The sequence below is a fragment of the Nocardia exalbida NBRC 100660 genome, assembly GCF_000308575.1.
GTDB lineage: Bacteria > Actinomycetota > Actinomycetes > Mycobacteriales > Mycobacteriaceae > Nocardia > Nocardia exalbida.
The window spans coordinates 1-54,435 of the sequence record NZ_BAFZ01000032.1; the positions used below are offsets into that span (position 1 = coordinate 1).

Sequence of the window (54,435 nt, forward strand, 5' to 3'; positions counted from 1 at the left end):
GAAGTCGGCGATCGCCGTGAATACGCGAGGGCGACCGAGAGCCACCGGTACGTGCTCTTTGTCGTGCGTTCGCGTTCCGACGTGCCGGGCTCACCTCAACCCCGGGTTTCGAGCGAAGCGAGACCGAGCATGTTCCGTTCGCGGCCCGGCTCGCCTTCGGGTGGCCGCGTAGGCGATGAAGGAGCAAGCAGCCGGGGCCGCCACATGAAGTCGGCGATCACCCGTGAATACGCGAGGGTGCCACCGAGAGCTACCGGTTCGCGGGCTCTCTGTCGTGTGTTCGCATGTCGACGTGCCCGGCTCACCTCAACCCCGGGTTTCGAGCGAAGCGAGACCGAGCATGTTCCGTTCGCGGCCCGGCTCGCGTCCGAGTGGCCGCCGCGTCCGCGACGCAGTCGCCAGCGGCGGTCGCTCGGACGCGAGCCACAAGGGGGCCGCGAACACCCAGCGCCGCAGGCGCTGGAAATTAGATACAGCTCACTACGACAGTGTGTAGTGCATCCGGCACAATGGGCGCATGGGCAATGTCTTCGACCTGAGCACGGTGGCCAAGCGGTTTCGATTCGTCGCGGTGCTGGAGGCGATCTCCTGGTTTCTGCTGATCATCGGGATGGTGTTCAAGCGGATTCCCGAGCCGGTGCTGTGGCCGGTCAAGGTGTTCGGCATGACGCACGGCATCGTGTTCGTGCTGTTCGTGATCACCGCGATCGTCGCCGCGCGCGAGCTGGGCTGGAGTGCCAAGACGACCGTTCTCGCGCTGCTGTCGAGCATCCCGCCGTTCTGCACGGTGCTGTTCGAGGTGTGGGCGGTGCGTTCGGGGCAGTTGGGTGAGCTGAGCAACGCCGATTCGGCCGAGTCCGGGGCACCCGCATCCGCCACGTCGTGACAAACTGGAAGTCGTGAATCGACCAGCCGCACGCCGTCCTTCGCCCGCTGTCGCCGCCGCCATGTCCGGCGCGGTCGATCTGTCCAGCCTGAAGCAGCCCGTGGCAAGCGCGGGCGGTGCGGCAGGCGGCGACCACGCGGTGTCGGAGGCCGATTTCGAGACCAAGGTCCTGCGCCGTTCCATGCAGGTGCCCGTGGTGGTCGTGCTGTATTCGCAGCGCAGTCCGGGCAGCGTCGAACTGGTGCGGACGCTGGAGCGTCTGGTGGCCGCCGACGGCGGTACCTGGGACCTGGCCACGGTCGAAGCCGAGGCCAATATGCGGATCGCGCAGGCGCTGCGGGTGCAGGGCATCCCGACGGTCATCGCGATCGCGGCCGGGCAGCCGCTGGCCGACTTCGAGGGCGCGCAACCGGAGCCGCAGGTACGGCAGTGGCTGAACGCGGTGGTCGACGCGGTCGCGGGCAAGCTGGAAGGTGGCGAGCAGCCACAGGAGCCTGCCGAGGACCCGCGTTTCGCGGCGGCCGAGGCGGCGCTGGAGCAGGGTGACCTGGCCGGCGCGGAGGCCGCCTACCAAGCGATCATCGACGCCGAACCCGCGAACGAGGAGGCCAAGGGCGCGCTGCGCCAGCTCCGCTTCCTCGCCCGGGCACAGGAACTGCCGGAGTCGGCCATCGCGGATGCCGACGCCGACCCGTCGAACGTCGACGCCGCGATCCAGGCCGCCGATCTCGAGTTGTTCCAGCAGCGGCCCGAGGCGGCTTTCGATCGGTTGATCGCCGTCGTCAAGCGCACCTCCGGTGACGATCGCACCAAGGCGCGGACCCGCCTGCTCGAGCTGTTCGAGCTGTTCGACCAGGCCGAGCCGTTCGTCGTGGCCGCGCGCCGCAAGCTGGCCGCAGCGCTGTACTAGCTCGCCGCGCGACGTGGTCGCGAACCGGATCGCCGCGCAGCCTGCGGTCCGGCCTGGCTGTCGGACGATTCGCCGCTCGTCAACCGCGCGACTGCCGCGTGCCTGGCTTGTGCATCGCACAGGAGATCGGCCGTATCGCCTGGACGTGATGCTGGGCAGTCCGGGCACCGCGTGCGGGAGACGGGAGCGTTCTTCGAGTTCCTAGACGGGACGCAGCCAGACCGCGCTGTGCGGCGCGAGCGTCACGGTGGCCGAGGCGGGACGGTCGTGCCACGGCTCGTCGGTCGCCAGCACCTCGCCGAGGTTGCCGAGGCCGGAGCCGCCGTAGCTGGCCGCGTCGGTGTTGAGGATCTCCAGCCAGCGGCCCCGGTGCGGCAGGCCGACCCGGTACGCGTCGTGCGTCGCCCCGGAGAAGTTGTAGACGCAGGCCAGCACGGAGCCGTCGGAGCCGTAGCGCAGGAACGCCAGCACGTTGTTCGCCGCGTCGTTCGCCTCGATCCAGGCGTAGCCGCCCGGGGCGGCGTCCTGACTCCACAGGGCGGGGTGGGCACGGTAGACCGCGTTCATGTCGCACACCAGCGCGGTGATGCCCTGGTGCAGCGGGTTGTCCCGTTCGTGCCAGTCCAGGCCGCGATCGTGCGACCATTCCTGGACCTGGCCGAAGTCCTGGCCCATGAACAGCAGTTGTTTACCCGGGTGGGCCCACATGTAGGCCAGCAGCGATCGCACGCCCGCGGCCTTGGCGAAATCGTCGCCGGGCATCCTGGTCCAGAGTGTGCCTTTGCCGTGCACCACCTCGTCGTGGCTGATCGGCAGCACGTAGTTCTCGCTCCAGGCGTAGACCAGCGAGAAGGTGATCTCGTTGTGGTGCCAGGAGCGGTGCACCGGGTCGCGGCCGAGGAACCCGAGGGTGTCGTGCATCCAGCCCATGTTCCACTTCATGGTGAAACCGAGACCGCCGACGTCGGTCCCCCTGGTGACGCCGGGCCAGGTGGTGGACTCCTCGGCGATCGTCACGACGCCGGGGTGGTGCCGATGCAGGGTTTCGTTGAGGTCCTGCAGGAAGTCGACGGCCTCCAAGTTCTCGCGGCCGCCGTGCACGTTGGGCTCCCACTGACCTTCGGCGCGGGAGTAGTCGAGGTAGAGCATGGAGGCGACCGCGTCGACGCGCAGGCCGTCGATGTGGAATTCCTCGATCCAGTAGCGCGCGTTGGCTATGAGGAAGTTGCGCACCTCGTTCCTGCCGAAATCGAACACATAGGTGCCCCAGTCGAGTTGCTCACCCCGGCGCGGGTCGGCGTGCTCGTAGAGCGGTGTGCCGTCGAAGCGGGCCAGCGCCCATTCGTCGCGCGGGAAGTGCGCCGGGACCCAGTCCAGCAGGACGCCGATATCCGCCGCGTGCATGCGGTCGACGAACGCGCGGAAGTCGTCCGGGGAGCCGAAACGCGCCGTCGGCGCGTAGTAGGAGGTGACCTGATATCCCCAGGAGCCGCCGAACGGATGCTCGGCGATGGGGAGCAACTCGATATGGGTGTATCCGGTCGCTCGCACGTACTCGGCGAGCTGCTCGGCCAGTTCGCGGTAACCGAGGCCAGGGTGCCACGAACCGAGATGCACCTCGTAGACGCTCATCGGGGCGCGGGTGGGGTCGGTGGCGGCGCGCCGCTCGACCCACGCGCGGTCGTGCCACGCGTGGTGGCTTTCGGTGACCACCGACGCGGTCGCCGGAGGGTGTTCGGTGGCGAAGGCGAGCGGGTCGGCGTGATCGATGGTCCGCCCGTCGGCGCCGTGCACGCGGTACTTGTACTTGGTGCCCGGCTCGACACCCGGGACGAAGACTTCCCAGATCCCGGACGAGCCCAGCGCGCGCATCGGCGCGGTGTTTCCGCTCCAGCCGTCGAAGTCGCCGAACACGGTGACGCCGCGCGCGTTCGGCGCCCACACCGCGAACGACGTGCCCGTGACCTCACCGTCGAGGGTGGTGTAGCGGCGCGGGTGCGCGCCGAGCACCTCCCAGAGGCGCTCGTGACGTCCTTCGCCGATCAGGTGCAGGTCGAGTTCGCCGAGCGTGGGCAGGAAGCGGTAGCCGTCGGCGCTGATGATCGTCTGGCCGCCGGGGTAGGTCGTCACGACGCGATAGTCCATGATCTCCGGGTACGGCAGCACCGCGGCGAATACGCCGTGATCCAGGGACTTCAGCTCGTGATCGACGCCGCCGACCCGTACCGACACGGTCTGCGCGTGCGGGCGCAGCACCCGCACCGCCGTGCCGTCGGGATGGGTGTGCGCGCCGAGCACGGTGTGCGGGTCGGGATGGGTGCCCGCCGCGAGCAGCATGAGATCGCGGCGTTTCATCGCAGGGTCCTGCGGTAGGCCAGCTCGGTGCGAGCCTGCTGGGACACCGGGGGCAGCGCGATGATGTGCGCGACGGTATGCGCGGGGTCCAACCGCACGTAATTGGTTTGGGCCCAGTGGTATTCCTCGCCGCTGACCTCGTCGTACACCACCGGATGGTCGTGCCACTCGCGGCCGATCGCGGGCAGATCGAGCGAGAGCATGCCCCACTCGGCGCCGTAGGGGTTGAGATTCACCACGACCAGCACCGCGTCGCCGCCGACGGGGTCGATTTTGGAGTAGGCGAGCAGCGCGTCGTTGTCCACGTGATGGAAACGCAGGCACCGGAGCTGTTGCAAGGCGGGGTGCGCCCGGCGGATCTCGTTGAGCCGGGTGAGCCACGGCTCCAGCGATTCTCCGCGCGCGAGCGCCTCGGCGAAGGGGCGCGGGCGCAGTTCGTACTTCTCCGAATCGAGGTACTCCTCGCTGTCGGGGCGCACCGCCTGATGCTCGAACAGTTCGAAGCCGGAGTAGACGCCCCAGGTGGGGGCGAGGGTGGCGGCCAGGACGGCACGGATGGCGAACATCCCCGGTCCGCCGTGCTGGAGGCTCTCGTGCAGGATGTCCGGGGTGTTGACGAAGAGGTTCGGACGGGCCTCGTCGGCCTTCGCGGCCAATTCGTTGCCGAACTCGGTGAGTTCCCACTTGGCCACCCGCCAGGTGAAATACGTGTAGGACTGGCTGAACCCGCGCCGGGCGAGTCCGTAGAGCCGGGCAGGGCGGGTGAACGCCTCGGACAGGAAGATGACGTCCGGGTCGGTGCGCCACACGTTGCCGATCAGCCACTCCCAGAAATCGGCGGGCTTGGTGTGCGGGTTGTCGACACGGAAGATCCTGACGCCCAGGTCGATCCAGTGCCGGACCACCCGCAGCACTTCGGCGTAGAGGCCGTCGGGATCGTTGTCGAAATTGACCGGGTAGATGTCCTGGTACTTCTTCGGCGGGTTCTCCGCGTAGGCGATGGTCCCGTCGGGCAGCGTGGTGAACCACTCCGGGTGCGCCTGCACCCAGGGATGATCGGGCGCGCACTGCAAGGCGAGGTCGAGCGCCACCTCGAGGCCGAGTTCGCGGGCCGCCGCGACGAATTCGGCGAAATCGTCTTCGGTGCCCAGATCCGGATGCACGGCATCGTGACCGCCGTGCTTCGAGCCGATGGCCCACGGCGAGCCGACGTCGCCCGGCTCGGCGGTGAGCGCGTTGTTGCGGCCCTTGCGGTTGATTTCGCCGATGGGGTGGATGGGTGGCAGGTACACCACGTCGAAACCCATGGCCGCGATGCGCGGAAGCTCCTTCGCCGCCGTGGCGAAGGTGCCGTGCACGGGTTTGCCGGTGGCGTCGCGGCCGCCGGTCGAGCGTGGGAAGAACTCGTACCAGGAGCCGTAGAGCGCGCGGTGCCGCTCGACCTGGACGATGTGCTGCGGCCCCCGGGTGACCAGATCGCGCAGCGGCGTTGCGCGCAGGATCTCGGCGACCTCCTCGGTGAAGGCCGGTGCCACCCGCGCGGGCAGTTGGTCGTCGCCGCGCAGCGCCGCCGCGACCGCCCGTAAGCGCTGGAATTGCTTCTTGGGTACGGCCTGGGCAGCGCGATCGAACAGGCGGGCGCCCAATTCGAGGTCGTTGGCCAGATCGGCGGCGCTCTGCCCGACCGCCAGCTTCGCCTCGATCGCCGAGCGCCAGGTCGCGATCGGATCGCTCCAGCCTTCGATCCGGTAGGCCCACACTCCAGGAGTGTTGGGGGTGAAGGTCGCGTTGAAGACGTCGGGCTCGTAGTCCGGCGTCATGCGGATGCGGGAGGGCCGCGAGGCGCCGGGGCCGCGGACGACGAGGGTGGCGGCGACGGCGTCGTGCCCTTCTCGCCACACCACGGTGCGCACCGGGAATACTTCGCCGACCACCGCCTTGGCGGGCCGGCCGCCTGGGATGGACGGTGCAGTGTCATCGATAGCGATGCGGCCGGTCACGGGACCCAACCTACCGGTAGCCGGCCCTCCGGACGGGATCGGCGATCTTTTCGTGCCCCGTCCCGGCCGCCGCGGCGGCGGCTGATCCGGGCTGTCGCCCTCAGCGCGCGTCGGCGGCGAGGCCGAGGCCGAGCGCGACCAGGACCGCGCCGAGCGCGCGTTCGACCCGCTGCCGGATCCCGGTGCGGCGCAACCACGCGCCCGCGCGGTCGGCGGCCAGGACCACGCCGACGCACCACGCGGTGTCGAGCACCAACTGGATCAGCGCCAAGATCACCACGGTCGGCAGCACCGGACCGTCGGAGGGAAGGAATTGCGGAAGGATCGTCAATCCGAAGACGGCCGCCTTGGGATTGGCCGCGATCGACACCAGCGAAGCGCGGAAGGCGGCGGCGGGCGTGCGACCCGCGGGCAGCATCTTCGTCATCGCACTGCCGAACTCGTCGCCACGGCGCGCACCCCGCCACGCCTGCACGCCGAGCCAGATCAGCACGAGCGCGCCGACCACGTGCACCGCCGTGTTCACGGCGCGGTTGGCGACGAGCAGGACCGACAGCCCCGCCCCACCCGCCAGCGTCCAGCCGAGCACGCCGATCTCGTTTCCGGCCACCGCCGCCAGGCCCGCGGCGCGACCGTCACGCACCGCGCGCTGGAGGAACAACGCGGTCGCCGGGCCCGGCAGCACGGCGAGAAGCAGGCAGGCCGTCAAGAATTGCGGAAGAACGTCGACCCAGTGCGGCATCAGCCGATGCTGTCACCTCGGCGTCGCCCGGGCCACGAATTTTCCGCGCGTGCGCGCACTGCGCGGCGATTGCGAGGTGCCCGGATGGCCGCGGCCGGTGAGCGCCGCGCTGGTGGCCACCCGGGCGCTCACCTGACGGCCGGGAGTCGCGCTTACGGCATGACCATGCAGGCGAAGCCGAGATTCATCCCGTTGCCCACCGTCATCACCGGTGAGGTCCAAGCGGGACCGGTGCCCTGCACCGCGGAGATCGTGTGTTGCCCGGTCGCGTCGGGCATCCAGACGGTGGTCGCCTGATTGCCGACCACCGGCGCGGGATTCGGGGAGAACGTGCCCGCGGCGCTGTCGGTGAACTGGACGGACTCGGACGACGGAATGTTGTCCACCGTGGCCGTCACCCGGTACTGGCAGTTGGTCCCGTAGTTCCCGAAACCGAGAGTCATTCCCTGGGCCGGGCTCGCCGTCGCCGTCGTGACCGCCGCCCCGGCGGTGGGCGCGACGAGAACGAATGCCGCCGCGAGAGCTCCGAACCCCGTGAGCGCTGCTCCAGTGCGCGACCAGCGCCGATCGCGGGCGCGATTTGGGTGTGCTGTCATCCACATCTCGATCACTCCCGTACTGATTTCGGTTGGTGCGGCCGGTTGGTCCGCACAGCTTGTGGGTTTGCCCGGCGTTCTCGGGTTCACAAGCGAGTGCGGGTCTCGATCGGGTAGCGGGGGCGGGCGCGCCGGTGCGCGTCGTGTGGCCGTTCTGTGACGGTAGAGCGCGTTACGCACGATGGGGTGGGCTGATCTCGTCGCGACCCGACCGGAAACATGCTGGTCGAAAGGTTTTCCGGGGCGTGGTCACGCGGCGCGGGCGCTCCGGGCGCCGTGTAGTTTCTACCGAATGAAGGCATTGCGTCGTTTCACCGTCCGTGCCCATCTGCCCGAGCGCCTGGCGGCCCTTGGTGAGCTCGCCACGAATCTGCGCTGGTCGTGGCATCCGCCGACGCAGGACCTGTTCGCCGCGCTCGACCCGCGGCGGTGGCAGGAGATGGGGCACGATCCGGTCCGGATGCTGGGCGAGGTACCCGCGGCGCGGCTGGACGAGCTGGCCGCCGATGCCGGCTATGTCGCGCGTGTCGACGCCGCGGCGGCGGAGCTGCGCGACTATCTGGCGGCGCCGGGCTGGTTCCAGCGCCGGGCGGGGAGGAGGGTGTACGGGGCATCGCCTACTTCTCGATGGAGTTCGGCGTCACCGAGGTGCTGCCGAACTACTCGGGCGGCCTCGGCATCCTGGCGGGCGACCATTTGAAGGGCGCCTCCGACCTCGGCCTGCCGCTGATCGGGGTGGGATTGCTGTACCGCTCGGGTTACTTCCGGCAGTCGCTGACGGCCGACGGCTGGCAGGCCGAGCACTATCCGGCGCTGGACCCGCAGGGCTTGCCGTTGCGGGCGCTCACCTCCGACGGCTCGCCGGTGCTCATCCATGTGGCGATGCCCGACCGCAGGGTGCTGCGTGCGCGGGTGTGGATCGCCCAGGTGGGCCGGGTTCCGCTGTTGCTGCTGGACTCCGACATCGCCGAGAACGACCCGGAGTTGCGCGCGGTCACCGACCGGCTCTACGGCGGCGATCAGGAGCATCGCATCCGCCAGGAGATCCTCGCGGGCATCGGCGGTGTTCGGGCGGTGCGCGCGTACACCGCGTCGGCGGGGCTGCCCGATCCCGACGTGTTCCACATGAACGAAGGCCACGCGGGTTTCCTCGGTGTGGAGCGCATCCGCGAATTCGTCGCGGCGGGGCAGGATTTCGATTCCGCACTCGTCGCCGTGCGGGCGGGCACGGTGTTCACCACGCATACACCGGTCCCGGCGGGCATCGATCGTTTCCCTATGCCGATGGTGCGGCGCTACTTCGGCGGTGCGCACGGAGAATCCGAATCCGCCCTGCTGCCCGGTCTTTCGGTGGACCGCATCGTGGCGCTCGGCCGGGAAGCCGACCCCTCCGTCTTCAATATGGCGCACATGGGTCTGCGACTGGCGCAGCGCGCCAACGGTGTCTCGAAGCTGCACGGCGCGGTGAGCCGGTCGATGTTCGCCTCGCTGTGGCCGGGTTTCGACCCGGCGGAGGTGCCGATCGGTTCGGTCACCAACGGCGTGCACGCCACCACGTGGGCCGCGCGCGAATGGGTGGACAAGGCGCGCGAGCACATCGGCGCGGAACTGCTCGAGGAGGGGCGCGGCTGGGAACGGCTGCGCGACGTCGATCTCACCGAGCTGTGGTCCACCCGTAACACCCTGCGCGGCATCCTCGTCGACGAGGTGCGCCGCAGGGTGCGCGCGTCGTGGTTGGAACGCGGCGCCGCGGAGGCCGAACTCGGCTGGGTGAACGGGGTCTTCGACCCGAATGTGCTGACCGTCGGATTCGCCCGCCGGGTGCCGACCTACAAGCGCCTCACTCTCATGCTGCGCGACCCGCAGCGGCTGCGTTCCTTGCTGCTGGACCCGCGGCGGCCGATGCAGTTGGTCGTCGCGGGCAAGAGCCACCCGGCCGACGACGGCGGCAAGGCGCTCATCCAGCAGGTGGTCCGCTTCGCCGACGATCCCGAGGTGCGGCACCGGATCGTCTTCCTGCCGGACTACGACATGTCGATGGCTCGCTACCTGTACTGGGGTTGCGACGTCTGGCTGAACAATCCGCTGCGCCCGCTGGAGGCGTGCGGCACCTCCGGCATGAAATCCGCGCTGAACGGCGGGCTCAATCTGTCCATCCGGGACGGCTGGTGGGACGAGATGTACGACGGTGAGAACGGATGGTCCATTCCGACCGCGGAGGGCGTCCGGGACGAGCACCGCCGCGACGATCTGGAGGCCGCCGCGCTCTACGACCTGTTCGAGCGGGCGGTGGCGCCGCGCTTCTACGAGCGCGACGCGTCCGGGATGCCGGTGCGCTGGGTCGAGATGGTTCGCCACACTTTGCAGACCCTGGGACCGAAGGTCCTGGCTTCCCGGATGGTGCGCGACTACGCGGTGGAGTACTACGCTCCCGCCGCCGCGGCTCATCAGCGGGCGACGGCCGACGATTTCGCGGTCGCGCGGGCCGTCGCCGAGTACCGTCAGCGGGTCGAGTCGGCCTGGCCATCGGTCAAGGTGATCCAGGTCGACAGCGCGGGGCTGCCGGACACGCCGGTCATCGGGGCGCGGCTGTCGCTGACCGCGCGGGTCGAGCTCGGCGGATTGAGCGTGCACGACGTGGTGGTGCAGGCGGTGCTCGGCCGGGTCTCGGCGACCGACGACCTCTCCGACACCACGACGGTCCCGATGACGCACACGGGGTCCGACGCAGGCGCCGAGCTGTTCACCGTCGACACTCCTGTGCCGCTGTCCGGCGCGGTCGGCTACACCGTGCGCGTGCTGCCGCACAACGAGCTGCTGGCCTCCGACGCCGAACTCGGGTTGGTCTCCGCGCCGAGCGCCTAGTCCCGGTGGCGCCGGTCACGATGGCGCCACCGCGGGTTGCCCCAGGTAGTGAACCGTCGGTTACCGTGCCCCTGGCATGCCCCGATTCGTTCCTCGACTGGAGTCACCCATGGTCACCGACGTTCTGCACCGGACCCGAGGACGCCTCGACGGGTACTTCGGCGTCCGCTCGAACGGCTCGACCGTCAAGCGCGAACTCATGGCGGGCACGGTCACGTTCCTGGCCATGTCCTATGTCCTCGCGGTGAATCCAGCGGTGCTCGGCGACCAGGGCGCTCTGGGCGACAAGGGCATCCCGATGCAGGCGGTGTTCACCGCCACCGCCGTCGCGGCGGTGTTCGGCACGCTGGTCATGGGGCTGTGGGCCCGGTATCCGATCGCGCTCGCACCGGGTATGGGACTCAACGCGTTCTTCGCGTACACGGTGGTGCTCGAGATGGGGATTCCGTGGCAGGTGGCGCTGTCGGGCACGTTCCTGTCCGGCGTCATCTTCTTCGTCCTCGCCGTGACCAAGGTGCGCGAACGCATCCTCAACGCGATCCCGATGCAGCTGAAGCTCGCCGTCGGCGCCGGTATCGGGTTGTTCGTGGCCTTCCTCGGCTTGAAGAACGCCGGGATCGTGGTGAACAGCGAGGCGACGCTGGTCACGCTGGGCGACTTCACCGAAGGCACCACGCTGCTCGCGCTGTTCGGACTGCTGGTGACCGTGGTGTTCCTGGTGCGCGGCTGGCACGGCGCGGTGCTCTACGGCATCGTGCTGACCACGATCGTCGGCATCGTGAGCGGCTTGGTCGCGCTACCCAAGGGCGTGTTCGCCGCGCCACAGGGGCTCGAGCACACCTTCGGTCAGGCGATCGTCCATCTGCCCGACGCGTTCACCGGCCAGATGGCCGTGGTGGTGCTGACCATGCTGTTCGTCGACTTCTTCGACGCCTCGGGCACTCTGATCGGCGTCGCGAACCAGGCGGGCCTGCTGGACGAGAAGGGCAAGCTGCCGCGTGCCGCGAGCGCGCTGGCGGCGGACTCGGTGGGCACCATGGCAGGCGCGGTCATCGGCACCTCGACCACGACCGCCTATGTGGAATCGACCGCGGGCGTCTCGGCGGGCGGCCGGACCGGGTTGACCGCCGTCACCACCGCGGGCTGGTTCCTCGTCGCGATGTTCTGCTATCCGATCTTCGCGGTGGTCGCGGGCTCGGGTGAGGTGACCGCGCCCGCGCTCATAGTGGTCGGCATCCTGATGGCCCGGGCGCTTGGCCAGATCGACTGGAACCGTCTCGAATACTCGGTGCCCGCGTTCGTCACGGTCGTGATGATGCCGCTGACGTACTCCATCGCCAACGGCCTTGCCATGGGCATGCTGCTGTATCCGGTGGTCATGGCGGCCAAGGGCCGGATCAAGGACGTGCACCCGGCGATGTGGGCGTTGATGCTGGTGTTCCTCGGCTACTTCTTCTTCCTCGCGGAGTAACCGTCCGCTCGCTCGCGCGCTGAACCGTCCTTCCCACCCGAACGTGGAATACACCGAAAGGTTGGGCAGTTGGCTCCTTCGTGCGAGAATCGGACCGTAGTCCGTTTATTCGCCGAGCTAACGATCGTGCCCCGGACGGCAGCACAGGGATGAGGACCAGCATGACCATGAGATCCGTACTCGACAGAACCGGCACCGCCACCGAGCTGGACGGCGTCGCCACCGACATCGGCCTGCTGATCGTGCGGGTCGTCTTCGGCGGCTTGCTCGCGGCACACGGCGCGCAGAAACTCTTCGGCTGGTGGGGCGGCCCCGGCCTGCAGGCCAACGCGGACGGCTTCGAGCAGATGGGATACAACCCGGGCAAGGTGTTCGGTACCTTGGCGGGCCTGACCGAACTCGGTGGTGGCCTGCTCCTGCTGCTCGGTCTGCTGACGCCGCTGGCCGGCGCGATGGTGGTGGGCACGATGATCAACGCGATCAACGCCACCTGGGCCGGTGGTCTGCTGGGCGGTTACGAAATGGGCCTGCTGTTCGCGGTGGTCGGTGCCGCGCTGCCCTTCACCGGGCCCGGCAAGTTCTCGTTGGACGCCGGGCGTCCGTGGGGACGTCACGGATTCGTGTGGGGAGTCGGCGCGCTGATTCTCGCGGTCGTGACGGGCGCGCTCACGCTGATCCTGAAGTGGGCGCTCTGACTTTCCGGCACAGCCGGATCAGCGGCGCGGTGACCTCGGTCGCCGCGCCGCGGTCGTCTGTCGCGTCACACCGTCGCCGCGGCGGCCAGTCGGCGCAAGGCCTTGATCACGACCTCCGGGTCGGCCGTCTCCCAGTACGGCGGCAGTGACGCGCGCAGGTAGCCGCCATAGCGGGCGGTGGCGAGGCGGGAATCGAGGATGGCGACCACGCCGCGATCGTCGACGCTGCGCAGCAGGCGTCCGGTGCCCTGCGCGAGCAGCAGAGCCGCGTGGCTGGCGGCCACCGTCATGAACCCGTTTCCGCCCCGCATCTCCACGGCCCGCTGCCGGGCCGCCAGCAGCGGATCGTCGGGCCGGGGGAAGGGGATGCGGTCGAGGATCACCAGGCTCAGCGACGGTCCGGGCACGTCGACGCCCTGCCACAGCGACAGCGTGCCGAACAGGGAAGTCTCCGGGTCGTCGGCGAATTTGCGGACCAACGCGCCCGTCGAGTCGTCGCCCTGGCACAACACCGGGGTCTGCAACCGTGGGCGCAGCGCGTCGGTGGCCGCGCGGGCGGCGCGCATCGAGGAGAACAAGCCGAGGGTGCGACCGCCCGCCGCGGTGATGAGCCGCTCGATCTCGTCCAGGTAGGCCGGTGCGAGCCCGTCGCGGCCCGGCGCGGGCAGGTGCTTGGCGACGTAGAGGATGCCGGACTTGGCGTGGTCGAACGGTGAGCCGACATCGAGCGAGCTCCAGCGCACGGTCTCGGCGTCCGATGGCGGCTGGGCCCCGTTCGCGGTGGCCGGATCGGTGCGAGTGCCCGACTGCGCGGGCAGGCCCCAGGTCACCGCCAGTCCGTCGAAGGAACCGCCGATCTGCAACGTGGCGGAGGTCAGCACGACGGTCGCGGTGCCGAAGAGCCTGCTGCGCAGCAGCCCGCCCACCGACAGCGGCGCCATCCGCAGCGAGCGGCGCACCACGCCGCGGATCTCGTCGGCGGCCAGCCAGATGACGTCCCGGCGCGCGGCGGGATCGGGCTCGTCGAACGCCGTCAGCGCGCGGACCGCGCTGTCGTGCACCTCGTCCAGCGCGGCCACTGCCATGGTGCGGGCGGCGGAGGTCTCCGGATCGCCCTGCGCGGTGGTGCTACCCGGTGGCGCGAGCGCGGTGCGCGCGTTCCAGGCGGCATCGCGGATCAGGGCCAGCACCGGGGCGACGCCGTCGGGCAGGGTGTCCCAGCGGGCGGCGGGCAGCTCGTCGAGCATGGTGTGCCAGGCCTCTGCGGCGCCCTCCAGGCGGTCCACCTCCTGCTCATCGATGAGCTTGGCGCAGCGCCGGGCCGCCGCGCTGATCGCGGCGGAGGCAAGTTCGGCGGTGGCCACGCCGGTGACCCGGTCGACCAGCTCGTGCGCCTCGTCGATGACCACCACGTCGTGCTCGGGCAGCACCTGGATGCCGCTGATCGCGTCGATGGCCAGCAGCGCGTGGTTGGTCACCACCACATCGGCCTGCGCCGACTCGGTCCTGGCCCGCTCGGCGAAGCAATCCTGACCGAAGGAGCAGCGCGACTTGCCGAGGCATTCCCGCGACGACACGCTGACCTGCCGCCAGGCGCGATCGCTCACCCCCGGGGCAAGTTCGTCGCGGTCGCCGGTCTCCGTGTCGGAGGTCCACTCGTTGAGCCGTTGCACTTCGCGGCCGAGGCGGGAGATCGCGAACGCGTCGAACAGCTCGGCCTCGGCGGGCTCGTCGGGGATCGCACTGTTGATCTTGTTCAAGCACAGATAGTTGTTGCGCCCCTTGAGTATCGCGAACTTCGGCGTGCGCCCCAGCGGCGCGCTCAGCGCGTCGGCCAGCCGGGGGAGATCGCGGTCGACCAGCTGCCGCTGCAGCGCGATCGTCGCGGTGGAGACCACCACGGTGCGGCCGGTGCGCACGGCGTGGCGCAGGCTCGGCACCAGATACGCCAGCGACTTGCCGGTGCCCGTCCCGGCCTGCACCGCGAGGTGTTCCTTGGTGTCGATCGCGTGGTCGACCGCGGCGGCCATCGTCGTCTGCCCGGCGCGCTCCTTGCCGCCGAGCGCCTGCACTGCGGTGGCCAAAAGGTCGGAAACGGGCGGGAGTTCGGGCACGCGAGCAGCCTACTCGTCGCCTACGACAGGGCAGGACGGTCGCCGAGACCGGGCGGTCTACCGGTTGACGCTCCCCTCCAAATCGACGCCCGCCCCACGCATGCGGTCCAGCGCGGCGGCGACCGTATCGGGGGCGACACCCGCGGTGAGGTCGAGCAGGACGCGGGTGTCGAAACCCTCGATGCGCGCGTCCAGCGCGGTGGCGCGCACGCAATGGTCGGTCGCGATGCCGACCACGTCGACCGCGTCGACGCCGCGTTCGCGCAGCCAGTCGGCCAGCCCGGTGCCGTCCTCGGTCGTGCCCTCGAACCCGGAGTAGGCCGCCGAGTACTCGCCCTTGGAGAAGATCGCCTGGACGCCCCCGGTGGCCAGCGCCGGGTGGAAATCGGCGCCCGGCGTGCCGACCCGGCAATGCGGTGGCCAGGTATCGATGTAGTCGGGCGCGTCGGAGAAGTGCGCGCCGGGATCGACGTGATAGTCCCGGGTCGCGACGATCGCGCCGTACTTCGCCGCCGTGAGGTACTCGCTGATCCTGGCCGCCACGGCGGCTCCGCCGGTGACCGCGAGTGAACCGCCCTCGCAGAAATCGTTCTGGACGTCGACGATGATCAGTGCCCGGGTCATGGTGACCTCCCGCGGTGTGCTGAATGACTGTTTCAGATTCTGCCGCGCGGTCGCACGCTCGTTCGCCCGACTCGCGGGAATTCCGCGCCTCGCGATGTAAACGCGACCACCGCCCGGGGTGATTACCGAGTGCCCCTTTCGTCGGCGGCGCGGTTCGCCGCCTTTCCGTTCGGAGACCCTTTCATGAGTCCTGCCAAACTGTTCCGCAGCGTGATCACCGGCACCACCGTGTTTCTCGCGGTCCTCTTCTTGCTGGGCTCCCGTCCCGCCGGACCGTCGGCCTGGGTGTGGTTCGGGATCACCGGCGTGGTGTTCGCGCTGCTCTTCGCCGCCGGACTGCTACTGGTCTCCCGTGTAGACCCGCGCAGGCGCTGACCTCAGGCGAAGGTGGTCACCACGGCGGGCTCACCCGCCGAGAGCTTGAGGCCCTCCCACGGCAGGCTGATCAGGCCCCGCGCGACCAGATCCCGGCTCTCGGCGAGGGTGGGCACGTCGTCGACCTGCTCACCGCCGCGCACCAGCGGGACGAGCGGCTGCCTGGCTTCGAAGCCGTTCGCGGGCGGCACCGGTCCGGCCGCCGGGTAGACGATCTCCTCGACGATCGTTCCGGTGTCGCGGGCCAGGCGGGTCACGTTCTTGGTGCCACCGCGGGATTGCTTGTGGCTGCTGCGTTTGGCGACCGGCACCCCTTCGACCTCGACCAGCTTGTAGACCATGCCCGCGGTCGGCGCGCCGGAGCCGGTGACCAGCGCGGTGCCGACGCCGTAGACGTCGACCGGCTCGGCGCGCAGCGCGGCGATGGCATACTCGTCGAGGTCGCCGGAGACCACGATGCGGGTCTTGGTGGCCCCGAGCGCGTCGAGTTGGTCGCGCACCTGCCTGGCCAGGACACCGAGATCACCGGAGTCGATCCGCACGCCGCCCAGTTCGGTGCCCGCGACCTCGATGGCGGTCGCGACGCCCCGGGTGATGTCGAAGGTGTCCACCAGCAGCGTCGTCCCGACCCCGAGCGTGCGCACCTGGCTGCGGAACGCTTCGGCCTCGTGCGCCCCGTCGGGGCCGCTGTGCAGCAGGACGAACGCGTGCGCGCTGGTGCCTGCGCCCGGAATCCCGTAGCGACGCACCGCCTCCAGGTTGGAGGTGGCGTCGAAACCGGCCAGATACGCGGCGCGTGCGCAGTCCGGGGCGGCCAGCTCGTGGGCGCGCCGCGAACCCATTTCGATCATCCTGCGGCCGCCGGCGGCGCTGACCATCCGCGCGCCCGCGGCCGCGATCGCGCTGTCGTGATTGAGAATCGCCAGGATCAGCGTCTCCAGGACGACGCATTCGGCGAAGCTGCCGCGCACCGACAGGATCGGGGAGCCGGGGAAGTACAGCTCGCCCTCGGCGTAGCCGTCGATGTCGCCGGTGAACCGGTAGTCGCGCAGCCAGTCGAGCGTGCGCCGGTCGGAGAACGAGGCGGCGACGGCCAGCTCCGCCTCGCCGAAGCGGAACTGCCGCAGCGCGTCGAGCACCCGGCCGGTACCCCCGACGACGCCGTAGCGGCGACCGTTTGGCAAACGTCTAGCAAACACTTCGAACGTGCACTGCCGATGCGCTGAACCATCGGCGAGCGCCGCGGCGAGCATGGTCAGTTCGTACTGGTCGGTCAGCAGTGCCGTGCTGGCGACGCCGTCACGCAGGTCCACGCTGTCACTGTAGACAGAACGGTCGGCTCACGGTGTCCGGCATCGGCTCGGTGAACCGGTGGAAACGCGAATCGGGGCTGCGTGGGTGTTGTTTATCCGGGGCCGAGTCGTACCCTTGACCGTATGGCCTTGTGCAACACAGTCCGGGGTGACGTCGTTGTGGACGCCGCGAACGCGACATTGTCGGCGGCACAGGCGACACCCGAAGCGGTCGAATACACCGAGATCCTGGAGGCGGAGGACCGCCCCTGGGTGACCGTCGTCTGGGACGACCCGGTCAATCTCATGCACTATGTGACCTACATCTTCCAGAAGCTGTTCGGCTACAGCAAAGCGAAGGCGACCGAACTGATGCTGAAGGTCCACAACGAAGGCAAGGCGGTGGTCTCGTCCGGTTCGCGGGACAAGATGGAGCACGATGTCCAGCGGCTGCACGCCGCGGGGCTATGGGCCACCATGCAACGGGACGACTGACCTGGACGACTACCCTGACGCCGTGCGCAAGTGGAGCAGGAAGAACTCGCTGAGCGGTCTCAAACTGCGATCCGAGATGGACGCACGTGAGGCCGATGTGCTTCGGTCGCTGGTCGGTGCGGTCTCCGGGCTGCTGAACGAGCGCGCCGAGTCCGCGCCCGACGACGACTTGGCCGCCCTCACCGGACTGCGATCCGGCAACACCATCCCGCCGGAGGATCCGCGGCTGCGCAGACTCCTTCCCGACTTCCATCGCAGCGAGCCCGGCTCGCCGGACGCCGAACGCGCTGATCTCAACAGCGCCCTGCGCGGATTGCACGAGCCCGACATCATCGACGCCAAGCTGGCGGCGGGGTCGGTCGTGCTGGACACCGTGCCGAGCGCGGGCGGCAAGATCGTCCTCACCCCCGAGCAGGCCGACGCGTGGTTGACCGCGCTCACCGACGTCCGGCTGGCGCTCGGCACGGTGCTGGACATCGACCCCGACACGCCCGACCATCTCGACCCCGACGATCCGCGCGCTCCGCACCTGGACGTGTACCACTGGCTGACCTGGATGCAGGACTCGCTGCTGCAAGCGCTGGCTCCCTGACCGGCTGTGCTGCGAAGATCGGCGCGAGGCGACCGGAAGTCCCGCGCCGTGAGGAGTAGAGATGGGCAACGCCGCACCGGGAGAACGTAATTCGATCACCGACGTGCCCGGAGTGCTGGTCGGGCACCACCACGTCCTCGACCGGGACGCGACGCTCGGCTCCGGCGCCGCGACGGGCTGCACGGTCGTGCGGGTGCCGGGCGGCGCGGTGGCGGCGGTCGACGTGCGCGGCGGCGGGCCGGGTACCCGCGAGACCGATCTGCTCGATCCGATGAACACGGTTCGCCAGATCGACGCGATCCTGCTCACCGGCGGCAGCGCTTTCGGCCTCGCCGCTGCCGACGGGGTGATGCGCTGGCTGGAGGAGAACGGCGCGGGCATCGTGATGGACCCGATCGACCCGAGCCGGGTGGTGCCGATCGTCCCCGGCGCGGTGATCTTCGATCTTCCGGTCGGCGCGTGGGATATTCGCCCGACCGCAGAATTCGGCTACCGGGCCGCGGCGGCGGCGGACGTCGACTTCGCCCGGGGTTCGGTCGGCGCTGGCGTCGGGGCGCGCGCGGGATCGATCAAAGGCGGGGTGGGCACCGCGAGCGTCGCGCTGGGCGAAGGCGCCGCCGCGGGAATCACCGTCGCGGCGCTGATCGTGGCGAATCCCGTCGGCTCGGTGTTCGACCCGCGTACCGGGTTGCCGTGGGGGTGCGGCACCGACGGGCCCGACTTCTTCGAGCTGCGGCCACCGAGCGCGGAGCAATTGGCGGCGGCGAACGCGCTGCCGGTGAAGGGAACCGTGCTCAACACCACGATCGGCGTGGTGGCCACGGACGCCCCGCTCGATCCGGCGGGATGCAAGCGGGTCGCGGCCACCGCGCACGACGGGCTGGCCAGGGCGATCCGTCCGGCGCACTCGCCGCTGGACGGCGACACCCTCTTCGCGATCGCCACCGGGACCGCGGAGGAGGGCACGGATATGCCCCTGCCGCCCGCTTTCCCCGCCGATCTGCTCGTCCTGGACGAGATCTGCACGGCCGCCGCGGTCTGCGTCGAACGCGCCGTCGTCGACGCGATCCGTTCGGCGCGTTCGGTGGCGGGCATCCCGGCCTACCGTGACCTGTTAGGGGTCTGAACAGGCGATGCCTCGAACCGGGGACCGGGCGACGTCGCCGGGGGAATACCCGAATATCCTGGCTCGTTGTCGACTGCGATGGGTCGGCGTTGTGGAAAGGTGTGCGACTCGTGCTGGTGATCAGGGCCGACCTCGTGGAGGCGATGGTGGCGCACGCGCGCGCCGATCACCCGGACGAGGCCTGCGGTGTCATCGCGGGGCCGGAGGGTTCGGATCGTCCCGAGCGCTTCATCGCCATGGTCAACGCCGAGCGTTCGCCCACGTTCTACCGCTTCGACTCCGGCGAGCAGTTGAAGGTGTGGCGCGCGATGGACGACGCCGACGAGACGCCGGTGGTCATCTACCACTCGCACACCGCCACCGAGGCCTATCCGAGCCGGACCGACGTGTCCTACGCCTCCGAGCCGTTCGCGCACTACGTGCTGATCTCCACCCGCGACGCCGAGCGGCACGAGCTGCGCAGCTACCGGATCGTCGACGGCGAGGTCACCGAGGAGCCGGTGCGGATCGTCGACGCGTACGAGAACTAGACCGATGCCTGTTCGCGAAACCGAGGAGTACCCATGCCGGTAACCGTGTCCATTCCGACCATCATGCGCGGCCTCACCGGAGGTGAGAAGCGCGTGGAGGCCGAGGGCGCCACGCTGTCGGCGCTCATCGACGATCTCGAGGCCAACCACCCCGGGCTCGCCGAGCGCCTGCTCAAGGACGGCAAGCTCAACCGCTACGTCAACATCTACGTCGACGACGAGGACGTGCGCTTCGCCGGTGGCCTCGCGGCCGAGGTGCCGCAGGACGCCAGCGTCACGATCCTGCCCGCCGTGGCCGGAGGCTGACCCGTCCCGTGGCGCGTTACGAATCGCTGATCGCGACCCTCGGCAACACCCCGCTGGTCGGCCTGCGCACACTGTCTCCCCGATGGGACGGTGACGATCACGTGCGGCTGTGGGCCAAGCTGGAGGATCGCAACCCCACCGGCTCGATCAAGGATCGGCCCGCCCTGCGGATGATCGAGCAGGCCGAGGCCGACGGCCTGCTGCGGCCCGGGTGCACGATTCTGGAGCCCACCAGCGGCAACACCGGCATTTCGCTGGCCATGGCCGCGAAGCTGAAGGGCTACCAGCTGATCTGCGTGATGCCGGAGAACACCTCGGTAGAGCGGCGTCAGCTGCTCACCATGTTCGGGGCGCGGATCATCGATTCCCCCGCGGCGGGCGGCTCCAATCAGGCCGTGGCACTGGCCAAGCAGATCGCGGCGGAGAACCCGGACTGGGTGATGCTCTACCAGTACGGCAACCCGGCCAACGCGTCGGCGCACTACGAGACGACCGGCCCGGAGATCCTGGCCGATCTGCCCGAGATCACCCACTTCGTCGCGGGTCTCGGCACCACGGGCACGCTGATGGGGACCGGCCGCTTCCTGCGCGAAAAGGTGCCCGGCATCGAGATCGTGGCCGCCGAGCCGCGTTACGGCGAACTGGTCTACGGCCTGCGCAACATCGATGAGGGATTCATCCCGGAGTTGTACGACGAGAGCGTGCTGACCAGCCGTTTCTCGGTCGGCCCGTACGACGCGGTGAAACGCACCCGCGAACTGGTGCTCGAAGAAGGCATCTTCGCCGGGATCTCCACCGGCGCCATCCTGCACGCCGCGCTCGGCGTCGCCCGTAAGGCGGCGAAGGCGGGAGCCCGCGCCGACATCGCGTTCGTGGTCGCCGACGGCGGGTGGAAGTACCTGTCGACCGGGGCGTACGACGGCACGCTCGAAGAGGCGGAAGAGCGGCTCGACGGCCAGCTCTGGGCCTGATGCCCCCGGTACCCTCGATGTGGCGGGGCACGTCCCCGCACATCGAGGAGGTGGCCATGGCCGGCGCGGGACTCGGGGCGTCGTTCGACCCGGATCGGATCGCGGCGATCCGCGCGCGACCGGGTGAGCCCGCCGGTGCGCCGGGGCCGTCCGCGGCGACCGGCGGCGTCGGCGCGATCAAACAGTTGTGGCTGCGGGCCGGGGTGCTGATCGCCGGATTCGTGGGGGTCCTCTACGGGATCGAGGGCGTCGACACCGCCCTCGGTGGGCGGCTCGACTCCGCGGGTATCGAGCCGCGCCGCGCCGACGGGCTGACCGGCGTCCTGTTCGCCCCGTTGCTGCACCATGGCTGGCCGCACCTGATCGGCAACACGCTTCCGGTGCTTGTGCTCGGCTTCCTCGTGTTGCTGGCGGGCCTCGGGCGCGGGCTGGCCGCGACCGCGATCATCTGGCTGCCGGCCGGGCTGGGCGTCTGGCTCACCGGAGCCACCGGCAGTGTGCATCTCGGCGCGTCCTCGCTGGTATTCGGCTGGTTGACCTTCCTCATCTCCCGCGGCTGGTTCGCCCGCAACGTGGGGCAGATCGTGCTCGGTCTCGTTGTGCTCGTCCTCTACGGGTCGCTGCTGTGGGGTGTGCTGCCCGGACAGCCCGGAATCTCTTGGCAGGGGCATCTATTCGGCGCGTTGAGTGGATTGCTGGCCGGCTGGGTACTCTCTGGAGATGCACGACGAAGCCGCCGCGGAGCCCGAGCCGGAATCGGCGCGGCCCCGCGGTGAGCGCGCGGCCCGCCGGAGAATGTGGGGGATCCTTTCTTGAGTGAGAAATCCGCGTGGCAGCATGGGGGAATGCGCCTTACCGTCCTCGGGTGCTCGGGCAGTGTGTCCGGCCCGGACTCTCCTGCGTCGGGTTACCTGCTGACCGGCCCGGACATGCGGCCGACGGTCATCGATTTCGGCCCGGGCGTGCTCGGCGCGTTGCAGCGTCACGCCGATCCCGGTGAGGTCGACATCTTCCTGACCCATCTGCACGCCGATCACTGCCTGGACCTGCCCGGTTTGCTGGTGTGGCGTCGTTACCATCCCACTCCGCCGGAGGGGAGGGCGATCGTGCGCGGTCCGTCGGACACCTCGGTGCGCATCGGCAACGCCTCCGCCGAGGTCGGCGGAGAATGCGACGACTGGTCCGACGTGATCGACATGCGGCCCTGGGTGGAAGGCGAGCCGATCACGTTCGGCCCCGGCCACACCGTGACCGCGCGCCGGATGTTCCACCCTCCGGAGTCCTACGGCCTGCGGATCGTCACCGCGAGCGGACGCACCTTCGTCTACACCGGCGACACCGCACTGTGCCCCGAGGTCCACGAACTCGCGCAGGGCGCCGACGTTCTGATGGCGGAGGCCTCCTGGACCCACGACCCGGCGAATCGTCCCCCCGGCATTCACCTTTCGGGCACCGAAGCAGGCCAGATCGCCGCCGAGGCAGGCGTGAAGGAACTCCTGCTCACCCACATCCCCCCGTGGACCTCCCGCGAGGACGTGATCGCCGAGGCGAAAGCCCAGTTCACCGGCCCCGTACACGCGGTCGCCCCGGGCGAAACCTTCGACATCTGACCGAACCCGAGTCAGACCAGCAGGTCCCCTCGAGGCACATAACTGCCGCTGAAGACTGTAGCGAGACCGGGCATGCGAACACCCGATGCCGAAGGCCGCTGGAAAAACCAACACCGCCCGGCTCGCGTTTACGTCGGCCGCCACATCCGTGACTGATCACACCAGTCGACAGAACAAACCCCCGACCACTGCGAGCCGCGTGCACGATATCCACACCTCGCCCCCTACGCGCCCAGCGCACCTCAACTCCCCGTTCCGAGCGAAGCGAGACCGAGCATCCGCCGTCCGCGGCCCGGCTCGCGTTTGCGGCGTCCGCGACCGATCACCGGTCGAAAGGACAACCGCCCACCACAACGAACCGCGTGCACGTGGTCCACGCCTCGCGCCCCTACGTGCCCAGCGCACCTCAACTCCCGGTTTCGAGCGAAGCGAGACCGAGCATGTTCCGTTCGCGCCAAGAAGGGGCCCGCGAACACGCCGCGACGAAGTCGCGGCAAATCCAACACAGTAGGCTGTGGCCGTGTCGAGACGAGCCGATGGCAGGGCGGACGATGAGCTCCGCGAGGTCCGGATCACCCGTGGTTTCACCACGCACCCAGCTGGTTCGGTGCTGGTGGAGTTCGGGCAGACGCGGGTGATGTGCACCGCGAGCGTCACCGAGGGGGTGCCGCCGTGGCGACGCGACTCCGGATTGGGCTGGCTCACCGCCGAATACGCGATGCTGCCCGCCGCGACGCACACCCGCAGTGGGCGGGAATCGGTGAAGGGCCGCATCGGCGGACGCACCCAGGAGATCAGCCGCTTGATCGGCCGGTCGCTGCGCGCCTGCATCGACCTTGCCGCGATCGGCGAGAACACCATCGCGATCGACTGCGATGTGCTCCAGGCCGACGGCGGTACCAGGACGGCCGCCATCACCGGCGCCTATGTGGGGCTGTCGGATGCCGTGACCTATCTCGGCGCGGCGGGCGCGCTGGCCGACCCGCAGCCGATCTCGTGCGCGATCGCGGCGGTGAGCGTCGGCGTGGTCGACGGCCGGGTGCGTCTGGATCTGCCGTACGAGGAGGATTCGCGCGCCGAGGTGGACATGAACGTCGTGGCCACCGACACCGGAACGCTGGTGGAGATCCAAGGCACCGGCGAGGGCGCCACGTTCCCCCGCTCGACACTGGACAAGCTGCTGGACGCCGCGCTGGCGGGCTGCGAGCAGTTGTTCGTGGTGCAGAAGGAGGCGCTCGCGCTGCCGTATCCCGGCGTGCTGCCGGAGCCCGCCGAAGCGAAGAAGAAGTGATGACCCGCCGTCTGCTGGTGGCCAGCCGCAACGCCAAGAAACTGAACGAACTGCGCCGCATCCTCGACGAGGCGGGTATCGCCGGGATCGAGATCCTCGGGTTGGACGATGTTCCCCCGTACGACGAGGCGCCCGAGACCGGCGCGACATTCGAGGAGAACGCGCTGGCCAAGGCCCGCGACGGCGCCGCCTCCACCGGGTTGGCCTGTGTGGCCGACGATTCCGGCATCGAGGTGGACGCGTTGAACGGGATGCCCGGTGTGCTGTCGGCGCGCTGGTCCGGCAGGCACGGTGACGACGCGGCCAACAACGCGCTGTTGCTGGCGCAACTGTCGGACGTGCCGGACGAGCGTCGCGGCGGCCGGTTCGTGTCGACCTGCGCGCTGGTGGTGCCCGGCGGCGCGGAGACCGTGGTGCGCGGCGAATGGCCCGGCTCGATCGGGCGCAAGCCGGTGGGCGACGGCGGTTTCGGCTATGACCCGCTGTTCATCCCGGCGGGCGGCGATGTCACGGCCGCTCAGCTGACGCCAGCCCAGAAGGACGCGGTCTCGCATCGCGGGCGGGCGCTGGCTCTGTTGACGCCCGCCCTCGCGGCGCTCGCCGAAGGCTGACGCGCGGCGATCGGTCGGTTCAGACGCCGAAGTCCTGCTTGACCTGCTTGGCGTTGACGTGCTCGACGAAGAACGACAGCAGCGGGATGGTGCCCGCGAGCAGGGTGCCGACGGTGCGCAGGACCGGCCAGCGGACCTTGACCGCGAGGTCGGCGGTGACCAGCAGGTAGACGAAGTACACCCAGCCGTGTACGACGGCGATCCAACTGGGGGTGTGCACGTCGAAGCCGTATTTGGCGATCATCTCGCCGGTGAGCAGCAGCAGCCAGAGACCGGTGATCCAGGCCAGCGCCCGGTAGCGCAGCAGCGCCGGACGGATCTTGGCGGCGTTGCCCGCCGGGGCCGGGGCCGGGGTGGCGGTGGTGGTCTCGGTGGAATTCTCGCTGGTGGTCAACCGGCGCTCCTCTCGCTGGTGTGCAGGCCTGCCGCGCGGACCTGGTCATCGATGTCGTGGGCGTGCAGCGCGGCCAGGTACCGGTTGTACTCGGCGAGCACGGGGTCCTCGTCCCGGACGGCCTTCGGGCGCTCGGGTAGCAGACCGGCCGGCAGCTCCGTGGGCGCGACCGGTTTCGCGGCGCGCCCGGCTGCGGTGGAAGTGCGCTGCGCCGCCGCGGTGGACTCGTTCTCCTCCGCGCCGGCCTCGCGCTCGAGCCGGACGAACCGGAAGTACGCGAAGACGGCGAACCCCGCGAACAGGGGCCATTGCAGCGCGTATCCGAGGTTCTGGGCGGTGCCGCTCGCGGACTCGTACCGCTCCCACTGCCACCAGGCCAGCGCCAGGCAGCCCAGCGCGGCGACGATCACCAGCGCGATGAGGGCCGGGCGGTTGTGTGCCGAGCGGCGGGGAGAGGCGGACACGGCTTCTACGGTACCCGTTCTACTACGCGGGCCGTAGAGCCAGGTACGCCGTCCTGCGCAGGCTGGGACTGTGCTCCGGTCCAACGCTGGGGCGGCTGTCGACCAGGTGCGGGCCGCTCGACCCGAGCGGTCGGCTCTTGGGCATGCAAGGACCGCTCGCCTCGGATGAGCCGCGAGCGGCCCGCCGGTGCCTCCCGCGATGAGCCGCCCGCCTCGCGGGTCACCGATACCCGGACTGTGCCCGGTTCAGAACGGGTAGATGACGCCGGTCTTGCGTTCGGACTCGGCCCACAGCCGCTGCCACAGCTCCCGGTTCTGCGACAAACGGGTGGACGAGGAGGGCCGCACCGGTCCCTGGCTACCGAAGAGCCGGGTCGGCCCCCAGTAGATCTCGGGATCGGCGTCGGGCATGGTCGCGGCGAACAGAGTCGAGTGCGCGGCCCTGGCGGGGGAGTGGCCGATCAGACGAATGAACGGCTTCGAGACGTAATCGAGCGGCGTCTCGGTGTGGGCGAAGAGGTCGGTGGCCGAGACACCGGGGTGCACACCGTAGGAGCGCTTGTCCGAGCCGGATTCCCGCAGCCTGCGCTGCAATTCGCGGGCGAACATCAGATTGCACAACTTGGATTGCGCGTAGGCGAGATTGCGCTGGTAGCGACGGTTCTCATAGTCGAGGTCGTCGATCCACAACTTCGGGGTCTGCTTGTGCGCGATGCTGGAGAGGGTGACCACCCGGTCCTTGATCCGGTCCAGCAGCAGGCCGGTGAGCGCGAAGTGTCCGAGGTGGTTGACGCCCCACTGGGTTTCGAACCCGTCCTTGGTCCGCGAGAACGGGATGTTCATCAGGCCCGCGTTGTTGACCAGGACGTCGAACTCGCCGGCGGCGTCGGCGAACTTGCGCACCGAGGCCAGATCGGCGAGGTCGAGTTCGGCCACGCGGACGTCGCCGTCGATGCCGCCGGCGACCTCTTTCGCCTTGACCGCGTTGCGGCAGGCCATGATCACGGTCGCGCCCTTGGCCGCCAAGACCTTCGTGGCGACGGCGCCGAGACCGCCGTTCGCGCCGGTGATGACAAAGGTGCGTCCGGTCTGGTCCGGGATCTCAGTTGGTTTCCACGCCATGCGTCAACCTTACTTTGGAGTAAGTTCCGGGGGAAGGGTTTCGAATCGATCGTCTCAGACGCGGATGCGCGTGTCGCGGAACATACCCGCGACACGAGCTCTCACCAGATTTTTTCAGCGGCCACTGCCGATGGGTTGCTGGAAGGCGGCCGCGAGGACGGCGCCCACTGTATCGCCCCACACCTGCCAGGTGGCGGGATCCAGCGTCATCGAACCCACATCGGTGATCGTGACCCCCTCGGCCACCGGCGCACCCGCGAACCGGTCCTTCAGCCACAGCAGCGCGCGCGGCGCCGCGATCGGGTCGAGGGTGAGGTGCTCACTGAAATGGTCGCGGATGTACTCGACCCGTGCGCCCGGGTCCTGGGCGTAGGTTCCGACCAGCTCGTTGACGGGCCCGACCGGGATCAGCCAGTCGGCGTTGGCTTGGTACATCAGCATCGGCATGTCCGGCACGGCTCGGCCCAGCTTCGTCTTGTTCAGCACCTCGACGACGGCGGGGTCGGTGAACGGGTTCTTCGCCAGCATCCCCAGGTTGTCCGCGAACGGGAACAGCGCGGCCTGGTAGCTCGCACAGAGTTGCTCTTTGCCCGCGATCATGAGTCTGCCCAGGCCGTTCGCGTTGTCGTCGAGGAATTTCCGCAGCTCCGGATACTCGCGCGAGACGCCGAGCGCGCCCGCGAAGATCAGCCCAGCGGAGAGATTGCCGTTGGCCATCCGCAGGGCGGCCGACAGATCGGCGGGGATGCCGCCCTCGGCGGCGCCCACCACGTTCAGCTCGGGCGCGTAGTCGCGCTTCAACTCGGTGGCCCAGCCGGTGGCGATCGCGCCGCCGGAGTAGCCCATCATCCCGACCCTGGTCCCGGTCCCGGACAGTTGCATCGGCGCGAAGTTCTCCGCGGCGCGGATGCCGTCGAGAGTGATGCGGCCGGCCAGAGGCCCTGCGGCGTAAGCAGAGTCCGGTCCCTGGTGATCCGGGATCACCGCGGCCCAGCCCTGGGCCAGCGCCGCCTGCACCTCGAGGAACTGCGCGGCCACCAGGGTGGATCCGGTCAAGGCCGCGGGGATGCTGCCCATCTGGAGCTGATACGACGGCATGCAGTAATTGCCGGTCGAGTCCTCGGCGATCTGGTAGGAGAACAGCGGCCGGTCTGCGGCGTAGCCGCGCGGCTTGATCACCGTGGCCACGGCGGGGATGGCCTCGCCGCGGGAGTTGGTGGAGCGGTAGGACAGCTGCCAGGCGTCCACGTTCAGCGGGATCAGCGACAGGTTGGCCAGATTGACCTGGCGCGCGGCGATGATCCGGCCGGGAGCCAGATCGGCGTAGGTCTGCACGGGCGGCCGATAGAAGGCCGGGTCGAAACCGGGCGGTAGCGGCGGAACCGGGAACGGCGGCGCGGGCTGGATCACCTGGTCGTCGGGCGGCGGCTCCGCGGCCGCGGGCCCGGCCGGTAAGAAGGGCAGCCCCACGGCCACCGCGGCGAGTGCCGCGAGCAGCTTCGGTGCGTGCTTGCGGGAAAGGGCCATGCGAGAACCTCTTCGTTCGGCGAGCCACATATGTGAGCCCCATCGGTTTCAGACTGCGCTCGAGTATGCGGTGTCATGGCGCGGATCACAAGAACGAATATCTCCGGCCCCGGTGGGAAGGCATGGTTCGCGGTCGCCGCGATTTCGCTACGGTGAGAGATGTGACGGCGACAGTGGGCAGGCAATACGGCGGGCGTGCCGTCGTGGAGCGGAAAGCCGAGCGGCGTCAGCGGTTCCTCGACGCGGCCACCCGGATCTTCGCCGAGCGCGGCTACGCCGATTGTTCGCTGGCCGACGTGTGCGCCGCCGCGGGCTTGTCCAAGCGGCAGTTCTACGAGGAGTTCCAGGCCAGAGAGGACGTGCTGGTCGCAGCCTATGACCGGATCCAGGACGAGGCCGCCGCCGCCGTGCTGGGGCGGCTGGCTGATCTCGACCCCCGCTTCGACCTGCCCGCCGCGATGACCGCCGTCGTGACGGCCTACCTGGCCTCGATCGGCTCCGATCCCTACCGCGCGAAGGTCGCGTTCATCGAAGTGGTCGGGGTGAGCGACCGGATGGAGCGGCACCGTCGCGAACGACGACACGGGTGGGCGGCCATGCTGGAGTCGCACGTGGTGCCGGTGGTCGCTCCGGGTTCGCGGGTGCGTGGCGCGCCGGGGTGGGGCGCGAGCGCTTTGATCGGCGCGATCAACGGGCTCGCGCACGAGTGGGTGCTCGCCGACCCGCGTCCGACGGTGACCGAGCTCGTCGATCTGCTGGTTCCGATCGCGATGTCGCTGATCGAGCGGGCGGACGAGACGGCGTCCGAGGACCTGCCCGGCTGATTCGCTGCCGTGTCGCTGGATATCCATCCAAGCGGCGAAGTCCCATACTGGGCTGATGGCCGGTTCGGTTGCTGTCGCCGCGGACCCCGGTGCCTCGATGGGCAGGGCCAAGACCAACATCGTGTTCGGCACCATCGTGCTCGGCATGCTGATGGCGGCGCTGGACCAGACCATCGTGGCCACCGCGTTGCCCACCATCGTCGCCGACCTCGGCGGGGCGGGGCACATGGCGTGGGTGGTCACCTCGTACCTGCTCGCCGAGGCGGTGGCGACGGCGCTGGCGGGCAAACTCGGCGACCTGTTCGGCCGCAAGCTGGTGTTCCAGGTCAGTGCCGTGATCTTCATCGTGGGCTCGATGGTGGCGGGCCTGGCGAACGGCATGCTGCTGCTGGTGCTCGCCCGCGGCATCCAGGGCTTCGGCGCGGGTGGACTGATGGTCACCTCGATGGCGCTGATCGCCGACATCATCCCGCTGCGGCAGCGTGGCAAGTATCAGGGTGCGCTGGGAGCGGTGTTCGGCGTGACCACGGTGATCGGTCCGACGCTGGGCGGCCTGTTCACCGACCATGCCAGCTGGCGCTGGTGCTTCTACGTGAACGTCCCGGTCGCCGTGGTGATGATCGCGCTGGCGGCGCGGACGATCCCGCGGGTGCGGGCCGCGGCCGAGCCGGTCATCGACTACGCCGGAATCGGCCTGGTGGCGCTGGGCGTCTCCTGCCTGATTCTCGGGCTGGAATGGGGCGGGCAGCAATACGCGTGGGGGTCGCCGACGATCATCGGCCTGTTCGCCGGGGCGGTGCTGCTGCTCGCGGCGTTCGTCGCGGTGGAGTCGCGAGCCGCGGAACCGATGCTGCCGATGGGGCTGTTCCGCAGCCGGGTGTTCACGGTGTGCTCGATCCTCAGTTTCATCGTCGGGTTCGCGATGCTCGGCTCGATGACCTATCTACCCGCGTATCTGCAATACGTGGACGGGGTCTCGGCCACCATGTCGGGCGTGCGCACCCTGCCGCTGGTGGCAGGCCTGTTCATCACCTCGATCCTGTCCGGGCAGGTGGTCGGCAAGACCGGACGCTATCGGTACTTCCCGATCGTGGGCACGCTGGTCATGGCGCTCGGCCTGTACCTGATGTCGACGATGGGCCGGGCCACCGGCACGTGGCTGGAGTCGCTGTACATGCTGATCCTCGGCCTCGGCATCGGACTGGCCATGCAGGTGCTCACCATCGTCGTGCAGAACACCGTGCCCTACGCGCAGCTGGGCACGGCGACCTCCGGCGTCACCTTCTTCCGCACGCTGGGCAGCGCCTTCGGTACCGCGATCTTCGGCACCCTCTACAGCAACGAGATCGGCCCCAACCTCACCGCCGCGCTGGTCCGCGTAGGTGTGGTGACACCGGCTGTGGCGGCGGACCCGCAATCGCTGCGCGCGCTGCCCGCCGAACAGTCGGCGCCCATCATCGATGCGTACGCGGACTCCATCGACCATGTGTTCTTCTGGGTCGTGCCGGTCGCGCTGGCCGGGTTCGTGATCGCGTGGTTGCTGCCCGAGGTGCCGCTGCGCGACAGCGCGCGGGCGGGCGCGGGCGATGTCGGCGAGGGATTCTCGGTACCCGACTCACCCGATCGGCTGGTGCAACTGGAAAGAGCCATCGCGGGCACCATGCGCAGGGTTCGGGAGGGGGATCCGATCGGTCCGCGCATCCTCGCCGACGCGGACAGCGACCTCACCCGCGGGGAGGCATGGGCCCTCGGGCAGGTGTATCTGCGCGACCGGCTGCGGGGCCACGCCACGCTGGCCGAGATAGCGCGCGAGCACCGACTGCCAGAGGAGGTGATCGAGCCGATCTACGACCAGGTGGGCGCGGAGGGGTACCTGATGCGGGAGGGGCAACGGTTGCGGCTCACCGACTCCGGCGCCGCCGAGCTGGACCGGATCAAGGCGGCCTGGCGACGCTGGCTCGACGGCAGGCTCGACGACTGGAACGAAGCCGATCCCATCGATCGCGCGCTGCTGGACCAGGCGTTGACGAACATCGCCACGAAGTTGCTCGAAGAGCAGGCGCGGGAGCAGCAGACGGTACCCGCCTGAACCACTTGCGGTCTATTACTCGTAGACGTATATTCGTACGCGAGTAATGAGGAGGTGCCGCGATGAAGAAACGCAAGGTCGACAACCTGCTGGCGCTCGCGGTGCTGTCCGTGATCATCGAACGCCCGATGCACCGGTACGAGATCGCGCAGACCCTGCGCGACCGGGGGAAAGACCACGACATGGCGATCAAGTGGGGTTCGCTCTACACGGTCGTGCAGAACATGGCCAAGGTCGGCTTCCTCGAGGTGGTCGGCAGCGAGCGGGCGGGCGCGCGACCGGAGCGGGTGATCTACCGGATCACCGACGCGGGCCGCGCCGAGATGGCCGACTGGACCAGGGAGCTGCTGTCGACTCCGGAGCCGGAGCATCACCGGTTCGTCGCGGGTCTGTCCATTCTCGCGGTGCTTCCGCCCGCCGAGGTGGTCGAATTGCTCGGTACCCGTCTCGAAGCGCTGGAACAGACCATCGGGACGGTTCGCCGCGAACTCGGCGAACTCGCGGGCGCGCTGCCGCGGCTGTTCGTCATCGAGTCCGAGTTCGGGCTGGCGATGCTGGAAGCCGAGGCGGCGTGGACACGTTCGCTGCGCGACGAGCTGACCGAGGGCACCTTCCCGGGACTGGCGCAATGGCGTGAGTGGCACGAACGCGGCGCGCTGCCGTCGGAGGTCACCGAGCTGGTGGAGAGGGGGATGACCGAGAACTAGCCGAAACCGGACCCGGCGTGGTGCGGCAACACCGCCGCCGGGCCCGATCGAACAGTCTCGAACCGCGCCCGCGAACGCGCACCCGGCTACAAGGCTGGCAACCACAGGATAACCGGGTGGGTAGCGCGTGGGTCGGTCCGGGAACCGAAACCCGTACCGCACGAATCCTGGAGACACCCATGTCCACAACACGTACCGCCCTGGTGATCGGTGGCGGCATCGCCGGCCCCGTCGTCGCGACGGCCCTGCGCAAGGCGGGCATCGAAGCCCGCGTCTACGAGGCCTACCCCGGGCCTTCCTACGGCATCGGCAGCGGACTCGCGCTGGCGCCCAACGGCATCGCCGCCCTCGACATCATCGGAGCGGGCGATCCGGTCCGCGAGATCGCCCTGCCGGTCACGAAGATGAACATGGCAGTCGGAGACAAGGTGCTGGCACTGCCGGGCCTCTCCGATGTGCCGCCGCTGCAAGTGGTCGACCGCGGCGAGTTGCATCGAGCGCTGCACCGGCACGCGACCGCGGCGGGTGTGCCGTTCGAGTACAACAAGCGCCTGGTCGACGTGCACGAGGACGAATCCGGCAGCACCGCCCGGTTCGCCGACGGCAGCACGGCCACCGCCGACGTGCTGATCGGCGCGGACGGCATCCGCTCGCGGGTGCGCACGCTGATCGACCCGAACGCCCCCGGGCCCGGCTACACCGGCATGCTCGGCTTCGGCGCGACCACCGAGTGCGACGCCGAGATCCCGGCCGACACCATGACCTTCGCGTTCGGCAAGCGGGCCTACTACCTGTACTGGCCGCTCGGTGACGGGCGGGTGGCCTGGGGTGCGAACCTGCCGCACAAGGAGTATCTGTCGCTCACCGCGGCGCGGGCGGTACCGAACGCGCACTGGTTGAAGATCCTGCGCGAGACCTACCGCGACGACAGCCCCGGCGGCGAACTCGCTCGCCGCACCACCGAGGACCAGCTGGAGGTGGTGGGCGCGCTGCACATCATGCCGCCGGTGCCGCGCTGGCATCGCGGACGCATGGTGCTGGTCGGCGATGCCGTGCACGCCCCGTCCAACAGTTCCGGCCAGGGCGCGTCGCTGGCGATCGAGAGCGGTGTGCAGCTGGCCAGGTGCCTGCGCGATCTGCCCGCTCCGGAGGCGTTCGCGGTCTACGAGCGGCTGCGGCGCGAGCGCGTGGAAGGCGTCGCGGCCCGCGCGGCGAAGATCAATCACAGCAAGACGCCGGGGCCGGTGGGACGCAAGTTCATGCAGCTGCTCATGCCGCTGATGGCCAAGACCGTGATGAAACCGGAGAAGACCATGGGACCCGAACAGCGCTACCGGATCGATTGGGAGGCACCGGCCGAGCACGAACTCGCGGCGGTGTGAGTCGACGGTGAAGTCCCGCAGGGCCGACCTGCGGGACTGATCCTCGGGTGAGCGGCGATTCCGTGGCGGCGATCAAGCGCCGGATCGACGCAGTTCCTGGGCCACGCCGCGCCCGCATGTCGAGCCGGTCCAGCATCGGTTGGTCGTGGCGGGCGAGACAGCCCCGATCAGCGTCGTGCCGCGCGGTCACGCAGAATTCGCGTGGTCTGCTCGTCGCCGGGCAGAAACGCCTCCAGTTGCAGCTCGGCGAGCGTGACGTCCACCGCGGTGGCGAACGAGGTGAGCGTGGTGATCAAACGCAATTCCCCTTCGGCGCAGCGCAGGCGCAACGGCACCGCGAAACCCAGATGCCCCGGCCCCGGCTCGGTGGACGGCAGATAGGTCTCCAGCTCGTCGATCAGCTCGTCCAGGACGGGATCGGGGCTGCGGGCCATCCGGTTGCGCAGCGCTTCGGTGACGTGCCTTCCCCATTCGGGCAGGTTGACCACGCGGGCGGCCAAGCCGTCCGGATGCAGCGCGAGCCGCAGCACGTTGACCGGTGGTTCCAGCAGCCACGGCGCGGCGCCCTCGGTGAGCACATCGAAGGCGGCGTTGGCGGCGAGCAGGATGCCGTAGGGCCGCACGACCAGCGCCGGGTAGGGCAGATGGCCGTCCAGAATGGCGCGTAACGCCTCCAGCACCGGCGCCAGTTCGGCGGTGTCGAGTTCCGATTCGGGGAAGATCGGCGCGTATCCCGCGGCCAGCAGCAGTCCGTTGCGTTCACGCAGCGACAGCTCCAGTGATTCGGCCAGCCGCACCACCATGGTGCGGCCGGGGCGCGAGCGGCCCTGCTCCAGGAAGCTCAGATGACGCTGCGTGGTGTCGGCGCGGATCGCGAGGTCGAGCTGGCTGACCCGGCGCAGCGTCCGCCAATGTTTGAGCTGCCGGGCGAAACCGGTGGACTCGATCGCCGTTGTCATAGCAGCAGTATCGGCGGACGGGCCGCGGGCTCGCCATACCCTGCGGGGAATCGCACAGACTTCGCACGGCGGCAAAACTCTGCCGCATGAGCAACAAATTCGATGAGCAGGAACTCTCGCGATTCGCCGAACGGTACGTCGCGTTGTGGAACGAGCCCGACGCCGAAGCCAGGCGCAAGCGGATCAGGCAGCTGTGGTCCGAGGACGGCGCCCAGGTCCTGGTGGATCCGCCGCAGGGGATGCGGGAAGCGTTGGCCGCGCTGTCCTTCCCGATCCCGACCGTGGAGATCCGTGGCTATGAAGCGCTTGACCGCCGTGTCGACCGGGCGTACGACGAGTTCGTCGCTCCCGGCGAGCACGTGTTCGTGGCCGGGGGGCAGGCGGTGCGCCTCTCGGTGAACCTGATCGGCCTGACCTGGCACATGGTGGAGAAGGCCGACGGCGCCGTCGCGGGCGGCGGATACGACGTCATCGCCCTCGACGACGACGGCCGGATCCGGTGGGATCACCAGTACATCGGCGTCGCATGAGGCAAGCCGTCGCCTACCATCTCGACCCCTCGCGCGGCGCGGGCGCGCTGACCGCCGCACCGCAGGAGATGCCGGAGCCCGGCCCACGGCAGGTGGTGATCCGGGTGCGGGCTGCGTCGCTGAATCGTCGCGATCTGATGCTGGTGGACGGTACGTACCCACTGCCGGCCACTCCCGGCGTCGTCCCGCTCAGCGATGGTGTCGGCGAGGTGATCGCCGTGGGTGAGGGCGTGACCCGCGCCGCGGTGGGCGACCGGGTGACCGCCACCTACTTCGTCCGCTGGGTCGACGGTCCGCAGCGTCAGTCGCACGTCGTCGAGCAGTACGGCGCCACCCATCCCGGCATGCTCGCCACTTATGCCGTGCTGGAGGAGGATTCGGTGGTGCACGTGCCCGGTCACCTCACCGACTCGGAAGCCGCGACGCTGACCTGCGCCGGGGTGGTGGCGTGGGCCGCGCTGAGCACGCCGTCGCCGGTGCGGCCGGGCGAGACCGTATTGACCGTCGGCAGCGGATCGGTGGCGCTTTTCGGCGTCCAGCACGCGAAAATGCACGGCGCCAGGATCATCTCGATCACCTCGAACGATCGCAAAGCCGAGCGGTTACGCGCGCTCGGAGCCGACGAGGTGATCGATCGCAGCCGGACCCCGGATTGGGAAAGCGCCGTGCTGGACCGCACCGGCGGTGACGGCGTCGACCACGTCCTCGACGCGGTGGGCATGCCGACACTGGCGAAATCCGTGCGGTCGGGCGCGTACAACGCGCGGATCACGATGATCGGCGCGATGCCCGCCACCGACCCGCCCGCGGGCAATCCATTCGGGGCGTCGTATCTGTCGATCCGCCGCATCGCGGTGGGCAGCCGAACGGATTTCGAGGCGATGAACCGAGCGATCGCCGTCCATCGGATGCGTCCCGTCATCGACCGGGTGTTCGCGTTCGAGGAAGCCGAGGCGGCCTACCGGTATCTCCGCACCGGTGACCCGTTCGGGAAGGTGGTGATCGAGATTCCCTAGGACTCAGGGGCAGGCGGTCAGGATCCGCACCATGGCGTCCTTCTCGGCCGGGGTGACCCAGAGCTGGTAGGCCGCCTTCACCTGGATCTGCCTGGTCAGGTAGGCGCAGTGGTAGCCCTTGCTCGGCGGCAGCCACTCGGCCGCGTCGGAGTCGCTCTTGGACTGGTTGGTCGGGCCGTCGACGGCCTGCAGGTTCAGCGGGTCGTTGGCCAGGTCGCGGCGGCGTTCGGCGGAAAGCTGCTGTGCGCCTTTCTGCCAGGCGTCCGACAGCGCGACGACGTGATCGATCTGCACGTCGTCGGAGGACTTCGTGCCGCGCTTGAAGGCGATGGTCTTGCCGGTGTACGGGTCGGCGAGCGTCCCGGTGGCGACGATGCACTTGCCCGACTTGAAGGTCACGTCGGTCATGTCGCGCTGGAGGATGTCGTTGCGGGTGTCGCAGCCGTTGCCGCCGCCGGGCACCGAGACGTTGTCGGACCAGGGCGGCCCGAATTCGTCCCGGCTGTAGCCGGTTTTGGGCGCCCGCTCCGCCACGCGCAGGGAGTTGAGCAGGGCCAGAGCGTCGCGGCCGGGAATAGGGGCGGCGGCATCGGCGCACGCCCGGCCGCCGGAACCGCATCCCGCCGCCGTCGACTGGCTGGGGTGAACCGAGGAGCAGGAGATCAGTCCGATGGAAGTCGCCACCATGATGCCGATCAGAGCCAGCCGCCGCGTTGTGGACTTCATCGAACTTCCTAACGCCGAACCCACTTGAAACTGTAACCGGCGACAAGGTATCCAGTGGCGGGGTTCGCACAACCCAACGGCGCGTATGAGATTCGGCACAGCCCGGCCGTTGACGGGCGGTGCGCCAGAGCGATCGGGCAGGAGCGGGCCCGCCCCCGAATCGCCGTGCCGGCGCCGATTCGGGGGCGGTCTATCACGAGGAGGCCTGGGGAGCCGCGCGGTTGTGCGGATGGTTGTCCACTCCGAAAACCGCACTGGTACGACACCACGGGGCTGATGAGGGGGAGGTCCCGAGGTGTCGAGCCGCGCCTGCTCCGGACTCACTCGTGACGATCAGGGGTGACCGGGATCAGGGGGGTGACCAGGGAAAGTCCCTACCGGGTAGGGCGCCAGCACGCATCCGCTCCATCTCGATCTCACTTGGTCCTACGTATCAAGACAGTAGATAGGACGCGTGCCGCTTGGCAAGTTCGTTCTGCAGGATCGAAAAATTTCTCAGCCGATCTTCAGTTTCGGCCGTACATCTACTGCATGAGTACGGATGTCTATTTGAGATGACAGTGTGGTGGGGGTCGCCGTCCGGCCTGCCCTGCGTGTGACGATGATCACTTCGCGTCACAGGCGAGCAAATCGTGTGTCGAAACGGGTGTGGGCAAGCAAGCCCGACCTGAAAGGACCACATCATGCCGACCGTCGACGTTCTCGACTCCTTCATCAACTACCGCGACACCGGAGCGGGGGACACCCCGGTGGTGTTCCTGCACGGCAATCCGACCTCGTCCTACCTGTGGCGCAACGTGATCCCGCACGTCGTCGATCGCACCAGGGTGCTGGCGCCGGATCTGATCGGGATGGGGGAATCCGGCAAGCCGGACAGCGGCTACCGCTTCACCGACCACGCCGCCTACCTGGACGCCTGGTTCGACGCGCTCGGCCTGGACCGGGTGGTGCTGGTCGGGCACGACTGGGGCGGCGCGCTGGGCATGGACTGGGCCGCGCGGCATCCGGGCCGGGTGCGCGGCATCGCGCTGATCGAGACCTTCTTGCGGCCGATGCGCTGGGACGAACTGCCTGCGCTGGGCGCCGAGCTGTTCCGCAAGTTCCGGTCCCCGGAGGGCGAGCGGATGATCCTGGAGGAGAACACTTTCATCGAGTTCAACCTGCCGAAGGGCATCGCCGACCTGGCCGCCGAGGATCACGACGTGTACCGGGCGCCGTACCCCACCCCGGCCACACGCAAGCCGCTGCTGGTGTGGCCGCGTGAGTTCCCGCTGGACGGCGAGCCCGCCGACGTGGTCGCGCTGGTGCGGAACTACGGCGAGTGGGCGGCCGCGACACCCGAGGTGCCGAAATTGCTGATGGCGCTGGAGAACGGCGTCGGATTGGGTGCGGCGGAGGCGATCGACTGGGCCGCGAGCACCTTCGCGAGCGCCGAGGTCGCGCCGATCGGCCCGGCGGGCCACCACGCGCCGGAGGACCGGCCGGACGAGATCGGCCGGGCGGTCGCGCAGTGGCTCGACCGGCACGCCCTGGTCGGTGCTGCCGCTCACTCGTGACCTCGTGCCCGGTGTGACCGGGGCGTGCTTGCGCCGACCGCGACGCAAGCCGAATGATGGCCGGATGAGCACCGAGCACGACCGGGTCGCGGCGGAGGAGAAGGCCATGGTCGCCCGCGCGGTCGCGGGCGACCGGGAGGCCATCGCCCAAGTGGTGCGCCTGCTGCAGGACCCGCTGTATCGGCTGGCCCTGCGCATGGTCTGGCGGCCCGCGGAGGCCGAGGACGCGACGCAGGAGATCATGGTGCGCGTCCTCGACCATCTGCACAGCTGGCGCGCCGAGGCGAAACTGCTCACCTGGGCCTATCGCATCGGCGTCAATCATCTGCTGAATCTGCGGCGGCAATCCCCGCAGGAGGCAGCGCAACTGAGCTTGGACTCTTTCCGGGACGGGCTGGCCGACGGATTGTCGGAGGCGGATCACCGCGGGCCGGAAGCGGTGCTGCTGACCGCCGAGGTGCGGCTCACCTGTAGCCAGGGCATGTTGCAATGCCTGGCCCGCGACGAACGGATCGCCCTCGTGCTCGGTGAGGTGTTCGAGCTGAGTTCCGCCGAGGCCGCCTGGATCCTCGAGGTCACCCCGGCCGCCTATCGAAAGCGCTTGCAGCGAGCCAAGAAGCGGCTCGGGAACTTCCTGAACGCGACCTGCGGCCTGGTCGATCCCGCGGCGTTCTGCCGCTGCTCGCGCCGGGTGGACCGAGCGCTCGCCTCGGGACGGGTCGACCCGCGCCGCCCGGTGTACGCGCGCCATCCGGTCAGCGCGGGCGGTCGTACCGCGGCCGAGGCCGAGCGGCAGATGATCCGGTTGCACGACGCGGCGTCGGTGCTGCGTGCTCATCCGGACTACGCCGCGCCGCAAGCGAAGATGGACGCGATCGCGGGGCTGCTCGGTTCCGGTCGTTTTCCCATGCTCGAGCAGACGTGACCCGAACGGCGGCTCGCGTCGGGGCCGAAGCGCTCAGCCGGGCGCTTCGGGGCCGGACGAGCGTAATTCCCTTGCGAGATGGGCGATGTGGGCGGGGCCGACACGGCAGCATCCGCCGATGATCCGCGCCCCCCGCTCGTACCAGTCGCGGGCTTGGGCCGGCGTGAACTGTGGGGGACCGGTCCAGCGATGGCGCGCCGCATCCCAGCCTTCGCCGCTGTTGGGGTAGGCGACCGCGGGTTTGCCGGTGCTGGCGGCGAGTTCCACCGCGGCCGAGACATCGGCGGGGGCGCAACAGTTCACGCCGATCGCGACGATCGAGGCCGAGTCCGCAGCCACCGCGAAGGCGTCGGCGAGCGGTTGACCGGCACGCGTGCGGTCGCCGTCGACGGTGTAGCTGAGCCATGCGGGCACGCCGAGCTCGTTCACCAAGTCCACCAGTGCCTCGGCCTCATCGATATCGGGAACGGTCTCCACGGCCAGCAGGTCCGCGCCCGCCTCGGCGAGCACCTCCATACGCGGCCGATGCCATGCTCGCAGTTCGGCCACGGTGCGGCCGTAGCGGCCGCGATATTCCGATCCGTCGGCGCGCGCGGCGCCGTACGGGCCGACCGAGGCGGCGACCCACCGGCGCCGCCCATCGCCGGCGCGGGCATCGCGCGCGGCGCGGGCCAGCGCCACGCCGCGCTGCCACAGCCGCACCGATTCCGTCCTGGTCAGCCCGCGCGCGGCGAAACCATCGAGGGAAGCCTGGTAGGTCACGGTGGTCGCGATGTCGGCGCCCGCGCGGAAGTAGGCGGCGTGCACCGCCTCGATCGCGGCGGGTTCGTCCACGAGCAGACGTGCCGACCACAACGCGCCGGACAGGTCGTGGCCGCGCGCCTCCAGCTCGGTGGCCAATCCACCGTCCGAGATCAGTACTCCCGCCGCGGGGTCGAACAGCACGGTTCCACTGTAGGACGCGGCTTATTCGTCGTCGCTGGGCTGGGCGGTCGGTGGCACGCCGGTGTCGAGGAAGCGGATGAGCCGCTCGATGCGTGCCGTGTGGTCGACGCAGCGTTCCAGGTGATGCCCCAGCAGGGCGATATCGATCGCTACCTCGGTGGACGGCTGGGTCGCTGGGTCGCGCAGCGCGGAATGCAGCTGCTGGTGCAGCGTTTCCATCGGGCGACCGGCGGGCGTCTCCTCCTCCGGCAGCGGGTGGCGGCCCGCGACCGCTTGCCCGGCCAGCGCCGTGCGCTCGGCCGCCAGCTTGCCCATCGCGGCGAGGATGTCCAGGATCGGTTGCTCCGCCGCGTGTCCGGGATGACTCTGGTACACCTTGTCGGCGACCCGGCTGGCGAGCCGGCCGATGTGGGACAGTTCACCGGCGATCTGGATCGCCGTCACCACGTGCCGCAGGTCGCGGGCCACCGGCGCCTGTAATGCCAGCAGCACCACGGTGCGCGCCTCGCACGCGCCGTACATCTTCTGCAACTGCTCGTCGAGCGCGAAGACCTCGTAGGTCGCGGTGAGATCGGCGTCGACCAGCGCGTCGGTGACACGCTCGACGGCGTCGTGGGCGAGCGTGCACATCAGCGTCAGATCATTCGTCAACGCGATGAGCTCGGCAGTGAACTGGGTGCGCACCGCCAAATTCTCACCCATGGAAGTGCGCGGGGTCGATTCCTTGCCGAATGTTCTTCGGTAACGGCATCGCCGCGGCCGACCGGCTGGCCACCCTCGCGGAGGGGGACGGGGGAGCTCGCCCGCTCGCGAAGCTGTGAGCGCGGCTGAAAGCCGCAGGTCCAGAGGCTTTTTGGAGCTGCATCGCGCCGCGGCGAAACCGGCGCGTGAGATCGGGGGACCGGGGGACGATCGCCCGGCGAACGGGCTGCTGGTCGACGGGAGCTCAGCGGATTCGGGGAGAGATATTGCGAGACGGCCGATTTGTGGCTCGCATCACAAAAAGGTATTGGTGCGCAGAGGTCTTCGCTCGATTGCTCCCCGCACGCCCCACGCGGTCCGATGCGGCGGCACCACCGGTCGGCACTGCGCGATGCGAGGGGGCGGCCGTTTGCGCCCCGATATCTGGCGGTGCCATAGCGCACCGCATGCGGGCTCGTGCCCTGTTAGACGCCCGAAACGCGGACGCGGCGCGGCCTGCCGAGGGGTGTGACCGGTGTTACCGTCGCGGCATGCCGAACTTGCGCGACATCCAGCATCGAGTGGTGACAGCGTTCCAGCGGCGCGTGGGCAATCCGCTGCTCAGCACGCTGCCCGGGCAGACCCTCCTGGAGACCACCGGCCGGGTCAGCGGGCAGCCGCGGACCACGCCGGTCGGTGGGCGGCGGGTCGGGCGGGAGTTCTGGTTGGTCTCCGAGTTCGGTGAGCGTTCGCAGTATGTCCGGAACATCAAGGCCGACAATCGGGTTCGGTTGCGGTTGCATGGGCGCTGGCACACCGGCACCGCTCATCTGCTGCCCGAGGACGACCCGCGTGCCCGCTTGGCCGCCCTGCCGCGCGCCAACAGCGCGGCCGTGCGGCTTGTCGGTACCGATCTGCTCACCGTGCGCATCGATCTGGACGACTGAGCCCGCGCCCGGGGCGGGGATACCGATCACCCGACCGGGATGCGAATAGTTTGCTGCGACGATGGTGGGCATGATCCGTGTGTTGCTCGCCCGCTGGACCGTAGTCGTACCGCTGCTGGCCGTCCTCGCCCTCGCGGCCACCTGGGGCCGCAATCTGCCCGGCGTCGCGGTGACGATCGTGGTGGTGGCGTTGATCGGGGCGGTGCTCGCGGCGGTGCACCACGCGGAAGTGGTCGCCCGCCGCGTCGGTGAACCGTTCGGCTCGCTGGTGCTGGCCGTCGCGGTGACCGTGATCGAAGTCGCGCTCATCCTCACTCTGATGGGCCAAGGCGGTGGCAAGACCGCGACTCTGGCCCGCGACACGGTCTTCGCCGCGGCGATGATCACCTGCAACGGGATCTTCGGTCTCTGCCTGCTGGTGGGCGCGTTGCGGCGGCGGGTGGCGGTGTTCAACGCGGAAGGCACCGGTGCGGCGCTGGCCACCGTGGCGACGCTGGCCACGCTCAGTCTCGTGCTGCCGACCTTCACCACGAGCAAGCCCGGTCCGGAGTTCTCACCCGCGCAGCTGGCTTTCGCCGCGGTGGCCTCGCTCGCGTTGTACGGCTTGTTCGTGCTCGTGCAGACGGTGCGTCATCCGGGCGACTTCCTGCCGGTCGAGGTGGGTGGCACCGTTGCCGACGGTGACGAGCACATCGAGTCGCCCAGCGTGCGCACCGCGCTCGCCGCCCTCGCTCTGCTGCTGGTCGCTCTCATCTGCGTGGTGGGGCTGGCGAAGGTGGTCTCGCCCGCCGTCGAGTCGGCGGTGGAGTCGGCGGGACTGCCGCAGTCGGCGGTCGGCGTGGTGATCGCGTTGCTGGTGCTGCTGCCCGAGACGCTCGCCGCGGTCCGGGCCGCGCGCCGCGACCAGGTGCAGATCGGTCTCAATCTGGCCCTGGGTTCGGCCATGGCGAGCATCGGCCTGACCATCCCGGCTATCGCGGTGGCGAGCATCTGGCTGGACGGCCCCTTGGTGCTCGGTCTCGGCGCGACCCAGATGGTGCTGCTGGCCCTGACCGTCGTCGTGGGCGGCCTGACGATCGTCCCCGGACGCGCGACTCTCCTCCAAGGGGGCGTCCACTTGGCAGTGTTCGCGGCTTTCATCGGCCTGGCCGCCAGCCCGTAGCGTCGATTTCTCGCGGCCTGCGCACTCGGGGACGCGGCCGTCAGTGGGGGTGCTGCGCGGCGTATCTGGCGCGTTCCAGCGCTTCCCGCTGGGCTTGTCGTGGGTTCTTCAGATCGGCGGGCAATCCGTGCTTCGCGAGCCGGTGCGCGCGGTTCATCGGCATGAAGGCGACGGTGTAGAACAGGGCCAGCAGCAGCGCCAGCAGGACCATCGCGCCGCGCAGCCACAGTTCGCCGGGGAACAGCAGGAACGCCGCGAACAGCGGTGTGAACGGCACCAGCCCGCGCAGGACGTGCCGGGTGGTGGCGAACCGGCCGGTCAGGTCGTCGCGCACCCACTCACGCATCGAATCGGGCAGGCGGCGTCCGAAGGCGTAGCCGATCCACTGGATCGGGTGGGGCCGTCGTCGTTCTCGTGTCATTACCGGGCTCCTCGGGTGGGGGACGGGGCATCGGGCTCCGCGAGCACCGACCGGCGGGCCGCCTCGTTCACCCGGGTGAGAGTGTCGCGCAACTGCTCGAGGTCGGCCATGGTCACGCCGAGGCGCCGCACGACGGCGGGCGGGATCTGCTCGGCCTTCGCGCGCAGCGCGGCTCCGTCCGAGGTCAGGTTCACCACCAGGTTCCGCTCGTCCCGGCTGTCCCGTTCGCGACTGATCAGCCCGGCCGCTTCCAGGCGCTTGAGCAACGGGGACAGCGTCGGAGAGTCGAGCTGGACGGCCTCGGCGATCGCTTTGACCGACATCGGCGCCTCACCCCACAGCGCGAGCATCACCAGATACTGCGGGTGGGTCAGGCCGAGCGGCTCCAGCAGCGGCCGGTAGACGGCCAGCACGGCACGATTGGCCACCGCCAGCGCGAAGCACACCTGGCGGTCCAAGCGCAGCGGATCGTCGATCTCGGGCTCCATCGGTCCTCCTTGTCCGCGCTCCAAGTTAGCGCATTAATAGTTAGTGCGTTAATCGATGTGGCCGACATCTCGGCGCGAGATCCCGGCTCCGGGGCCGCCGCTGGATACCGTGAGATCCATGCACTACGGACGCGGGGCCGATCCGCGCATCCAGGAGCTCGACGCGGTTCGTGGCTTCGCGCTGTGCGGCATCCTGGTGGTGGATATCTGGCGGATCGCCGACATGGCGGCCACGGACGAGTCGGGCGTGCTGAGACCGATCCGGCACGTGCTGTCGGTGGTGGTCGAGGGACGGTTCTTCCCGATCTTCTCGTTCCTGTTCGGAATCGGCTTCGCATTACTGCTGGACAAAGCCGCGGAGCGCGGCGAGCGCCCCCGGTTGGTCCTGATCCGCCGCTTGCTGGCGCTCGGGGTGATCGGCGCCGTCCATCAGCTGTTCCAGCCGGGTGAGGCGCTGCTTCCGTACGCGCTGGCCGGGCTGGCGATCCTGCTGCCCGCCTCGGCGCTGCCGAACTGGGTGGTGCTGGTGGCCGGCCTGGCGGGCACGTTGGGCGTGGCGCTGGCCCTGGGCGGCGGACTGGCCCTGGCGCCCGGGTTGTTCCTGCTGGGCCTGGCCGCCGCGCGCGCTGGAATCGTGGACACCCTGGATGAGCGGGTCTGGCAGATCGGCGCCGTGTTCGCCCTCGCCTTGCCCGCCGCGATAGTGGCGGGAATGTGGGAGTACCGCACACCGTATCTGGAGCTGTGGTCCACGCCCGCCACGGCCGTGGCGGGCCTGCTGGGTGCGCTGGCCTACCTCACCGGCTTGCTGCTGTTGCTGCGCGTCGAGCCCGGTCAGGTCCTGGCGGAGGTGTTGCGGCCGCTGGGCCGCATGGCGTTGACCAACTACGTGGGCGCCACCGCGCTGATCCTGCTCGCCGCACCGCGTCTGGGTCTCTACGGCTCCGGCGACTACGCGCCGGTGCTGGGGTTGGCGGTGGCGATCATCCTGGTACAGGCGGTGTTCAGTGCGGTGTGGTTGCGGTTGTTCGAATACGGTCCGCTGGAATGGGTGGGGCGGTGTGTCACCTGGTGGACGGTGGCGCCGATCCGGCGGGTACGGCTGCCGAGCCGCCCGTATTGAACTCGGCCGCCGTCGTCTTCGGGTCTCGGCGCCATCCGGTTTGTTCAGCGCTGCTCGTTCTCGATGCGCCGCAGGACATTCAGCATCGCCAGCACCGACTCGGCGCGGACCGTACCCTGTCGCAGCCCGTCGCGCAGCACCGGTTCGAGTGCCTCGTGCGCGGCGTTTCCCTTGAGCGCGTTGATCAATGCCAGTTCGCTGCCGCGCGTCGCCGCCAGCCGGGGTTCGGTGAACGGGTCCAGGCTGGCGAGCCCGAAGTAACCGCGGAACACCTCCAGTGTCTCGTAGGAGGGGTTCACCGCCTGCCCGGTGCGCAGCTTCCAGAGGTAATTGGCGGACAGGCGCGCGCCGGTGGCGCGGTGGATGTCCGCGGCCAGCGCGCGGTGGGTGATCTGGTGCGGCCGCCCGTCGTTCCCGGTGGGCGGGTGCATTCCGTCGATGAGTGTGTTGAGCGCCCGCGTGAACGGGTGTAAGTCCTCCCCCATGGCAGCGTTGTCTCCTGTGGTTGACAGGGTATGTGGCGTAGATCATACTCGTGCGTGCTCCGCCTGCGCATGCCGTTGTGGTCGCCCCCGAGGGTGAGTGACCGCGAGGGGTCCGGCGTCCGAGAGCGGTAGCAGGTGGGGCGATCATCGTCGCTCGCCCCATCTCCTCGGCGTTGCACGGGCAGCCTGTGCGCGATACCGGAACCGCAGCGCCAGAAGATTTTTCGCGCAGTCGCCGCGCACGCCCGATCGTCTTGGATGAGGACGGGTTCGAAAGCGGCGCGAAGGATGGGGCGGACCGGCGTGCTGCCGAGCGGGTGCATGCGCCATAGACGAGGGCTCTGAGATTCGACGCCTTTGGCGGACCGGAGATTTCGAGATGGTCGCGCCGGTGATCGTCACGCGGTGACGCGGGCGTGATCGCTCCACCGACGGCGGCACTGTCGAATCACCCGGCCCGCGAGGACATTCCGGTGCCGGCTCGTCGAGGCTCGCTCGGTGTCGACGGCCTTTCGGGGCGTGGCGATGCGTGGCACGGCCTGCGCACGCATGCGCTGGGTGTCGGCCACCGATTCGGTGGAAACTCGGCGTTCGACCACGTCGGTCACCCGCTCGGTGCCGGTGAGGCAACCGGAGGATGTGCGGTCCGCGGCGACGAGCCCGCTGGGTGCCTACCAGGGCTTCGCGCGGGCCGGAGGTGTCGGGCAGCCACGCGGCGGGCGGACGTCGATCAGGAGGCGGAGGCTCCGGTCTGCCGGATCGCGTCGAGAACCTCGCCGTAGGTCATCGTCGTGGAGTTCACGAGCGCGCGCTCCGACGACACGTCGATGTCGACGGAGTCGATGCCGTTGACGCCGCGCAGCGCCGATTCGATCGCCGACGCGGACTCGCGCGTAACGTTGTGCAGGGTAACTGTGTACGTCATGCAGATCGCATTGACCGATTCCATCCCCTCAAACTTTCCTTTTTGTCGCGTTTGACTGCCGGGGGCCCGGGAATAGCGGAGTTGTCAAACGACTCGACGCCACAGGGATTGCCATGATCATCATTATCGGGCTCATCGCCTTGATCGCGGCCGTGATCGTCGGAGTTGCCGCCGTAGTGGGCAACACCGGCTCCGCTCAGCAACTGACGAGCGATTTCGCGGTATTCGACTATCACTTCCACGGTTCCACCGGAGCACTGTTCGGTTACGGAGTGACCCTCGGTGCGATCGGGATGTTCGGACTCGCCCTCGTGCTATCCGGCGCTTGGCGGGTGACCCGTCGCGGCATGGTCGCGCGTCGTGAACTCGCGAAGTCTCGCCGCGAGATGGCGGCGGTGCGGCGTGATCTGCCGGCGGACACTTCCGCACCGGCGGCGCGGGCTCCTCAGCAGGAGCCGGCCTGGCGGCGGTGGCTGCACACCCCCCGTTCGGGTACTGCCCGGACCGATCGCGGCGCGACGGTCTCGACTTCGAAACCTGTGACCGCGAAGTAATTGAGAAGAAAAGGAATACGACAATGATCATTCTCGGCCTCATCCTCTTGGTCCTGGGCTGGCTGCTCGGAATTTCGCTGCTCACCACCGCGGGCATCATCGTGCTGATCATCGGGCTCGTGCTGCTGGTGGCCGGCTCGGTAGGCCGTCCGGTGGGTGGCCGCCGCTGGTATTACTAGGGATTGCTCATGAAGTTCGAAGATCGCCTCGCGCACCAAGTGCAAGCGACCAGGGGCAGCGTGAAGAAATTCCTCGGCCGAGCGACCGGCAACCCCCGGCTGGAGGCCGAGGGACGGCGTGAGCAGGGCCGCGGCAACGTCAAGCGCGCCGCGGACAAACTGCGGGACGCTTTCAAGCGCTGACCGCGCACCGCCCGCCCGTGCCGGGCGAAGGCCATCGGCCTTCGCCCGGCATCGGCGTGTTCCGAGCGGTGCCCTGCGTTCGAGTCAGATGCCGGCGACGTCGGTGAGCTGGCCGATGCCGTAGGTGACGGCCATGGCCAGCGCGCCGCCGAGTACCACCCGGATCATCGCCCGGCCACGGGAGCTACCACCCAGCCGGGCGCTGACCGACCCGGTGAGCGCGAGCGCGGCGAGCACGGCCCCGAACGTCACCGGGATGCGGGCGGTGACCGGCGGTAGCAAGATGGCCAGCAACGGCAGCAGCGCGCCGAGCGTGAAGGCCACCGCCGAGGAGAACGCCGCCTGCCACGGATTGGTCAGTTCGGCCGGATTCAACCCCAGTTCGGCCTCCGCGTGCGCGGTGAACGCGTCGTGCGCGGTGAGTTCTTCGGCGACCTTGCGCGCCGTTTCGGGCGTCAGGCCCTTGGCCCGGTAGATCCCGGTGAGTTCGGCCAGCTCGTAGTCCGGTTCGTCGCGCAATTCCCTGCGTTCTTTCGCCAGCAGAGCCCGCTCCGAATCGCGCTGGGTGCTGACCGAGACGTATTCGCCCACCGCCATCGAGATCGCCCCCGCCGAAAGACCCGCGATGCCCGCGGTGAACAGGGCCTGGGTGTCGGTGGTCGCCGCCGCGACGCCGACGACCAGTCCCGCCGTGGACACGATGCCGTCGTTCGCGCCGAGCACCCCCGCGCGCAGCCAGTTGAGCTTGGATGCGAAGCCGTTGCCATGCGGTTCGTGCGGATGTGCGCCGGAGGCGCCGGTCGTGCGGTCCATGAAGACGCACCTTAATCACCCCGCGACGCGCGGGCGGGAACCACGACCCTGGCGCGGCTATGTGCGGGGCGGGCGGGGAACCGCGAGCGGATGCGGAAGCATCGTGCGGTGGATGACCTGGAGGATCAGCAGGAACAGGACCGAAAGCCCCGCGGTGGCGAAATCCCCCGCCAGCACCGCGAGTACGGCGAACGCGCCGAATACGGGGAACTCCAGCACCGCGCACCAGCGCAGGATCCGCAGCCGCCTGGCGTTGGCGCTCAGCCGCTGCACACCGTCGTCGATAATGGTCAGCGCCGTCTCGTAGCGCACCATGCCGTCGCCGACCTGGACGAACATGTGCACCGCCTGGTCGCGGCTGAGTTCGCCGAGCCAGGCCCGGTCGATCAGCCGCTTGCCCTCCTCGGCGACCTCCTTGATAACCGCGTCCATGCGGCCCCCTTCCCAGTCGATCGCAGAGTCTAGCGGCCGAATCGCGCCTTCCCAGTGGCGATTCGAGCGGGCGACGCTGTCGCACCCAGGGGCGGCTACGAGGGCCGCTCGATCTCCGAACGGTCGTCACGGATGCCGAGCCACGCGAAGTCCCGTGCCCTGGTGATCGCGACCAGCTTCTGACGCTCGGCCAGCTGGGCTCGTTCGCGGCTCGCGCCCGTCCGGGGCCCAGCGCCACCGGACCAACTCGGATGGAAGACCGCCGCGAAGTCGAGCCCCTTGGCGCGGTGCACCGTGCCGACCTTGACCGCGGGGTGCGGCGTCCCGTCGTAGTCCTCCAAGGGCAGCGTCGCGATGCCGACGGCGTCGAGCGCCCCGGCGAGCCGGGCGGCCTCCTGCCGCGTCCGGGTGAGCACCGCGATGTCGGACAACGGTTTCCCGCATTCGCGGATGCCGTCGACCAGCGCCGGCTCCAGGTAGTGATCCGGTCCGCGCCAGATCCGCACCACGCCGTCGGGCAGGGTGACGTCGGCGTCGCGCAGCAGCACGCCGGTCGCGTCGTCGAAATCGCCGAGCTCGTTCACCGCATCGATCCCGGCGGCGTTCTCCCAGACACGACGGCGGTTGCGGTAGTTGACCCGCAGGACCTCGCCGCGGCCGCGCAGGTCGATGCCCGCGTCGGCCATGCGCCAGCCCCCGGCGTACACCTGCTGCTGGCCGTCGCCGAGCAGCAGCAGCGGGCTCGATCCGTTGCCGCCCGCGATGGCGTGGGCCAGCCGCAGCCCGGCCAGCGTCATGTCCTGCGCTTCGTCGACGACGACCGCGTCGTAGGGTTCGGGCAGCGGTTCGTTGCGGATCTCGGCCAGGGCGATGGCGATGACGTCGCTGTATACGGGACGTAGAGCTCGTGCCACACCTCGGCGCGCCGGTCGTCGTCGAGACGAATGCCGTTGCGTCCATGGCGCTCCGCGCGCTGATAGACGTCGAGATCGTCGATTTCACGGCCCTTGATGACCCGGTCGATCTCCTCGCGCCAATAGCTTTCGTGCGGCTCGATGTCCTCGAAGACGGCTCTCGCCTGCTCCCAGACCCGGCCGAACACCCGGTCGGCTCCCCGCGGGTCGAGCTTCGGCACCGCGATCCGCTCCCCGAGGAAATCCATGGCCCAGGAATGCAGGCCGGCGAACTGGACGCGCCCCTCGGTCCCCGGCGCGAGTCGCCGGAAATAGGTCTCCTGGCAGTTCGCGAGCGTCTTGACGAACGTCGTGTACAGCTGACGGCCGGTGGACCGCTTCGCCTGCCTGGCCATGCGGTGCAGCGCCACCACCGTCTTGCCGGTGCCCGCCGGACCGGCGATCCGGGCGGGGCCGGTGTAGGTGCGCGAGACCAGCACCTCCTGTTCGGGATCCAGGAAGGTCATCCAGTGCTGGAACGGCTTCTCCAGGGCCGCGTCGCGCTGCGGCGACAACACTTCCGACCGATCGAGCAGGGCTGGATCCGGTGGGTCCGGCGACACGTCCTCGATCTCGAGCAGGTCGTACTCCCGGGCCGACTGGTGGGCGACGGTGTTCGCGATGGCCTGTACCCGGGTGGGCCGCAACTGCCGGTGGCGTGCGCGGATCACTCGATCGAGCTCACCCGGCCCGGCGACGGCGAACCGGCCGTCCCCGCGCCGCCGGATCTCGCCGGGTACGAGCAGAACGATCTGCGCGTCATGGGCGACGATCTTCTCGCGCCCGAACTGCAATTTGCCGAACGTCGCTTCGACATGGCGGCGGATGCCGTCGAGTTCGGCGGGGACGTCCTCGGCGAAGCGAAACGCGAAAAGCCCTGTGCCGCAGATCAGCAGGGCGTGGGGATGGTCGGCGGGCACCGGATCCCGGTGGACGAGAAGGTACCGTCCCGGCTCGGCCAGCGCCTCGGCGAAGAACGTCCGCTGGCGCGATGTGTAGCCGGGGATGCGGGTCAGCGCATCCGTGACAAGCGAAAGCCAGGTGTTCATGGAGTCCCCCTTCCGGTGCACACCTACCCCGTCTTCGACGGTAAAGACACGGCGTCGAGGAGGGAATGGGTCGAGAGTTTTCGGGGGCAACCGTTATCGAAACGGACGGATCGGACGCCGGAATGTTGTCGCCCCGTCACCCGAATGTGTTGTGCGGCTAGGTGCTTGCCTGCGCGCCGGTGCGGCGCACGGCGCTGGGCGTTGTGCCCCACCATCTTCGGGCGCATCGGGTGAACGTCGCCTGCTCGGACAACCCGATCAGCGAGGCCACCTGACTCATCGGCATGTCCGTCGTGGTCAGATATCGTCGCGCCGCGTCCCGGCGGACCTCGTCCAGGATCGCGGCGAACGAGGTGTGCTCGGCGGCGAGACGTCGTTGCAGGGTGCGCGGGTGCACCGTGAGAAGCCGTGCCACCGCGCCGATCTCGGGTGCGGCGGTGCCGAGCAATTGCTGCACGGCGGCGCGTACCTGCGGGGCGACCGCCGCCGCCGCGTCGCCGGACTGCGCGGCCAGGAACGCCATGGCCAGCCGGTGCAGGTTCTCGTCACCGCCGGTGAGCGGCCTGCTCGCCAGGCTTCTCGGCACCCGCAGCGCCGCGAACGGCCGCTCGACCCGCACCGGCGCGCCGAAGAACTCCTCGTAACCGGCGACCGCCGCTTCCGGCCGATAGGGCAGCTCGACCGAGCGCAGCCCGTAGCGGTCGTCCACCAAGCGCTGAATGGTGCGATGCACGAATGCCAGCCCGAGGTCGGTGCCCTGGACGGGTGTGGGAAGTCCGGGCCGCACGCCGTAGCGCAGCGCGATCACGCCGCGATCGCCATAGGGGTCGGGCTCCAGCGTCAAGCTGAGCGACCGCGCGTGCAGGAACAGGTATCGCGACGAACATTCGAGTACGTCGGCCAGCGACGCCGAATTGCGGATGGCCAGCGCCAGCGGGCCGAGCATGTCCAGGTCCTGCCGATGGGAGATCCGTAGGCCGAGGTCGGGACAGCGCAGCTGGTGCGCGGCCAGTTCCAGCACCGCCGCGACGGACTCGTCGGGCACGAGCAGGTCGTCGGTGTCCAGGGCGGCCACCGGCAGGCCGCATGCCGTGGCCAGTGCCTCGGCGTCACCACCCAGCTCGGCGACAGTGGCGCGAAATCCGCGCAACCCCGCGGAGCGAATTACCGACATGTCGTCGAGGATCAAATACTTGTCGCGCGAAGTCAAGAAAGTGGCCGCGCTCGGCTCGCACACTGGAGACATGACCGAAGCCGCCGCAGCACCGGACCACCTCGATGTCGTGATCGTCGGCGCCGGGCTATCCGGCATCGGCGCGGCCTACCGGCTGCAGACCGAATGCCGGGGCAAGACCTACGCCATCCTGGAGGCTCGCGACACCCTGGGCGGCACCTGGGACCTGTTCAAATACCCGGGCATCCGCTCGGACTCGGACATGTTCACTCTCGGCTACCCGTTCAAGCCGTGGCGTGACGCCAAGTCGATCGCCGACGGCCCGTCGATCCTGCGCTACATCACCGAGACCGCGACCGAGCACGGCATCGACCGGCACATCCGCTACGGCACCAAGGTGATCGCCGCCGACTGGGACAGCGGCGCCGCGCGCTGGACGCTGACCCTCGAGCAGCGCGACGAGTCGGGCGCCACCGAGACGCGCACGCTCACCTGCGGCTTCCTCTACGCCTGCGCCGGGTACTACGACTACGACCGGCCCTACGCGCCGGAGTTCCCCGGCATCTCGTCGTTCGCGGGCGAAGTGGTGCACCCGCAGTTCTGGCCCGAGGACTACGACTATCGCGGCAAGCGCGTCGTGGTGATCGGCAGCGGCGCCACCGCGGTCACGCTGGTCCCGGCCATGGCGGAGCAAGCGCAACTGGTGACGATGCTGCAACGGTCGCCGACCTGGATCAGCGCCGTTCCGGGCCGGGACAAAGTGGCCGACAAGATCCGCGAGCTGCTGCCGCCGCGGCCTGCGCACCGCCTGATCCGAACCAAGAACATCCTGTTCGGCATCGGCTTCTACCAGTACTGCCGGCGCCGTCCGGAAGCGGCGCGCAAGCTGCTCACCGGTCTCACCACCCGCATCCTGAAGGACGACCGGGCCGTCGCCGAGCACTTCACACCCAGCTACAACCCCTGGGACCAGCGGCTGTGCGCCGTCCCGGACGCGGACTTCTTCAAGGCGATGAAGAAGGGCAAGGCCGAGGTCGTCACCGACCACATCGACACGTTCGTGCCGGAGGGTATCCGGCTGAAGTCCGGCCGGGTGCTCGAGGCGGACGTCGTGATCACCGCTACCGGGCTGCAACTGCTCGCCTTCGGCGGCATCACGCCCAGCGTCGACGGCGCGCGGGTCGAGTTGTCCGACCAGTTCGTCTGGCAGGGGACCATGCTCACCGGCGTCCCCAACTTCGCCGTGTGCATCGGATACACCAACGCCTCGTGGACGCTGCGCGCAGATCTCACCTCCCGGTTGATCTGCAAAGTGCTCAATCACATGGACCGCAAGGGCTACGCCGCCGTGGTGCCCGAGCCGCGGGGCGAACTCGGCGAACACCCGCTGCTGGATCTGGCCTCCGGCTACATCCAGCGCTCCATCGGCGACTTCCCCCGCCAAGGTGACCGTCATCCGTGGAAGGTGCGGCAGAACTACCTGCTCGACTCGGCGACCACCCTGCGCACGGACTTGGACAAGACGCTCACCGGCACGCCGAAATCGGCGGTCCGGCCGCCGGTGCCCGTTTCCTAGCTCGGCGGAGGCGAGACCTATTCCGCGCCGAGGCGACCTATTCCGCGCGGAGGTGACCTATTCCGCGCGGAGGACGACGATGCCCGGGGTGGACCGCACGTACTCGGTGAAGGGCGAGTCCACCACTTTGTCGTTGCCCGCGAGCGAGGACGCGTTGCGGAAGACCGGCCCCGCGTCGGTCATGACGAAGATGCCGACGTGGGTGACGTCCAGGCCCGGCTGGTCGGTGTAGGCGCCGATGTAGTCGCCGGTGCGCAGCCCGTTCACGACGCCCTGGTCGATGGCCGCGCTGGGAATATAGGTGATCGCGCGATCGACCACGGGCAGCCCGGGAAGGTAGTTGCCGCCGTCGGCTTTCGCGTTGAGGTGCTTGGTGACGGTCACCGCCGCGGGGCTCACCGCCGCCGTGACGTCGGTGGCCGCGACTCCGCTGGTGTGCGCCCAGTCGGTGAAGAAGTGTTTGCGCTGCCGGAAATCGACTCGGCCATCGGCGTAACGCGTCTCGATCAGGTTCCTGGTGAACTGGTCGCGGTCGGCGGATCTGCTGAGCGCCTCGACGTAATCGAGGTAGGTGAAGCAGTCCACCCTGCGGAAGTCGATGACCAGCTGTTCGGGCTGGGTCGCCGACCCGACCAGCATGTTCGCGCCGTAGGGCGTGCCGAGGAACGGACGCGACAGCAGTTCGATCAACTCCGCCTTGCTCGCCGAAGCGGGTGCCTGAGCGCGCGACGACAGCACTTCGTCGAGCTTGCGCGCGGTGAAATCGTCGAGCCGCGCGGCGTCCGGGGCGGCGAGCGCGGGTGGTGTCGACACCGCGGCGCAGACGAGGGCCGCGAGAACGAGCAGTACACGAGCGATGGTGCGCAAGACGCCTCCAGCAGCGGTGATCAGCCGATCGGGACACAACAGCGACCCCCACCGTAGCCCGGCGGCGGGCGCGCAGGGAGCGTCATCGCCTAGCGCCGTCCAAACACCCTTCCTGATGGACTGAACGCCGGGCCGCGTCGCAGCGACCCGAACGTCCAACCGAAAGGGATATCCGACATGACGAGAATCGTTCGAGCCACCCTCGCTCTCGGCGGTCTGCTCGCCGCGGGTGCGCTGCTGGTTCCGGCGACCGCCTCCGCGCAGCCGCGGCCCGGCGGACTGCTCGAAACGACATGCAGCTTCGCCCAGCTCGACGCCGCCGTCCATGCCCAGTTCCCCGATCTCGCCGCCCGGCTCGACGCGCATCCCGACCGCAAGGCGAAGTTGCAGGAGTTCCTGAGTCTCCCGGTCGAGCAGCGCAAGCAGCGTGCCCAGGAGTTTCTGGACCAGCACCCGGAGGCCAAGGGCAGGCTCGAGGAGCGCCGCGACTCGCCGCAGGCGCAGGAGCACCGCGACAAGATGCGCGTCCTCGCCGAGACCTGCCACAACTACTGAGCCCGGACGGGCGAGGTGTCGGACTCGCCCGTACCCCTCGGGTAGCCGCGCCGGGGTCGCGTCGCGGTGCGTCATCCCTGGGCGCGCGGGAATTCGACGGTGACCGCGAGACCGCCGTCTGGACGCGCCGCCGCACGGACCGTGCCCCCGTGGGCCTGCGCGACGGAGCGCACGATCGACAGGCCGAGCCCGGCGCCGCGTGCACCGGAATCGGCCAAGCGTTCGGTGGTGGAGAGTCGGCGGAA

At 69.4% G+C, this 54,435-nt stretch carries 57 protein-coding genes and 1 pseudogene (1 of these 58 only partly in view); 32 read left to right on the top strand and 26 right to left on the bottom strand.

Going from position 1 to position 54,435, the window contains the following annotated elements:
- The first annotated feature begins 517 nt into the window (after window positions 1-517).
- Window positions 518-886, top strand: coding sequence for a DUF3817 domain-containing protein (locus ON29_RS06180; RefSeq protein ID WP_040865185.1), 369 nt, complete (start codon window positions 518-520; stop codon window positions 884-886).
- A 61-nt stretch (window positions 887-947) separates the two neighbouring features.
- Window positions 948-1,796 (top strand): tetratricopeptide repeat protein, encoded by an 849-nt coding sequence (locus ON29_RS06185; protein WP_040865186.1) that lies wholly within the window; start codon window positions 948-950, stop codon window positions 1,794-1,796.
- 201 nt (window positions 1,797-1,997) lie between these two features.
- On the opposite strand, the gene glgB is transcribed toward ON29_RS06185, so the two are convergent.
- From glgB to ON29_RS06205, 4 genes are all read right to left on the bottom strand, one after another.
- The gene (glgB, locus tag ON29_RS06190) at window positions 1,998-4,151 is read right to left on the bottom strand and encodes a 1,4-alpha-glucan branching protein GlgB (RefSeq protein ID WP_040865187.1); all 2,154 of its coding nucleotides are present in this window, start codon (window positions 4,149-4,151) and stop codon (window positions 1,998-2,000) included.
- Window positions 4,148-6,151: an alpha-1,4-glucan--maltose-1-phosphate maltosyltransferase gene (locus ON29_RS06195; protein ID WP_040865188.1), complete on the bottom strand. Its 2,004-nt coding sequence runs from the start codon at window positions 6,149-6,151 to the stop codon at window positions 4,148-4,150. The genes glgB and ON29_RS06195 overlap by 4 nt, the downstream gene beginning before the upstream one ends.
- 100 nt (window positions 6,152-6,251) lie before the next feature.
- The gene (locus ON29_RS06200; protein ID WP_040865189.1) at window positions 6,252-6,893 is read right to left on the bottom strand and encodes a LysE family translocator; all 642 of its coding nucleotides are present in this window, start codon (window positions 6,891-6,893) and stop codon (window positions 6,252-6,254) included.
- 152 nt (window positions 6,894-7,045) lie between these two features.
- Complete coding sequence (locus tag ON29_RS06205) at window positions 7,046-7,489, bottom strand: hypothetical protein (RefSeq protein ID WP_157172668.1); 444 nt, start codon at window positions 7,487-7,489, stop codon at window positions 7,046-7,048.
- 292 nt (window positions 7,490-7,781) lie between these two features.
- Between ON29_RS06205 and glgP the strand changes: the two are divergent.
- The 3 genes and pseudogenes from glgP (at window position 7,782) to ON29_RS06220 (ending at window position 12,520) form a co-directional block, all read left to right on the top strand.
- A pseudogene (gene glgP / locus ON29_RS06210) lies at window positions 7,782-10,354 on the top strand (alpha-glucan family phosphorylase).
- A gap of 109 nt (window positions 10,355-10,463) precedes the next feature.
- Window positions 10,464-11,825 carry an NCS2 family permease gene (locus tag ON29_RS06215; protein WP_040865191.1) on the top strand — a complete coding sequence of 454 codons (1,362 nt, stop codon included), beginning with the start codon at window positions 10,464-10,466 and terminating at the stop codon, window positions 11,823-11,825.
- A 161-nt stretch (window positions 11,826-11,986) separates the two neighbouring features.
- Window positions 11,987-12,520, top strand: a complete 534-nt coding sequence (locus ON29_RS06220) for a DoxX family protein (protein WP_051174936.1) — start codon at window positions 11,987-11,989, stop codon at window positions 12,518-12,520.
- Between the two features lie 65 nt (window positions 12,521-12,585).
- Here the strand turns inward: ON29_RS06220 and ON29_RS06225 are convergent, their stop codons facing one another.
- Window positions 12,586-14,634 carry an ATP-dependent DNA helicase gene (locus tag ON29_RS06225; RefSeq protein ID WP_040865192.1) on the bottom strand — a complete coding sequence of 683 codons (2,049 nt, stop codon included), beginning with the start codon at window positions 14,632-14,634 and terminating at the stop codon, window positions 12,586-12,588.
- A gap of 57 nt (window positions 14,635-14,691) precedes the next feature.
- Window positions 14,692-15,258, bottom strand: a complete 567-nt coding sequence (locus ON29_RS06230) for an isochorismatase family protein (protein WP_040865193.1) — start codon at window positions 15,256-15,258, stop codon at window positions 14,692-14,694.
- Between the two features lie 183 nt (window positions 15,259-15,441).
- On the opposite strand from ON29_RS06230, the gene ON29_RS06235 reads away from it, so the two are divergent.
- A complete protein-coding gene (locus ON29_RS06235) occupies window positions 15,442-15,633 on the top strand; it encodes a hypothetical protein (protein WP_040865194.1) in 192 nt (63 codons plus the stop codon).
- A 2-nt stretch (window positions 15,634-15,635) separates the two neighbouring features.
- Here the strand turns inward: ON29_RS06235 and ON29_RS06240 are convergent, their stop codons facing one another.
- A complete protein-coding gene (locus ON29_RS06240; protein ID WP_040865195.1) occupies window positions 15,636-16,946 on the bottom strand; it encodes a nicotinate phosphoribosyltransferase in 1,311 nt (436 codons plus the stop codon).
- Between the two features lie 123 nt (window positions 16,947-17,069).
- Between ON29_RS06240 and clpS the strand changes: the two genes are divergently transcribed.
- The 10 genes from clpS to ON29_RS06290 all read left to right on the top strand — a co-directional run bounded on the left by clpS (window position 17,070) and on the right by ON29_RS06290 (window position 24,457).
- A complete protein-coding gene (clpS, locus tag ON29_RS06245; RefSeq protein WP_039796380.1) occupies window positions 17,070-17,420 on the top strand; it encodes an ATP-dependent Clp protease adapter ClpS in 351 nt (116 codons plus the stop codon).
- A gap of 22 nt (window positions 17,421-17,442) precedes the next feature.
- Window positions 17,443-18,012 carry an oxidative stress transcriptional regulator AosR gene (gene aosR, locus ON29_RS06250; protein WP_040865196.1) on the top strand — a complete coding sequence of 190 codons (570 nt, stop codon included), beginning with the start codon at window positions 17,443-17,445 and terminating at the stop codon, window positions 18,010-18,012.
- A gap of 61 nt (window positions 18,013-18,073) precedes the next feature.
- On the top strand, window positions 18,074-19,138 hold the full coding sequence (locus tag ON29_RS06255) for a P1 family peptidase (protein WP_040865197.1): 1,065 nt from the start codon (window positions 18,074-18,076) through the stop codon (window positions 19,136-19,138).
- A 110-nt stretch (window positions 19,139-19,248) separates the two neighbouring features.
- Window positions 19,249-19,668, top strand: a complete 420-nt coding sequence (locus ON29_RS06260; RefSeq protein WP_040865296.1) for a M67 family metallopeptidase — start codon at window positions 19,249-19,251, stop codon at window positions 19,666-19,668.
- Between the two features lie 33 nt (window positions 19,669-19,701).
- Window positions 19,702-19,974, top strand: coding sequence for a MoaD/ThiS family protein (locus ON29_RS06265; protein WP_040865198.1), 273 nt, complete (start codon window positions 19,702-19,704; stop codon window positions 19,972-19,974).
- A gap of 8 nt (window positions 19,975-19,982) precedes the next feature.
- Complete coding sequence (locus ON29_RS06270; RefSeq protein WP_040865199.1) at window positions 19,983-20,945, top strand: cysteine synthase; 963 nt, start codon at window positions 19,983-19,985, stop codon at window positions 20,943-20,945.
- Window positions 20,946-20,995: 50 nt separating this feature from the next.
- Window positions 20,996-21,721 (top strand): rhomboid family intramembrane serine protease, encoded by a 726-nt coding sequence (locus ON29_RS06275; protein ID WP_373283851.1) that lies wholly within the window; start codon window positions 20,996-20,998, stop codon window positions 21,719-21,721.
- 69 nt (window positions 21,722-21,790) lie between these two features.
- Window positions 21,791-22,555 (top strand): cyclic nucleotide-degrading phosphodiesterase, encoded by a 765-nt coding sequence (locus ON29_RS06280; RefSeq protein WP_083863267.1) that lies wholly within the window; start codon window positions 21,791-21,793, stop codon window positions 22,553-22,555.
- A gap of 520 nt (window positions 22,556-23,075) precedes the next feature.
- The gene (rph, locus tag ON29_RS06285) at window positions 23,076-23,846 is read left to right on the top strand and encodes a ribonuclease PH (RefSeq protein WP_040865298.1); all 771 of its coding nucleotides are present in this window, start codon (window positions 23,076-23,078) and stop codon (window positions 23,844-23,846) included.
- Window positions 23,846-24,457 (top strand): non-canonical purine NTP pyrophosphatase, encoded by a 612-nt coding sequence (locus ON29_RS06290; RefSeq protein ID WP_040865201.1) that lies wholly within the window; start codon window positions 23,846-23,848, stop codon window positions 24,455-24,457. The genes rph and ON29_RS06290 overlap by 1 nt, the downstream gene beginning before the upstream one ends.
- Window positions 24,458-24,476: 19 nt before the next feature.
- Here ON29_RS06290 and ON29_RS06295 read toward each other — a convergent pair whose 3' ends face one another.
- From ON29_RS06295 to ON29_RS06310, 4 genes are all read right to left on the bottom strand, one after another.
- Entirely contained in the window at window positions 24,477-24,851 is a 375-nt protein-coding gene (locus tag ON29_RS06295; RefSeq protein ID WP_040865202.1) for a DUF3817 domain-containing protein, read from the bottom strand.
- Window positions 24,848-25,315, bottom strand: a complete 468-nt coding sequence (locus ON29_RS06300; RefSeq protein ID WP_040865203.1) for a glucitol operon activator — start codon at window positions 25,313-25,315, stop codon at window positions 24,848-24,850. The genes ON29_RS06295 and ON29_RS06300 overlap by 4 nt, the downstream gene beginning before the upstream one ends.
- Before the next feature lie 246 nt (window positions 25,316-25,561).
- Window positions 25,562-26,437, bottom strand: a complete 876-nt coding sequence (locus tag ON29_RS06305) for an oxidoreductase (RefSeq protein WP_040865204.1) — start codon at window positions 26,435-26,437, stop codon at window positions 25,562-25,564.
- 114 nt (window positions 26,438-26,551) lie between these two features.
- The gene (locus tag ON29_RS06310; protein ID WP_040865205.1) at window positions 26,552-27,964 is read right to left on the bottom strand and encodes a lipase family protein; all 1,413 of its coding nucleotides are present in this window, start codon (window positions 27,962-27,964) and stop codon (window positions 26,552-26,554) included.
- A 161-nt stretch (window positions 27,965-28,125) separates the two neighbouring features.
- Here ON29_RS06310 and ON29_RS06315 point away from each other — a divergent pair, with 161 nt between their 5' ends.
- The 4 genes from ON29_RS06315 (at window position 28,126) to ON29_RS06330 (ending at window position 32,966) form a co-directional block, all read left to right on the top strand.
- Window positions 28,126-28,788: a TetR/AcrR family transcriptional regulator gene (locus ON29_RS06315; protein WP_040865206.1), complete on the top strand. Its 663-nt coding sequence runs from the start codon at window positions 28,126-28,128 to the stop codon at window positions 28,786-28,788.
- Between the two features lie 55 nt (window positions 28,789-28,843).
- Window positions 28,844-30,877 carry an MDR family MFS transporter gene (locus tag ON29_RS06320; RefSeq protein ID WP_040865207.1) on the top strand — a complete coding sequence of 678 codons (2,034 nt, stop codon included), beginning with the start codon at window positions 28,844-28,846 and terminating at the stop codon, window positions 30,875-30,877.
- Between the two features lie 62 nt (window positions 30,878-30,939).
- Complete coding sequence (locus ON29_RS06325) at window positions 30,940-31,584, top strand: PadR family transcriptional regulator (protein ID WP_040865208.1); 645 nt, start codon at window positions 30,940-30,942, stop codon at window positions 31,582-31,584.
- 179 nt (window positions 31,585-31,763) lie between these two features.
- The gene (locus ON29_RS06330; protein ID WP_040865209.1) at window positions 31,764-32,966 is read left to right on the top strand and encodes an FAD-dependent oxidoreductase; all 1,203 of its coding nucleotides are present in this window, start codon (window positions 31,764-31,766) and stop codon (window positions 32,964-32,966) included.
- Between the two features lie 167 nt (window positions 32,967-33,133).
- Here the strand turns inward: ON29_RS06330 and ON29_RS06335 are convergent, their stop codons facing one another.
- Window positions 33,134-33,925 carry a helix-turn-helix domain-containing protein gene (locus tag ON29_RS06335; protein ID WP_040865210.1) on the bottom strand — a complete coding sequence of 264 codons (792 nt, stop codon included), beginning with the start codon at window positions 33,923-33,925 and terminating at the stop codon, window positions 33,134-33,136.
- An 86-nt stretch (window positions 33,926-34,011) separates the two neighbouring features.
- Here ON29_RS06335 and ON29_RS06340 point away from each other — a divergent pair, with 86 nt between their 5' ends.
- Together ON29_RS06340 and ON29_RS06345 are read left to right on the top strand one after the other, a co-directional pair.
- Entirely contained in the window at window positions 34,012-34,455 is a 444-nt protein-coding gene (locus tag ON29_RS06340; protein ID WP_040865211.1) for a hypothetical protein, read from the top strand.
- A complete protein-coding gene (locus ON29_RS06345; protein ID WP_040865212.1) occupies window positions 34,452-35,471 on the top strand; it encodes a zinc-dependent alcohol dehydrogenase family protein in 1,020 nt (339 codons plus the stop codon). Before ON29_RS06340 ends, ON29_RS06345 begins: the two co-directional genes overlap by 4 nt.
- Before the next feature lie 3 nt (window positions 35,472-35,474).
- Here ON29_RS06345 and ON29_RS06350 read toward each other — a convergent pair whose 3' ends face one another.
- The gene (locus ON29_RS06350) at window positions 35,475-36,197 is read right to left on the bottom strand and encodes an HNH endonuclease family protein (protein ID WP_040865213.1); all 723 of its coding nucleotides are present in this window, start codon (window positions 36,195-36,197) and stop codon (window positions 35,475-35,477) included.
- Window positions 36,198-36,880: 683 nt separating this feature from the next.
- On the opposite strand from ON29_RS06350, the gene ON29_RS06355 reads away from it, so the two are divergent.
- A complete protein-coding gene (locus ON29_RS06355; protein ID WP_040865214.1) occupies window positions 36,881-37,753 on the top strand; it encodes a haloalkane dehalogenase in 873 nt (290 codons plus the stop codon).
- Between the two features lie 64 nt (window positions 37,754-37,817).
- Window positions 37,818-38,678 (top strand): RNA polymerase sigma factor, encoded by an 861-nt coding sequence (locus ON29_RS06360; protein WP_040865215.1) that lies wholly within the window; start codon window positions 37,818-37,820, stop codon window positions 38,676-38,678.
- A gap of 33 nt (window positions 38,679-38,711) precedes the next feature.
- Here the strand turns inward: ON29_RS06360 and mmuM are convergent, their stop codons facing one another.
- A complete protein-coding gene (gene mmuM, locus ON29_RS06365) occupies window positions 38,712-39,596 on the bottom strand; it encodes a homocysteine S-methyltransferase (RefSeq protein ID WP_051174938.1) in 885 nt (294 codons plus the stop codon).
- Window positions 39,597-39,644: 48 nt separating this feature from the next.
- The gene (locus tag ON29_RS06370) at window positions 39,645-40,307 is read right to left on the bottom strand and encodes a phosphate signaling complex PhoU family protein (protein ID WP_245548840.1); all 663 of its coding nucleotides are present in this window, start codon (window positions 40,305-40,307) and stop codon (window positions 39,645-39,647) included.
- 548 nt (window positions 40,308-40,855) lie between these two features.
- Here ON29_RS06370 and ON29_RS06375 point away from each other — a divergent pair.
- Together ON29_RS06375 and ON29_RS06380 are read left to right on the top strand one after the other, a co-directional pair.
- Window positions 40,856-41,251 carry a nitroreductase/quinone reductase family protein gene (locus ON29_RS06375; RefSeq protein WP_040865218.1) on the top strand — a complete coding sequence of 132 codons (396 nt, stop codon included), beginning with the start codon at window positions 40,856-40,858 and terminating at the stop codon, window positions 41,249-41,251.
- 70 nt (window positions 41,252-41,321) lie between these two features.
- On the top strand, window positions 41,322-42,413 hold the full coding sequence (locus tag ON29_RS06380; RefSeq protein ID WP_217999084.1) for a calcium:cation antiporter: 1,092 nt from the start codon (window positions 41,322-41,324) through the stop codon (window positions 42,411-42,413).
- 40 nt (window positions 42,414-42,453) lie between these two features.
- Here the strand turns inward: ON29_RS06380 and ON29_RS06385 are convergent, their stop codons facing one another.
- Complete coding sequence (locus ON29_RS06385; protein ID WP_040865220.1) at window positions 42,454-42,834, bottom strand: DUF5313 family protein; 381 nt, start codon at window positions 42,832-42,834, stop codon at window positions 42,454-42,456.
- Complete coding sequence (locus ON29_RS06390; RefSeq protein WP_051174939.1) at window positions 42,834-43,322, bottom strand: MarR family winged helix-turn-helix transcriptional regulator; 489 nt, start codon at window positions 43,320-43,322, stop codon at window positions 42,834-42,836. The genes ON29_RS06385 and ON29_RS06390 overlap by 1 nt, the downstream gene beginning before the upstream one ends.
- 118 nt (window positions 43,323-43,440) lie before the next feature.
- Here ON29_RS06390 and ON29_RS06395 point away from each other — a divergent pair, with 118 nt between their 5' ends.
- Entirely contained in the window at window positions 43,441-44,445 is a 1,005-nt protein-coding gene (locus ON29_RS06395) for a DUF418 domain-containing protein (RefSeq protein ID WP_040865221.1), read from the top strand.
- A 44-nt stretch (window positions 44,446-44,489) separates the two neighbouring features.
- Here ON29_RS06395 and ON29_RS06400 read toward each other — a convergent pair whose 3' ends face one another.
- Together ON29_RS06400 and ON29_RS06410 are read right to left on the bottom strand one after the other, a co-directional pair.
- The gene (locus ON29_RS06400) at window positions 44,490-44,930 is read right to left on the bottom strand and encodes a hypothetical protein (protein ID WP_157172669.1); all 441 of its coding nucleotides are present in this window, start codon (window positions 44,928-44,930) and stop codon (window positions 44,490-44,492) included.
- A gap of 730 nt (window positions 44,931-45,660) precedes the next feature.
- On the bottom strand, window positions 45,661-45,855 hold the full coding sequence (locus ON29_RS06410) for a heavy-metal-associated domain-containing protein (RefSeq protein WP_062971665.1): 195 nt from the start codon (window positions 45,853-45,855) through the stop codon (window positions 45,661-45,663).
- A gap of 113 nt (window positions 45,856-45,968) precedes the next feature.
- On the opposite strand from ON29_RS06410, the gene ON29_RS33620 reads away from it, so the two are divergent.
- From ON29_RS33620 to ON29_RS34485, 3 genes are read left to right on the top strand one after another with little or no spacing between them, the layout of a single operon-like run.
- Complete coding sequence (locus tag ON29_RS33620; protein WP_051174911.1) at window positions 45,969-46,409, top strand: hypothetical protein; 441 nt, start codon at window positions 45,969-45,971, stop codon at window positions 46,407-46,409.
- 23 nt (window positions 46,410-46,432) lie between these two features.
- Window positions 46,433-46,588, top strand: a complete 156-nt coding sequence (locus ON29_RS36350; RefSeq protein WP_085994835.1) for a DUF6131 family protein — start codon at window positions 46,433-46,435, stop codon at window positions 46,586-46,588.
- A gap of 9 nt (window positions 46,589-46,597) precedes the next feature.
- Window positions 46,598-46,771 carry a CsbD family protein gene (locus tag ON29_RS34485; protein WP_083863269.1) on the top strand — a complete coding sequence of 58 codons (174 nt, stop codon included), beginning with the start codon at window positions 46,598-46,600 and terminating at the stop codon, window positions 46,769-46,771.
- An 84-nt stretch (window positions 46,772-46,855) separates the two neighbouring features.
- Here the strand turns inward: ON29_RS34485 and ON29_RS06420 are convergent, their stop codons facing one another.
- The 5 genes from ON29_RS06420 to ON29_RS06435 form a co-directional block, all read right to left on the bottom strand.
- Entirely contained in the window at window positions 46,856-47,584 is a 729-nt protein-coding gene (locus ON29_RS06420) for a VIT1/CCC1 transporter family protein (protein ID WP_040865225.1), read from the bottom strand.
- Between the two features lie 57 nt (window positions 47,585-47,641).
- Window positions 47,642-48,016: a hypothetical protein gene (locus tag ON29_RS06425; protein ID WP_040865226.1), complete on the bottom strand. Its 375-nt coding sequence runs from the start codon at window positions 48,014-48,016 to the stop codon at window positions 47,642-47,644.
- Between the two features lie 95 nt (window positions 48,017-48,111).
- Entirely contained in the window at window positions 48,112-48,813 is a 702-nt protein-coding gene (locus tag ON29_RS33625; RefSeq protein WP_051174912.1) for a 3'-5' exonuclease, read from the bottom strand.
- Window positions 48,810-50,018 carry a DEAD/DEAH box helicase gene (locus ON29_RS36870; protein WP_051174913.1) on the bottom strand — a complete coding sequence of 403 codons (1,209 nt, stop codon included), beginning with the start codon at window positions 50,016-50,018 and terminating at the stop codon, window positions 48,810-48,812. Before ON29_RS36870 ends, ON29_RS33625 begins: the two co-directional genes overlap by 4 nt.
- Before the next feature lie 157 nt (window positions 50,019-50,175).
- Complete coding sequence (locus ON29_RS06435; protein WP_040865301.1) at window positions 50,176-51,192, bottom strand: AraC family transcriptional regulator; 1,017 nt, start codon at window positions 51,190-51,192, stop codon at window positions 50,176-50,178.
- Between the two features lie 70 nt (window positions 51,193-51,262).
- Here ON29_RS06435 and ON29_RS06440 point away from each other — a divergent pair, with 70 nt between their 5' ends.
- A complete protein-coding gene (locus ON29_RS06440) occupies window positions 51,263-52,768 on the top strand; it encodes a flavin-containing monooxygenase (RefSeq protein WP_040865227.1) in 1,506 nt (501 codons plus the stop codon).
- 57 nt (window positions 52,769-52,825) lie between these two features.
- Here the strand turns inward: ON29_RS06440 and ON29_RS06445 are convergent, their stop codons facing one another.
- The gene (locus tag ON29_RS06445) at window positions 52,826-53,635 is read right to left on the bottom strand and encodes a DUF1460 domain-containing protein (protein WP_040865228.1); all 810 of its coding nucleotides are present in this window, start codon (window positions 53,633-53,635) and stop codon (window positions 52,826-52,828) included.
- A 177-nt stretch (window positions 53,636-53,812) separates the two neighbouring features.
- Between ON29_RS06445 and ON29_RS36875 the strand changes: the two genes are divergently transcribed.
- A complete protein-coding gene (locus ON29_RS36875) occupies window positions 53,813-54,190 on the top strand; it encodes a hemophore-related protein (RefSeq protein ID WP_051174914.1) in 378 nt (125 codons plus the stop codon).
- 71 nt (window positions 54,191-54,261) lie between these two features.
- On the opposite strand, the gene ON29_RS06455 is transcribed toward ON29_RS36875, so the two are convergent.
- Window positions 54,262-54,435 carry the 3' end of a sensor histidine kinase gene (locus ON29_RS06455; protein ID WP_040865229.1) on the bottom strand. 990 nt of this gene lie beyond the right edge of the window, so only the last 174 of its 1,164 coding nucleotides appear in the window; its start codon lies off the right edge, out of view — the gene reads right to left on this strand; it ends in the stop codon at window positions 54,262-54,264.

Bases quoted from the DNA above. Each gene is read 5' to 3' on its own strand.
- ON29_RS06235 (WP_040865194.1), top strand. From the start codon at position 15,442: ATGAGTCCTGCCAAACTGTTCCGCAGCGTGATCACCGGCACCACCGTG.
- ON29_RS06265 (WP_040865198.1), top strand. From the start codon at position 19,702: ATGCCGGTAACCGTGTCCATTCCGACCATCATGCGCGGCCTCACCGGA.
- ON29_RS06230 (WP_040865193.1), bottom strand. From the start codon at position 15,258: ATGACCCGGGCACTGATCATCGTCGACGTCCAGAACGATTTCTGCGAG.
- ON29_RS06345 (WP_040865212.1), top strand. From the start codon at position 34,452: ATGAGGCAAGCCGTCGCCTACCATCTCGACCCCTCGCGCGGCGCGGGC.
- ON29_RS06340 (WP_040865211.1), top strand. From the start codon at position 34,012: ATGAGCAACAAATTCGATGAGCAGGAACTCTCGCGATTCGCCGAACGG.
- ON29_RS06325 (WP_040865208.1), top strand. From the start codon at position 30,940: ATGAAGAAACGCAAGGTCGACAACCTGCTGGCGCTCGCGGTGCTGTCC.
- ON29_RS33620 (WP_051174911.1), top strand. From the start codon at position 45,969: ATGATCATCATTATCGGGCTCATCGCCTTGATCGCGGCCGTGATCGTC.
- ON29_RS06375 (WP_040865218.1), top strand. From the start codon at position 40,856: ATGCCGAACTTGCGCGACATCCAGCATCGAGTGGTGACAGCGTTCCAG.
- clpS (WP_039796380.1), top strand. From the start codon at position 17,070: ATGGCCTTGTGCAACACAGTCCGGGGTGACGTCGTTGTGGACGCCGCG.
- ON29_RS36350 (WP_085994835.1), top strand. From the start codon at position 46,433: ATGATCATTCTCGGCCTCATCCTCTTGGTCCTGGGCTGGCTGCTCGGA.
- ON29_RS06400 (WP_157172669.1), bottom strand. From the start codon at position 44,930: ATGGGGGAGGACTTACACCCGTTCACGCGGGCGCTCAACACACTCATC.
- ON29_RS06220 (WP_051174936.1), top strand. From the start codon at position 11,987: ATGACCATGAGATCCGTACTCGACAGAACCGGCACCGCCACCGAGCTG.
- ON29_RS06280 (WP_083863267.1), top strand. From the start codon at position 21,791: ATGCGCCTTACCGTCCTCGGGTGCTCGGGCAGTGTGTCCGGCCCGGAC.
- ON29_RS06425 (WP_040865226.1), bottom strand. From the start codon at position 48,016: ATGGACGCGGTTATCAAGGAGGTCGCCGAGGAGGGCAAGCGGCTGATC.
- ON29_RS06440 (WP_040865227.1), top strand. From the start codon at position 51,263: ATGACCGAAGCCGCCGCAGCACCGGACCACCTCGATGTCGTGATCGTC.
- ON29_RS06290 (WP_040865201.1), top strand. From the start codon at position 23,846: ATGACCCGCCGTCTGCTGGTGGCCAGCCGCAACGCCAAGAAACTGAAC.
- ON29_RS34485 (WP_083863269.1), top strand. From the start codon at position 46,598: ATGAAGTTCGAAGATCGCCTCGCGCACCAAGTGCAAGCGACCAGGGGC.
- ON29_RS06305 (WP_040865204.1), bottom strand. From the start codon at position 26,437: ATGGCGTGGAAACCAACTGAGATCCCGGACCAGACCGGACGCACCTTT.
- ON29_RS06180 (WP_040865185.1), top strand. From the start codon at position 518: ATGGGCAATGTCTTCGACCTGAGCACGGTGGCCAAGCGGTTTCGATTC.
- ON29_RS06200 (WP_040865189.1), bottom strand. From the start codon at position 6,893: ATGCCGCACTGGGTCGACGTTCTTCCGCAATTCTTGACGGCCTGCCTG.
- ON29_RS06395 (WP_040865221.1), top strand. From the start codon at position 43,441: ATGCACTACGGACGCGGGGCCGATCCGCGCATCCAGGAGCTCGACGCG.
- ON29_RS06330 (WP_040865209.1), top strand. From the start codon at position 31,764: ATGTCCACAACACGTACCGCCCTGGTGATCGGTGGCGGCATCGCCGGC.
- ON29_RS06310 (WP_040865205.1), bottom strand. From the start codon at position 27,964: ATGGCCCTTTCCCGCAAGCACGCACCGAAGCTGCTCGCGGCACTCGCC.
- ON29_RS06385 (WP_040865220.1), bottom strand. From the start codon at position 42,834: ATGACACGAGAACGACGACGGCCCCACCCGATCCAGTGGATCGGCTAC.
- ON29_RS06320 (WP_040865207.1), top strand. From the start codon at position 28,844: ATGGCCGGTTCGGTTGCTGTCGCCGCGGACCCCGGTGCCTCGATGGGC.
- ON29_RS06215 (WP_040865191.1), top strand. From the start codon at position 10,464: ATGGTCACCGACGTTCTGCACCGGACCCGAGGACGCCTCGACGGGTAC.
- ON29_RS06420 (WP_040865225.1), bottom strand. From the start codon at position 47,584: ATGGACCGCACGACCGGCGCCTCCGGCGCACATCCGCACGAACCGCAT.
- ON29_RS06390 (WP_051174939.1), bottom strand. From the start codon at position 43,322: ATGGAGCCCGAGATCGACGATCCGCTGCGCTTGGACCGCCAGGTGTGC.
- ON29_RS33625 (WP_051174912.1), bottom strand. From the start codon at position 48,813: ATGACGCTGGCCGGGCTGCGGCTGGCCCACGCCATCGCGGGCGGCAAC.
- ON29_RS06360 (WP_040865215.1), top strand. From the start codon at position 37,818: ATGAGCACCGAGCACGACCGGGTCGCGGCGGAGGAGAAGGCCATGGTC.
- ON29_RS06355 (WP_040865214.1), top strand. From the start codon at position 36,881: ATGCCGACCGTCGACGTTCTCGACTCCTTCATCAACTACCGCGACACC.
- ON29_RS06380 (WP_217999084.1), top strand. From the start codon at position 41,322: ATGATCCGTGTGTTGCTCGCCCGCTGGACCGTAGTCGTACCGCTGCTG.
- glgB (WP_040865187.1), bottom strand. From the start codon at position 4,151: ATGAAACGCCGCGATCTCATGCTGCTCGCGGCGGGCACCCATCCCGAC.
- ON29_RS06255 (WP_040865197.1), top strand. From the start codon at position 18,074: ATGGGCAACGCCGCACCGGGAGAACGTAATTCGATCACCGACGTGCCC.
- ON29_RS06205 (WP_157172668.1), bottom strand. From the start codon at position 7,489: ATGACAGCACACCCAAATCGCGCCCGCGATCGGCGCTGGTCGCGCACT.
- ON29_RS06410 (WP_062971665.1), bottom strand. From the start codon at position 45,855: ATGACGTACACAGTTACCCTGCACAACGTTACGCGCGAGTCCGCGTCG.
- ON29_RS06435 (WP_040865301.1), bottom strand. From the start codon at position 51,192: ATGTCGGTAATTCGCTCCGCGGGGTTGCGCGGATTTCGCGCCACTGTC.
- ON29_RS36875 (WP_051174914.1), top strand. From the start codon at position 53,813: ATGACGAGAATCGTTCGAGCCACCCTCGCTCTCGGCGGTCTGCTCGCC.
- ON29_RS36870 (WP_051174913.1), bottom strand. From the start codon at position 50,018: ATGAACACCTGGCTTTCGCTTGTCACGGATGCGCTGACCCGCATCCCC.
- ON29_RS06335 (WP_040865210.1), bottom strand. From the start codon at position 33,925: ATGACAACGGCGATCGAGTCCACCGGTTTCGCCCGGCAGCTCAAACAT.
- ON29_RS06350 (WP_040865213.1), bottom strand. From the start codon at position 36,197: ATGAAGTCCACAACGCGGCGGCTGGCTCTGATCGGCATCATGGTGGCG.
- ON29_RS06185 (WP_040865186.1), top strand. From the start codon at position 948: ATGTCCGGCGCGGTCGATCTGTCCAGCCTGAAGCAGCCCGTGGCAAGC.